Genomic DNA, 54932 nt, shown 5'->3' on the forward strand with positions numbered 1-54932 from the left:
AGACGCTGGGAACCGGCTACGAGGATTGGTCGCAATGGCTGTTCTGCGATCGGGCCCTGGCCGTCCAAAGCCAGCCGCCTGAGGGCGCCGAGCCGCCGCCCTATACCGACGTCACCGCCCACAGCGCCGGCTGGCGCTGGCGCATCCCGCTGCAGCACCGCTACGGCAACGGCTACGTCTATTCGAGCCGGCATATCGACGACGAGGCCGCCAAGGCCGAGCTGGTCGCCGCCGTGCCCGACCGCCTGCTGCACGAGCCGCGCCTGATCCGCTTCACGCCGGGCCGTCGCAGGAAGGCGTGGAACCGCAACGTCGTGGCGCTGGGCCTGGCGTCGGGCTTCCTGGAGCCGCTGGAAAGCACCTCGATCGCGCTGATCGAGACGGGCATCGAGAAGCTGAAGGCCCTGTTCCCCGACCGCGGCTTCGATCCGGCCGTGGTCGACGAGTACAACGACTGGTCCCGGCGCGAGATGGAGCGGGTGCGCGACTTCGTGGTGCTGCACTACAAGGCAGCCCAGCGGGGCGACACGCCGTTCTGGCGCACCACCCGCGACGCCGACATCCCCGAGACCCTGGCCCGCAAGGTCGAGCTGTTCCGCTCGCGCGGCCACATCGCCCGCTACCGCTGGGAGATGTTCCAGCCGCCCAGCTGGCTGGCGATCTTCGCCGGTTTCGACATCCTGCCGGATGGCTGGGACCCCGCGCTGGACGGGATCGACGGCCAGGCCCTGGCCGCCAGCCTGAACCAGATGCGGGCGGGCGTGGCCCGGGCGGTGGCCCAGGCCCCGACCCATGGCGACTTCCTGCGCCGCTATGTCGGCGCGGCGCCGGCGGCGGCCGAATAGACAAGAACGACAAGAGACAAGCGTACGGGAGGCGGCCGATGGCCAATAATCTGCGGAAGATCGTGATCGTGGGCGGCGGCTCGGCCGGCTGGATCACGGCGGCGATGATCAGCCACTATCTCAAGGACAGCCCCTGCGAGATCGAGCTGATCGAGTCCGAGCAGATCGGCATCATCGGCGTCGGCGAAAGCACCATCCCGCCGTTCCTTCAGCTGATCCGCAGCCTCGGCATCGACGAGGTCGAGTTCATGAAAGAGACGCAAGCCGCCTTCAAGCTGGCCATCCGGTTCGAGAACTGGCGCAAGAAGGACGAGGTCTATTACCACCCGTTCGGCCTGATCGGCGGTCTGGTGGACGTGCACGAGTTCTACCAGGTGTGGCTGCGCGGCAAGGCCGAGGGCCATCCGTCCAGCTTGCAGGACTTCGCCCCGGCCTCGGTGATGGCCGACCGCTGGAAGTTCATGTCGCCGGCCATGGCCCCGCGCACCATGCTGGCCAACGCCAACTACGCCGTGCACATCGACGCGGCCCTGCTGGCCAAGTTCCTGCGCAAGTTCGCCGAGGCCCGGGGCGTCAAGCGCACCGAGGGTATCGTCAAGGACGTGGCCACGCGCCCTGACGGCTTCATCGAGAAGGTGATCCTCCAGGACGGCCGCGAGTCCTCGGGCGACCTCTTCATCGACTGCTCGGGCTTCCGCTCGCTGCTGAACGGCAAGGCCCTGGGGACGGAGTTCCTCGACTGGTCGGACGTGCTGCTGAACGACCGGGCCATAGCGGTGCAGACCGCCAATATCCAGGACCCGCACCCCTACACCCTGGCCCAGGCCCAGGACGCCGGCTGGCGCTGGCGGATCCCGCTGCAGCACCGGGCCGGCAACGGCTACGTCTATTGCAGCCAGTACTGCAGCGACGACGAGGCCCTGGCCACGCTGATGAGCCAGGTCGAGGGCGAGGCGGTGCGCGATCCCTGGCTGGTGCCGTTCAAGACCGGCATGCGCAAGCAGCTGTTCAACAAGAACTGCGTGGCCATCGGTCTGGCCGGCGGCTTCATCGAGCCGCTGGAGTCGACGGCCCTGCACCTGATCTATCGCGGCGTCGACTACCTGCTGCGGTTCTTCCCCGACCGCGACTGCGATCCGGTGCTGGCGGCCGAGTACAACAGGCGCATGCAGGTCGACTACGAGGAGATCCGCGACTTCATCGTGCTGCACTACTTCACGACCAAGCGCGACGACACGCCGTTCTGGCGCGCCTACCAGCAGGTGACGCCGCCCGAGAGCCTGCGCGAGCGGATCGAGCTGTTCAAGGCCAGCGGCGTGCTGCGCGATGGGGTCGACGACATGTTCCGCGCGCCCAGCTGGCAGTCGGTTATGGAGGGCATGGGCATCCGGCCCAAGCGCTACCAGCAGCTGGTCGACACCCTGCCGGCCGGGGTGGTGAAGGGCCTGCTCGACAAGTCGGCGCCGATGCTCAGCGAGCTGGTGGACACCCTGCCGAGCCACGGCGACTTCCTGCGCCAGTACTGCCCGGCGCCGGCGCCCGAGGCGCTGCTGAAGCGGGCGGGGTAGGGCGAGTTCCACCTCTCCCATAGGGAGAGGGAGGGGCCCATGGCGGAGCCATGGGAGGGTGAGGGGTTTGGGCCTTTCCGGACAGGGCAGCGGCTATTGGTGACAGGACCGCCAACGGTGTACGCCCTCACCCTCCCACCGCTGCGCGGCGGGCCCCTCCCTCTCCCCACGGGAGAGGTGTTTTTGGGCCTACACCTCAGCCCACATCCGCAGGAGGTTGTGGTAGGTGCCGGTCAGCGACAGCACCGACGGGTCGGCCTGGCCGACCTGGCCGGCCAGGCGCTGGATCGAGACGTCCATGTCCAGCATCAGGGCCCGCTTGGCGTCGTCGCGCACCAGGCTCTGGATCCAGAAAAAGCTGGCGGTGCGGGTTCCGCGCGTGACCGGGGTCACGTGGTGCAGGCTCGAGGCCGGATAGAGGATCAGCGAGCCGGCCGGTAGTTTTACCAGGTGGCTGCCATAGGTGTCGTCGACCACCAGCTCGCCGCCGTCATAGTCGTCGGGATCGCTCAGGAACAGGGTGGCGGAGAGATCCGTGCGGATCTGGGCGCCCGTGGCGGGGTTGCGGCGGATCGAGTTGTCGACGTGGTCGCCGAAGCCCATGCCCTCGCCGTAGCGGTTGAACAGCGGCGGCAGGATGGTGTGGGGCAGGGCGGCCGAGACGAACAGCGGGTTGGCCTGCAGGGCCTGGACGATGATCGCCCCGACCTCGCGGGCGGCCGGGCCGTCCTGCGGCAGCTGCTGGTTGTTCTTGGCCATGGCCGCCTGGAAGCCCGAGGTGGCGTTGCCGTCGACCCACGGCGCCGCGTCGATCACCGCCCGGCAATGGGCGACTTCGTCGGGGCTCAGCACGTCGGGGATCTGCAGCATCATGGCGGGGCGGCCTTAAGTCGTCTTGTGCTCAGGCTTTAGGCCCTGAGGCGGCGCGCGGCAATGCGAACGCCTCGCAGAAGATTGCGTAAGGGGAACAAGATGCTCCTCCTGAAGGGGGAGCTGTCGCGGAGCGACTGAGGGGGAAGGGAATGCAGAAGTTCAGAGGATACTTCCCCCTCCGGCCCTTCGGGCCACCTCCCCCTTCAGGGGGAGGATCTCAGAACAACCAACGCCTCGGATACTTGTCGCCCAGAGCCCGGGCCTCGCCGGTCTTCAGGCCGAGCTCACGCATGCGGTAGGCCAGGATTTGGCGCATGGCGTCGACCGGCTCGCGGCCGTCGACCGGGCTGGAGGCGATCGTGCCGGCCTGCTGGGCCAGGTCCGTCGCCGCCCATTCGGCCAGGGCCCGGTCGGCCTTGCCGACGGCGAAGTAGTGCGGGACGGGCGTGCGCTCGCCAGGGACCTCGACCATCACGGCGATCACCCAGCCCTGGGGGATCATGTCGGCGTCGGGGCGTTGGCGGAACATGGGCCGGATGTAGCGGTGAAGCGGGCAAAGAAAAAGGGCGGAGCCTCGCGGCTCCGCCCTTCTCTTTGGTTCGGTCTGAGTGACCGGACTTCTAAATTAGAAGTCCATGTCGCCCATGCCGCCCGGCATGCCGCCCGGAGCAGCGGCGGCGCCGCCCTTCTTGGGGGCTTCGACGATGGCGGCTTCCGTGGTGATCAGCAGGCCGGCCACCGAAGCGGCGTTCTGCAGAGCGGTGCGGACGACCTTGGCCGGGTCGATGACGCCGTCGACGACCAGGTCGACATACTGTTCGCTCTGGGCGTTGAAGCCGAACGAGCTGCTGTCGTTTTCCAGGATCTTGCCGACCACGATCGAGCCTTCGACGCCGGCGTTCTCGGCGATCTGACGGATCGGAGCCTGCAGGGCGCGACGGACGATGGCGATGCCAGCGGTCTGGTCGTCGTTGTCGCCGGTGACGCCGGCCAGGGCCTTGGAGGCCTTCAGCAGGGCGGTGCCGCCACCCGGGACGATGCCTTCGTCGGCGGCCGCGCGGGTCGCGTTCAGGGCGTCGTCAACGCGGTCCTTCTTTTCCTTCACTTCGACTTCGGTCGAACCGCCGACGCGGATGACCGCGACGCCGCCGGCCAGCTTGGCCAGACGTTCCTGCAGCTTTTCCTTGTCGTAGTCCGAGGTGGTGTCTTCGATCTGGCGCTTGATCTGGGCGATGCGGGCTTCGATCGCGTCCTTCTCACCGACGCCGTCCACGATGGTGGTGTCGTCCTTGGTGATCGAGACCTTCTTGGCGCGGCCCAGCATGTCGAGCGAAACGTTCTCGAGCTTGATGCCGAGGTCTTCGCTGACGACCTGAGCGCCGGTCAGGATGGCGATGTCTTCCAGCATGGCCTTGCGGCGGTCGCCGAAGCCCGGAGCCTTGACGGCGGCGACGCGCAGGCCGCCGCGCAGCTTGTTGACGACCAGCGTGGCCAGGGCCTCGCCTTCGACGTCTTCAGCGATGATCACCAGCGGACGGCCCGACTGGACGACGGCTTCCAGCACCGGCAGCAGCGGCTGCAGCGACGACAGCTTCTTTTCGAACAGGAGGATCAGCGGCTCTTCGAGCTGAACTTCCATCTTGTCGGCGTTGGTGATGAAGTACGGCGACAGGTAGCCGCGGTCGAACTGCATGCCTTCGACGACGTCGAGTTCGGTCTCGGCGGTCTTGGCTTCTTCGACGGTGATGACGCCTTCGTTGCCGACCTTGTCCATGGCCTTGGCGATCATCTCGCCGACTTCCTTGTCGCCGTTGGCCGAGATGGTGCCGACCTGGGCGATTTCACCGTTGGTGGTGACCTTCTTCGACGAAGCCTTGATGTCTTCGACGGCGATGGCGACGGCCTTGTCGATGCCGCGCTTCAGGTCCATCGGGTTCATGCCGGCGGCGACCGACTTGAGGCCTTCCTGGACGATGGCTTGAGCCAGGACGGTGGCGGTGGTGGTGCCGTCGCCGGCCTTGTCGTTCGTCTTCGAAGCGACTTCGCGGATCATCTGCGCGCCGAGGTTCTCGAACTTGTCGGCCAGTTCGATTTCCTTGGCGACCGAGACGCCGTCCTTGGTGGTGCGCGGGGCGCCGAAGGACTTTTCGATGACCACGTTGCGGCCCTTCGGACCGAGGGTCACCTTCACGGCGTTGGCGAGAACGTTGACGCCGCGCAGCATCTTGTCGCGCGCGTCGGAGGAGAAGTAGACGTCTTTAGCGGCCATGTCGGGCGCCTTTCTAATCTAGGGAATTTCGGAGGATGGAAACGATCCGGAGGCGGAAGCCGATCAGGCTTCGAGCACGCCCAGGACGTCGCTTTCCTTCATGATCAGCAGGTCCTGACCGTCGACCTTCACTTCGGTGCCCGACCACTTGCCGAACAGGATGCGGTCGCCGGCCTTCAGGTCCAGAGCGACCAGGTCGCCCTTGTCGTTGCGGGCGCCCGGGCCAACGGCGACGACTTCGCCTTCCTGGGGCTTTTCCTTGGCGGTGTCGGGGATGATGATCCCGCCCTTGGTGGTGGTTTCTTCTTCGACGCGCTTCACGAGGACGCGGTCGCCCAGGGGACGAAACTTCATGTGTCTTCTCCGTCGGAACGGTTTCTGTAAAAGGCTTTCGTAGGCCGAGGGAGCGTCGCTGTTAGCAGTCGCTCCCACCGAGTGCCAACGCCGGTCACGAGTTAGGCGCCGCCCCCTGGGGAGTCAAGGAGAGCGGCCGCGAAGTTTTTGCGATCAAGGTGAACACGGGCGCGCAGGGGGAGGAGTTTTCGATGTTCGACCACATGGGGTTCGGCGTCGCCGATTTCGAGCGGTCGGCGGTCTTTTATGACGCGGCCCTGGCGCCGCTCGGCGTTTCGCGCTTGTACGCCGTGCCCAAGGAACACACCGGCGGGATCGACGTCGTCGGTTATGGCACCCAGCGGCCGCAGTTCTGGATCTCGGGCGGGGGAGGGACCAGCGGCAAGCTGCACGTGTGTTTCGCGGCGGGGAGCCGCGCCGAGGTCGATGCGTTCTACGAGGCCGCGATAAAGGCCGGCGGCCGCGACAACGGCCCGCCCGGACTTCGCCCTCATTACCACGAACACTACTATGGGGCCTTCGTGCTGGATCCGGACGGGTTCAATGTCGAGGCCGTCCACCACGCCCCCGTTTCGGAGGACTGAATGTCGAGCTATGCCCTGTCGCTGATCCTGGCCGTGATCGCCTGCGTCATCGGCGGCGTGTTGGGCGGGCTGGTGCTGGCGCGGCCGGACTCGATGCTGGGCCTGGCGGGGCTGAAGAGCGAGCAGGAGGGCGGGCGCAATACCGCCCTGACTGAGGGGCGGGCCTTCGGCGGTCTGTTGATCGCCTCGCACGGGGCGGCGGCTCTGTTCCTGGGCTGGCAGTCCAGCGCCGGGGCGGCCATGGCCCTGGTGCTGGCCATCGCCTGGTTCGGCGCGGCCTTCGGACGGCTGGTCTCGATGCTGCTGCAGAAGGCCGGCGGACGCTTCAACTACGGCAGCGTGCTGCTCGACATCCTGATGGGGATCACCCTGGCCCTGCCGTTCTTCAACGAAGGCAGCCTGCCGCTGCACCGCATCGGCGGCAGCATGCTGGTCTGAAGCTTCGCCGCAAAAGCGCCGCTGTTCCACTTGAGATTGCGTCCTGGGGTTTCCAGCAACGGAGAGCGGGATGACGACGTGGACGAGGCGCGCGGCGATGGCCGGCGCGGCGGCTCTGGCGGGCGCTGGCACGGCTGAGGCGCAGAAGAGGTTTCCGGTGCTGGGCGATCCGGCCAAGGCGTTCGACACGCCGGCCCTGCGCAACAACCGGATGGCCAGGGCGTTTCGCGAGCCGCCGGCGGGGCTGGCGGTCCCGGCGGTCAATGTCGAGCGGCGCGACGGCGTCGCCCCGCTGAAGCTGCAGCCGGGCCTGACCCTGGTGTCGCTGTGGGCGCCCTGGTGCGCGCCGTGCCTGCACGAACTGGGCGACCTGGCGATGCTGCAGGAGAAGTTCGGCGGCCGGAACTTCCGCATCCTGCCGATCCTGACCGCCCCACGCGAGCCGATCACGGCCGCCGAGGCGGGTTTCGTGCTCAAGAAGCACAAGGCCGGCGTGTTCGCGCCGGTGATCGACCGCGGACCCGACTCCAAGGGCCTGTTCCAGGCGCTCAGCGTGCGCGAGACACCGAACGGTCCGGCGCGTCCGGGCTTGCCATGCAACCTGCTGGTCGCGGCGGACGGAACGGTGCTGGCCCGCCAGTTCGGCGCGCCGATGAACGGCATGGTCCAGGGCACCGGCGAGGGCGGCAAGGTCACGGCCGCGGACGTCGCCAAGATCGGCACCCTGTGGGCCGCGCCCGACGGCGAAGCGCTGATGAAGGCCCTGTCGCGTGGCGAGATCGCCGGCGGTTCAGCCGCGCGGTCGCGCCCCCTCGTGAGCTAGCAGCCAGGCCTTGCGTTCGACGCCCCCGCCGTAGCCGGTGAGGGCGCCGTTCGCGCCGACCAGGCGGTGGCAGGGCACGACGATGCTGAGCGGATTAGCGCCGTTGGCCGCGCCGACGGCGCGCACCGCCGCCGGCTTGCCGATGCGCAGCGCCAGGGCGGCGTAGGTCAGGGTGGTTCCGGCCGCGACATCGCCCAGGGCGCGCCACACCGCCTGCTGAAACGCCGTGCCGCCGGTCGTCCAGGGAATGGCCGTCAGAGCGGTCAGGTCGCCCTCGAAATAGGCGGCCAGCGCGACCCGGGTCGCGGTCGGCGCCGCGCCCGGCTCCAGCGCGACCGCGCCGTAGTGCAGGCCCAGTAGCCGCAGCATCCGCGGCTCGAAGTCGTGGAAGTCCACCGCCCGCAGCATGCCTTCGGCGTCACTGGCCAGCAGCAGCTCGCCGATCGGGCTGGGCGCGCGATCCAGGAACAGGCGGGCTGGCGGGCGAGTCGGCATGGCGACACTATGCGTCGCGCTGCTTTCGTCGTCCGCCCGTTTCTTGCGGAGTTGGTGATTATTGTCGAGTTCGCTCTCAGGTCGCGACATTCGTGTTTTCATTAGAGTTATGCTGTCGACATTTATCAAATTCGATTTGTCGTGTCTCAGACTTAAGGAAACTTCGCTGCTCTGGGTGCGACATTTTGCGCGCGAAAACTGGTCGAATACACGAGTCTTAACGCGCGATTCGCCATGGCGATTATGATCTCGGCAACCGTCTTCGCCGCCCAATACGCCCGCAGTCGGGAGGCTTTCGGGCATGGCGTGGAACAAGCATTGGATGGTGGCGGGCGCGGCGGTAGCCGTCCTGGCCGTGGGCGGACTGGCGAACGCGCGCCAGGAACGTGAAGCGCCGGGCGTCAGCCTGGCGCAGGAAGTCGTGGCCGCGGCCAGCGCCTTCGAGACCTATACCCGGGGAGCGGGATCGATCTCGCCGGCCGTGTTCACCAACGGCGACGGCGTGGCCAGGGCCCTGGTCGCCGGTTCGGCCTACAAGGCCGAGCAACTGGAAACCGGCATGATCGCCTATGGCGCCATCGCGGCCTTGCAGGAGCCGGCCTTCATCGACGGCGTGCGCGAGGCGGCTCGCCAGACCTCGCGCGAGGCGCTGGTCGAGCGTCTGCTGGCCTCGCCCGAGAGCGTGGTCGAGATCGAGGGCGTGGGCCTGGCCGCCGCCAGGGCGCAGATGGCCCTGCAAGGACGCGGCGCGCCCCTGGCCGTGGCCGGCAAGGCGGTCAAGCAGTCGGCCTACGATATCCAGCGCGAGACCTGGTCGAAGGGCGCGGTGGCCGACAACGCCGGGCGCCTGGCGCGGGTCAAGCAACTGTCCTCGACGGCGTTCGCGCCCGGCCAGGACGACGCCGGGCTCCTGATCCAGGCCGCCACCGGGGCGGGTGGCGGCTTCGCCGAGGGCGGCCGGGTGTTCACGCCGGTGACGGTGCGGTCGGCGGCCCTGGCGGCCCTGGCCGTGCTGGACGCGGCGGGCGACGCCGACACGGCCCGCCTGGCGCCGGTGCTGAGCGAGAAGAAGACGAACTTCTGCATGAAGATCGCCAAGCTGAACCTCTACCAGTGCCTGGCCGTCGCCGGTCCGCACTACGAGGACGTCTTCTGCCTGGGCCAGCACGCGATGATCGACACCGCCCAGTGCGTCAACGACGGGGCGGGCGCGAGCCTGATCTCGCCGGCGGTCGCGCCGCCCTCGCCGCCGCCGCGGCCGGCGGGCTTCATGATCCCGGTGGCGAGCGTGGCCCCGGCCACGCTCGCCCAGGCCCCGCAATGAGCCGGGCTTGATCGGCAAGCGTCGCCGTCGTTAACCTTCGCCCCGGCGGTTGCCGCCATTGGACCGTCGGGGGGCGGGGGATGAAGGCGCGGAAATACGAGCTGTTCGCAAGGGCCAGGCGCCCGCGTCCGATGCGGGCGCGCGAAATCCTGGCCTGGCCGGCCGAGGCCCAGTTCGTGTTCGACGCCGGAACGCCGCCGCCCGCGCCGCCCCGCGTCGACGACGGCGACCTGCTGGACGCCTATTCCAACGCCGTGGTCCGCGCCGTCGAGACGGTGGGCCCCAGCGTCCTGCGCATCCATCCGATGCTGGACGACGCCAACGTGCAGGGCGTGGGCTCGGGCTTCGTCGTGGCCGAGGGCGGGATCGTCCTGACCAACAGCCACGTGGTGCAGGGCGCGCGCCGCTTCGTCGTGATCACCGCCGAGGGGCGCAGCCTGACGGCGCGCTGCGTGGGCGATGATCCCGACACTGATCTGGCCCTGCTGAAGATCGACCAGGCCGTCGACCTGCCCGTCGTGCGGCTGGGGAACTCCAAGGCGCTTCGGCGCGGCCAGCTGGTCATCGCCATCGGCGCGCCATTGGGCTTTGAGGCCACCGTGACCACCGGCGTGGTTTCAGCCCTCGGCCGGTCGTTGCGTGGCGAGCGCGGCCGGCTGATCGAGGACCTGATCCAGACCGACGCCGCCCTCAATCCCGGCAACAGCGGCGGGCCGCTGGTGGCCTCGAACGGCGAGGTGGTGGGCGTGGCCACCGCGGTCATCGCCGGCTATCCGGGCCTGTGCTTCGCGGTGGCGTCCAACACCGCCCGCTTCGTGATCGGCGAGCTTCTGGCCCACGGCCAGGTGCGGCGCGCCTCGATCGGCGTCGTCGCCCAGCAGGCGCCGGTGCCGCCGCTGCTGGCCCGCTCGACGGGCGTCACTCAGGGCTATGCGGTGTTCGTCGCCCAGGCCGATCCGGGCGGTCCCGCCGCCAGGGCCGGCGTGCGGGCCGGCGACCTGCTGGTCAAGGCGGGCGAGCGGCCGCTGACCGGCCTGGACGACCTGCTGCGGGCGCTGGACCACGCCTGCATCGACGTGGCCACGCCCTTCACCCTGATCCGCGAGGGACGGCTGATGACCGCGACCATCACGCCGCGCCTGAGGCGCAGGGGCGGCTAATTGGCGCTATCTGGCGTGGTCACCTTGAAACCGCGCTCGCGCAGCTTCTGCAGCACCCCGTCCTCGGCCACTAGGCCGCGCAGCGACAGCACCGCCACTGCCTTGCCGGGGGTTTTCATGGCCTGGGACACCGCCTCGACCTGGGCGGCCGACATGCGGCGGAACTCCTCGGCCATGCCGGGCAGGGCCATGACGCAGCGCTGGCCCTGGCGTGGGGCGCGGACAGCGGCGCGCACGTCGCCGTCCGCCCAGGCGCGAGCGGCGGCGCGCACCGGGGCCGGTCCGGCCTCGACCTCGTCGATCACGCCTTCGAGGCAGATCAGGCCCGCTTCCTCAGAATGCCGCTTAACCACGGTCTTGATCATCGGCATGGCCTTGTAGACGGCGGCCGGCCGCGCCTTGACCTTGTGCTTGCGGGCCAGCTTCTGGATCGTCTTGTCTGGCTCGGCGTCGGTCAGGCCGCTTTTTCGGACGGCGTTCCCCGCCAGCATCAGGCCCGCGCCGAGCGGCTTCCAGTCCTTCCAGCCGTCACCCTTCTGGCCCGTCGCCGCCCAGGCCCTGGCCAGACGCGGAGCCAGGTCCGGCGCGACCTGGTCGAGGGGCCGTTCAGCCTTGAGCTTGCTGCGCATCGACAACAGGGCGGGCAGGTCGGTCAGGCCGGCCCGGGCCTGGGGCGGCGTGATCAGCGTGAAGGCGCCGTCCAGCCGTCTGTCCAGCACGGAGGTGTCCCAGGTGAGCCCCTTGGGAGCCGCCCCGGGAACGCCCAGGACGTAGATCGTGGTGTCGGCGTCGCTGACCTTCCACCAGGCCGGACCGGGAAGCTTGGCGTTCACCACCAGCTCCTCGACCACATTGGCCTCGGGATCGTCGATGACCAGGGTGTCGGGCGGCGCCTGGGCGTGGGCGAGGGAGGCGACCGCCAGGGCCGTCAGCGCGGCCATGGCCGCCAGGCGTCTACGCATGATGACTTCCCCCTGAACGGCGCCGGGTCATTCGTCCGGCGTCGTGACTTTGAACCCCTTGGCCCGCAATTGGTCGAGGACGCCGTCCCGCGCCAGCAGCGAACGCAGTTCGATGACGGCGACCGCCTTTCCCGGCTTTTTCAGGGCGACCTCGACGGCCTTCACCGCATCGTCGCGGCCCTCGCGCAGCTCGCGGGCGATGGAAGGCGTGGCGTCCAGGCAGCGCTGGAAGCCTCGGTCCGCGGACACCACGGCGCGCACGTCGCCGGCGGCCCAGCGCTCGGCGATCTGCTTGATCCCGCCCTGGCCGCTTTCAGCCTCGCGCAGGCCCGCCTCCAGACAGAGCTCCTGCAGCGGCTGGGGCAGCGAGCCCAGGGCTTTGATCGAACCCACCAGGCTATAGCCTGGCAGGTTCTGGATGCGTGGGCGCGCGCCCTGGGGCAGGGCCTTGGCCTTTTCGCGGATCTGCTCGGTGACGCTCTTGGAGATCGACAGGTTGCCGCCCGGCGCCTTGGCCACCAGGAAGCCCGCGAAGGCCGGCTTGACCTTGTCGAAGTTGTCGGTGGGTCTCTTGATCGCCGCGAGGCGGGCTTCCAGTCGGGCGCGCAGCGCTGGCGGCAGGGTCTCGCGCATGGGCGCTTCGGACAGGAAGTAGTCGCGGCCACCCATCGCTAGGGCCACCAGCCGCACGATGTTGACGTCGGCTTCCTGGCCCATGATCAGCCGTTCGGCGCCTTCCAGACGGCGCTTGATGACCGTGTCGTCATAGCTCAGGCCCGACGGCGTGAGGCTCGGCACGCCCAGCACGTAGACGGTGGTGTCGTCGTCGCTGACCTTCCACCAGGCGGGCCCCGGCAGGCGGGCGTTGACCACCAGTTCCTCGACCAGGTTCTCGTTGGGGTCGACGCGATTGAGGTCGATCGGCCCGGAGGCGTCGACCGCCTGTTGGGCAAGAGCGGGGCCAGCGCAGAGGGCGAGGAGAAAACCGGCGACGGCGGGGGCTGCGGCTATGCGGCGGATCACTATCTCTCGTCCTCGGCGGGTCTGGAATCGTTCTAGGATGACGGGTCGCCGCAAGCTGAACCGTTCTCAACCGGGGCGGTCAAATTAAGTCGCCGCAATGCAGGGCTCGCCCGCGCTGCCCGGCTGCGCTGAAAGTCCGATTTCCATGCCGATCCGCCGCCTGCCGCCCGAGACCGTCAACCGCATCGCCGCCGGCGAGGTGGTCGAGCGGCCCGCGAGCGCCATCAAGGAGCTGGTCGACAACGCCATCGACGCCAGCGCCACCCGCATCGAGGTCGAGGCCCATGGCGGCGGCCTGACCCGGATCATGGTCGCCGACGACGGCTGCGGCATGAGCGCCGAGGAACTGCCGGTGGCCATCGAGCGCCACGCCACCTCCAAGCTGGCCCCCGACGACGAGGGGCTGTGGGACCTGCTGCGCATTCACACCATGGGCTTTCGCGGCGAGGCCCTTCCGTCGATCGGCTCGGTGGCGCGCCTTCAGATCAGCTCGCGGGCCAAGGGCCAGCGCGAAGCCTGGTCGATCCTGGTCGAGGGCGGCCGCGTCGACGACGTGGCCCCCGCCGCCTTCGCCGGCGACCACGGCACCCGCATCGAGGTGCGCGACCTGTTCTACGCCACGCCCGCGCGCCTGAAGTTCATGAAGTCCGAGCGCGCCGAGGCCCAGGCGATCACCGAGGAGCTGAAGCGCCAGGCCATGGCCCACGAGTCGGTGGGCTTCTCGCTCGACATCGACGGCCGCCGCATCCTGCGCTTGCCGCCCGAGCATCCCGGTCCGCAAGGGCGGCTGGCGCGCCTGGCCGCCGTGCTGGGCCGCGACTTCCAGGACAATGCGCTTGAGATCGACCAGGTCCGCGACGGCGTGCGGCTGTCGGGGTTCGCCGGCCTGCCGACCTACAACCGCGGCAACGCCGCCCACCAGTACCTGTTCGTCAACGACCGGCCGGTGCGCGACCGCCTGCTGCAAGGCGCGCTGCGGGCGGCCTATGCCGACTTCCTGGCGCGGGACCGCCACCCCAGCGCGGCGCTCTATGTCACGCTGGATCCGACCGAGGTCGACATCAACGTGCACCCGGCCAAGGCCGAGGTGCGCTTCCGCGATCCGTCGCTGGTGCGCGGCCTGATCGTCGGCGCCCTGCGCCACGCCCTGGCCGGCGCCGGCCACCGCGCCTCGACCACCACGGCGGCCCAGGCGCTGGACAGCATCCGGCCGCAGAGCGTGTTTCCCGGCTATCAGCCGGGGCCGTCCCCGGCCGGCTTCTCGGCCTGGCGCGAGGGCGGCTGGACGCCCCCGACCCAGCGACCGATGAACCTGCCGGGCCTGTCCGACGTCTCGGCCCGCCATGAGGCGCGGCCGGAAGAGGCCTATCAGACGCTCGGCGGAGGCTTGGGCGGCGGTTTCGGAGGCGGCGTCGCCGACGCCGTGCGCGAGGCGGCCTATGGCGGCTATGACGCGCCGCCAACCGTGGCCTATCCCGGCCAGGACCAAGGGCCGACCCAGCCGTTCGATCCGATCGACTTCCCGCTGGGCGCGGCCCGCGCCCAGGTGCACGAGACCTACATCGTCTCGCAGACCCGCGACGGCGTGGTCATCGTCGACCAGCACGCCGCCCACGAGCGCCTCGTCTACGAGCGCATGAAGCACGAGATGGAGGCCGGCGGCGTCGCTCGTCAGGCCCTGCTGCTGCCCGAGGTGGTCGAGCTGGATCCGGCCGAGGCCGAGCGGGTGGTGGCCCGCGCCGAGGAGTTGTCGGCCCTGGGCCTGGTGCTGGAAAGCTTCGGCCCCGGCGCGGTGCTGGTGCGCGAGACGCCGGCCCTGCTGGGCAAGGCCGACGCGGCGGGCCTGGTGCGCGACATCGCCGACGACCTGGCCGAGAACGGCCAGGCCCTGGCGCTTAAGGAGCGGCTGGAGGAGGTCTGCTCGACCATGGCCTGCCACGGCAGCGTCCGCGCCGGCCGCCGCCTGGCCGCCGCCGAGATGAACGCTCTGCTACGCGAGATGGAGGCCACGCCCCACTCGGGCCAGTGCAACCACGGCCGTCCGACCTATGTGGAGCTGAAGCTGTCGGACATCGAGAAGCTGTTCGGACGGCGCTAGGCCAAGCTTGACCGCGCGATCTGACGGAATTCTATTCCCAGGGTTGAATTTTCTCAGCCTTCGGAGTTGCTTGAATGATCGCCCTGCTCGTCGACGGTCCGCTGAACATCCGAGTCAACAAGCTCGTGGAAGCGCTCAACGAGTTCGACGAGGAGAACACCTGGTCCCATACGGCGCCTGGGCTCGATGGTGATCCTGACGCGGTAACCAGCGAGACCCTTGGCCTGATCGCCGAGGGGCCGACCGGCGGGCTGGTGACGCTGATGGACATCTCCGTCCCGCTCGACGCCGGCCTAGTGGACGAGGCGCGCGCCCGGTCCTGGTGGTATCAGGAAGGCGAGCGGGCGGCTGCCCATCGCGGGCATTGGCTGATCGCCGGCGGTGCGACGGACGGCTGGAAGGCGGCGGTGCTGCGGGCCAAGGTCAGCACGCTGATCGCGGCGCTGGTGATCCACGACAACCCCTCGGTCGTGGCCGTCTGGAACGGGGTGGTCGGCACCCTCTTCACGCCTGACGACGTGCGGGGCGACCTGCGTTTCATCGCCCGGGATCAGGTCCCGATCATGTTCTGGACGCATTGCGCCCTGCACAGCCTGGAGGACGGCGATGTCTCGATGTCGACCGGCGGCATGAAGCCTTTCGTGGGCTACGAGATCGAGATCTGGAACGCGCCGCGCACTGCCCAGCAGGTCAACGAGCAGCTGAACGCCGTGCTGAACTACCTGCTCGATCGCGGGCCGGTGATCAGCGCGGGCCAGACCATCGGCCGGGATGGCGATCCCGAAACCCTCTACTGCGAGTTCGGCCCGAGCCGGGCCGAGCGCAATGAGCCGGTCGAGGCCCTGTTCCTCAGCTTCCTCGATGGGGATGAGGAAGCAGCGCCCCCGCCGCCGGCCAAGTCCAAGCCGTCGTTCCTGGGCAAGCTGTTCGGGCGCGCCTAGGTGCTTTGCTGACAGGCCGCGGCGCGGCCTCCTGTGGCCAAGCGGAGCCGAACCGGCGTTCCGCCCGGGCGTTCCGGCCCGATCACAGGAGATCTCCCATGCAACTGCACCGCGGCCGAATGATCGACCATATTCAATTGCGAGCCAGGGACCTGGCTGCGACCAAGCGCTTCTACAAGGCGGTGCTGGAGGTGATCGGCGTCGACTATGACGACCAGCCCGATCACCTTTCGGCCGACGAGCTGTGGATCGACGTGGGCGAGCCGGCGACGCACATCCACCTGGCCTTCCAGGCCAAGGACCGGGCGATGGTTCAGCGTTTCCACGAGGCGGGCCTGGCCGCCGGCGGTCGCGACAACGGCGGGCCGGGCGAGCGGGAGTACCATCCCGGCTACTACGCCGCCTTCCTGCTGGATCCCGACGGCAACAACATCGAGGCGGTTTTCCACGGGCCGCACGAGCGCTCGGCCGACAGCGTCGTGCTGACCTGGGACGAATAGAGGTTACGCCGCGGCCTCGGCCGTCCAGCCGTAGAGCGGCAGTTGTCCCTTGGCGTAGGGGCTGACATTGACCGGTGTTTCCAAGAGGTCGGTAACCATCGGGCCGCTGACGAACGGGGCGCCCTGGTCGAGGGCGGCGAGCAGTTCGCGCGGGCTGCGCAGGTCGCTGACGCCCTGCCAGACCTGGCGGCGGCGATAGGCGGGCGCGTCCTTCAGAAAGCGCCCGATGGCGGCGATGCGGCCGGCCTCGACGTCGCCCTCGGGGGTGAAGGTGACGCTGGCGGCCAGGCCCGGCGCCAGGTCGTCGACCTTGAAGGCCGGATCGCTGATACGCAGGTCGACGCGGCTGAAATAGGGATCCAGGAACGCCTTCATCTGGCCCAGGGCGACAAAGGATGGCGCGCGCGGCACGCCGTAGACGCCCGCCGCCAGCCGCCCGCGCAGGTCGCGGGGCAGGGTGCGCAGGCAGGCTTCCAGCTCGGTGCGCAAGGACGGCTTCAGCGCCGAGGAAAAGCCGATCGGCAGATAGGTGACGCCCGAGTTGGGGCCGATGGCGGCGATCGCCGCCTTCAGGATCGCCAGGTCGTGCTGCTGGCGCTGGCCGTCGACATAAAACTCGTACGGGCGGCCGGCCTGGCCCGCCTCGCGCCAGACGCCGACATTGCCGACGAACAGCTCGCGGCCCACGTGATAGACGCCGCGCCAGGCCACCCGGGCCGGCGGCGGGCGCGGGCACAGACGGGCGAGGGCCTCCATGGTCGGCACGCCGGTGATCGGTCCGCCGAAGGGCATGACCGAGCGGACGTCGCGAGGCGTGATGCGGCAGACGCGGCCGGCCAGGGAGGCGTCCTCCTCACCGGCCAGCAGCAGAGTCAGTTGGCGGGGCGGCAGGCCGGCGAAGCGCATGACCTCGTGCTGGTCGCCTTCGAACATCAGCATGACGATCTCGCCGTCGTCGTCGTCGCCGAACAGCTTGTGCTGCAAAGCCCTGGCCAGGGCCTGCAGTTCGCGGGCGTCCAGGCGCGTGGCGCGCGGGTCGGCCAGCACGAACGAGAACGGCGCGACCAGGCCATGGCGGCGCGGGGCCAGCCAGGCGTGCTTCAGATAGTCGCCGGCGATCTTGGCGATCAGGGCTGCGTTACGCTCGGTCTCGACGGGATCTTCGCCGACGAAGACCTTCAGGCAGGCGATGGCGGTCATGCCGCCTAGGTTGCGCGGGGGGTGGTTATCACGCGTTATAGGCGGCCTGCGACCCAGCGTCGCGAACGCTGGTTTTCGAGCTCAAGGCGGAGGGGCATTCGACCCTCCTTGCCATTTTTCACCGAGCATCCCCGCGAAGGCGGGGATCCAAGCCGCATTTCAGAGGAAAGCACGACGGTAAGCGGCTTGCAGACTCAGCTTGGGTCCCCGCCTTCGCGGGGAAGAGCGGATCTGGGAGCGGCGCCGCGGTAGGCGTAGATAGGGCCGTTAAGCCGCCTGCAAGGGCAGGGCGTCGGCCGGATTGACGCCCAGTGCCGGGGGCTTGTCGAGCAGGGCGCTGACGGCCGGGCCGGTGACATAGGCCAGGCCCGCGGCGCGGCAGGCGTCCAGCTCCTTGGCGTTCCGCACGCCCAATACGCCCTGATGCACGCCCTTGGCGCGGTAAACCGACTGGCGCGAGGCGAAGAGAGCGATGGCCTTGATGCGCTCGGCGTCGGGCTCGTCACGCAGTTCCAGGGTGATGCTGGAGGCGATGTCGCCCGGCAGGGTGTTCACCGGGAAATTCGGATCGGAGATGCAGAGGTCGATATAGGCGAACGAGCCCTGCAGAAAGGCGCGAATCTGCTGCAGCAGGCCCATCGAGGGCTCGCGCGGGGTGTCGTAGATGGTGGCGCCCAGGCGCGGCTGCAGGTCGAGCGGATAGCGCGACAGGCGGCGCTTGTAGGCCTCCTGCGAGGCCGGCGTCGTCAGGTTCCAGAAGCTGAGCGGCAGGAACAGCGCCCCTTCGCCGGACTTCACCGTCGGGAAACCGAACTGGGCGTCGTTCAGGCCAGTCAGGTCGCGAGCCAACAGCTCGCCGTCCTCTTCCGGGCGCGGGGCGGTCAGGTCGGCCCGGTGGCCCAGGGCCGCGCCCACGATGCTTTCGGTAGGCAGGTGATAGATGGCGCGCCAGCCGGTGGTCAGGGGCGCGGCCGGCTTGGGCGGCGGCGCGGCGGCGATGGGGCGAACGGGAGTCGCAGGCTTGGCCGGCGCCGGCTTGGCCTTGGGCGACGCGTCGATCGGCGCGGTGGCCGCGGCCGGCTTGGCCTGTGGCGCGGGCGCGATTTCCGGCGGAGCGCTGGGGACGGCGCGAATTTCTTCGGCGGTGATCACCTGGACGTGGCCCGGAGCGCCGGAATAGCCGCGACCGGCCATCAGCCCGGCCAGTTCGGCCTGGGACAGGCTGGCGAACTGCAGCACCGCGTTCTCGTCGCCCTCGAAGGTCATGAGACACACTTGGCCGCTCTTGCGGCCGGGGAACAGCGAGGTCTCCAGCTCGACAGCCAAAGCCTGCATCTCTTCGGGATCAAGCTGCTCGGCCTTGGTGTCGGCCAGCACGAAGGCCAGGGGCGCGACGACGCCGTAACGGCGCGGGTGCTTCCAGCGATGCTTGAGATATAGGTCGGCCGCCGCCTCGACATGGGCGGGGGGAACGCTGGCGCCGGCCGTCTCCGCGGCGGTGAGCAGGATACGCAGGCAGGCAATGGCCGTCATGGCCGGTAATTTGACCGCCAATGCTTGGCGAAATCCTTACGGATCAAGGATAACGGCGGTTTTTTATGTATTGCGCAGGTATAGGTGCGGCAGGGTGTCGCAATCGCTTTCGCCTATGGCGCTCGCGACACCCCCGTTTTCCCGGTCGCCGCGAGCTTTAGACGAAGTCTTCGCTGAGGCGGAACTCCAGGCGCTGCTTGACGCCCGGCCAGTCGAAGTCGGTGATCGAGAACACGGCCGTGTCGCGCACGTGGCCGGTCCAGGTGATCTTGTGGCTGCGCAGCACGCCTTCCTTGCTGGCGCCCAGCTTCTCGACGGCGGCCTGGCTGCGGGCGTTGCGCACGTCGATCATGAACTCGACCCGGATGACGCCGGCGTCGAAGGCGTGGCCCAGCAGGAGGCGCTTGGATTCGGGGTTCACCGGACCCGAGCGGGCGTCCGGGTGCAGGAAGGTCGAGCCGATCTCCAGGCCTTTGTGCAGGCGGCGGATGTTGAGGTAGCTCGAGGTGCCGACGATCTTGCCGTCCGACTTGCGGCGGATGGCGAAGCCGACGCGCTCGCCCCGGTCGCTTTCGCCCAGCAGCGCGCCCCACCAGTCCTCGAAGCCCTCGCCGCAGCCATTGACCGACATGATCTCCCAGCTTTCGGGATCGCAGTCGATGGCGCCGCGCAGTTCTTCGCGCAGGTCCTGGGTGATCGGTTCCAGCCGGACGTAGCGGCCTTCGAGGGGCTTGATGGTCAGGTTCATGACCGGTGTTTTCCGCCAGGACCGGGCGGCTGGCAAGCCGTCTGGCGAGCATCCGGCCTCAATACGACGCGAACGTTCAAACCGGCCGCAACGCCCGCTTGCCGCGCCCGTCAACTCGGTGCTACACATGCTTCAAACAAATGTTTGAACCAGGGATCGGGAACGCCATGGACTTCGACATCTCTCCCCGCCAGCGGGAATTCCTCGACCGGGTGAACGGCTTCATCGACGCGCATGTGCGCCCGGCGGTCCCCGTCTACGAAGCCGAGATGGACGTTTCCGCCGACCAGCGCTGGAAGGTCGTCCAAGTGCTGGAAGACCTGAAGCAGAAGGCCAAGGCCGAAGGGCTCTGGAACTTCTTCATGCCGCCTCACAGCGGCCAGACCCATGTCGACGACACGTTCCAGTTCGAGGGCGTGCAACTGACCAACCTCGAATACAGCCTGATCGCCGAACAACTGGGCAAGATCGGCTTCGCGTCGGAGGTCTTCAACTGCTCGGCGCCCGACACCGGCAACATGGAAGTACTGATGCGCTATGGCACGCTGGCGCAGAAGGAGCGCTGGCTGCGTCCGCTGATGAACGGCCAGATCCGCTCGGCCTTCCTGATGACCGAGCCGGCGGTGGCCAGCTCCGACGCCACCAACATCGAGACCCGCATCGAGCGCGACGGCGACGACTACGTCATCAACGGCCGCAAGTGGTGGTCCTCGGGCGTGGGCGACCCGCGCTGCAAGGTCGCCATCGTCATGGGCAAGACCGATCCGACCGCTTCCACCCACCAGCAGCAGAGCCAGATCCTGGTGCCGATGGACGCGCCCGGCATCGAGGTGGTGCGCATGCTGCCGGTGTTCGGCTTCGACGACGCCCCGCACGGCCACGCCGAGGTGATCCTGAAGGACGTGCGGGTGCCGGTCGAGGACGGGCTGATCCTGGGCGAGGGACGCGGCTTCGAGATCGCGCAAGGGCGCCTTGGCCCCGGCCGCATCCACCACTGCATGCGCACGATCGGGGCCGCGGAAGTGGCGCTGGAGAAGATGGTCAAGCGCCTGATGACCCGTAAGGCCTTCGGCAAGTACATCTCCGAGCACTCGGTGTGGGAGCAGCGCATCGCCGAGGCCCGCATCGACATCGAGATGTGCCGCCTGCTGTGCCTGAAGGCCGCCGACATGATGGATAAGGCCGGTAACAAGGCCGCCCGTCTCGAGATCGCGATGATCAAGGTCGCCGCCCCGCGCATCGCCCTGAAGGTGATCGACGACGCCATCCAGGCCCACGGCGGCGGCGGCGTCACCACCGACTTTGGCCTCGCCAAGCTCTATGCCGGCATCCGCACCCTGCGCCTGGCCGACGGCCCCGACGAGGTGCACTGCCGCACCATCGCCCGGATGGAGTATTCCAAGTACGGCGACCTGGCCTACGCTCAGAAGGCCGAGCGCGAGGCCGCCCTGCACGTGCCGGGGATTCGCTGACCTGATCCCTCTCCCCTTGCGGGAGAGGGTGGCCTACCGAAGGGAGGTCGGGTGAGGGGTTGCGCACACGGAAACGCCGCGACGGCTGGTCAGCTGTCGCGGCGTTTTTCGTCTGAGAGACCCCTCATCCGTCGACTTCGTCGACACCTTCTCCCGCAAGGGGAGAAGGATCTAGAACGACGGAGCTACGATCGTCCGGGCCTGCGTCTCGTCGCAGCGGATCTGCTCGATCATCAGCTCGATGCTGTCGAACTTCAGCTCCGGGCGCAGGAAGGCGATCAGCTGGGTCTCGATGACCTGGCCGTAGAGGTCCTCGTCGAAGTCGAACAGCCAGGTCTCCAGCCGGGTCTCGACCTCGCCCGTGGTGGGGTTGTTGCCGAGGTTGGCGACGCCCGGGATCACCCGGCCGTCGGGCAGGCGGGTGCGGGTGGCGTAGACGCCGAGCTTTGGCACCACGTAGTCGACAATCTCGACATTGGCGGTGGGGAAGCCCAGCTGCCGGCCCAGTTGCTGGCCGCGGCGCACCACGCCCTCGATGGCGAAGGGGCGGCCGAGAATCCGGGCGGCTTCCTCCGGATGGCCGGCGCGCAGCGCCTCGCGCACGCCGGTGGACGAGAACTTCTCGCCGTCGCGGTTGGCGACCGGTTCGGCCACCGAGACCGAGAAGCCCAGCTCCTCGCCATAGGCCTTCATCGCCTGGGGGCTGCCGGTGCGGCCCTTGCCGAACGAGATGTCGAAGCCGACCGCCACGTGCCGGATGCCCAGGCCTTGGTGCAGCACGCGCTCAGCGAAGGCGCGGTCGTCCAGGGTGGCCATCTCGAAGTCGAACGGCAGCAGATAGAGGAAGTCGACGCCCAGATCGCTCAGCAGGCGGGCCTGCTGCTCGATGGTCATCAGCCGGAAGGCCGGCTCGGTGGGGCGAAACAGGCGTCGGGGGTGCGGGTCGAAGGTGACCACGCCCAGCGGGACTTTCAGTTCGCGCGCGGCCTTGGCGGCCTCGGCGATCACCTGCTGGTGGCCGCGATGGACGCCGTCGAAATTGCCCAGTGCGACGGCCGCGCCCTTCTCCTCGGGGGCGACGTCCTTCCAGCCGTGGACGATCTTCAGGCGCACGCGCGGATCCATGCTCAGGCGCCCTTCTTCGGAACCAGCACCACGGCCTCGCCGTCGACCACGGCCTTCTTGCCGACGATGCAGGTGGTCGACAGGGTCACGCGGCCCTTGGCCTCGTCGATGGCGGTGACCGCCACCTTGACCACCACCGTGTCGCCGATGCGCACCGGCCGCTTGAAGTTCAGCGACTGCGAGAGATAGACCGCGCCCGGCCCGGGCAGGGTGGTGCCCAGCGCCGCCGAGATATAGCCGGCCGACAGCATGCCGTGGGCGATGCGCTCGCCGAAGCTGGTCGTGGCGGCGTAGTCGGCGTCGAGGTGGACGGGATTGGTGTCACCGGTGACGTCGGCGAAGGCCTGGATGTCGGCTTCGCCCACCGTGCGGCTGAACTCGGCCGCCTGGCCGACGCTCAAGTCCTCGAGAAAGAGACCCATGCGATCCCCGATCCTGCGTTCTTATTGATCTTGGACAGGCTTTGTAGCCGTTCGACCGGTCTTCACCAGACCAGATCGGCGATGGCGTGCGTGGCGCCGACGCTTTCGGCGGCCAGCAGCTTGGCCACGGCCTCGGGGGCCAGCAGGCCGTCCGGGCCCAGAGCCTTGTCACCATGGATGCCCTTGGCCACGAACAGGCAGGCCAGTTTCTGGTTCTCGGCGCCCAGAACGTCAGTGATGATCCCGTCGCCGATGCACAGCACCCGCGAGCGGTCGACGGGGCCGCCCTTCAGGCGCTCGGCTTCGGCCAGGGCCAGGTCGTAGATCGCCGCGAACGGCTTGCCGGCCATCACCACCTCGCCGCCGAGCTCCTCATAGAGGTCGGCCAGGGCGCCGGCGCAGTAGATCAGCTTGTCGCCGCGCTGCACCACGCGGTCGGGGTTGGCGCAGATGAACAGCAGGCCGCGGTCGGCGGCCACCTTCAGGCGGTCGCGATAGTCCTCGGCCGTCTCACTCTCGTCGTCGAACAGGCCGGTGCAGCAAATGAAGTCGGCGTCTTCGCAGCCGCCGTCGTCCAGTCCGAGCCCGGCATAGAGCGGCTCGTCACGGGCAGGACCGACCTTCCAGACCTTGCCGGGCGCGCGCTCGGCCAGCAGCGAGCGGGTGGCGTCGCCGCTGGTGACGAAGGCGCTCCAGGCCGAACGCTGAACCTTCAGGCCGTCCAGCTGGGCCAGCACGTCCTGCGAGGGGCGCGGGGCGTTCGAGATCAGCACCACCGGGCCATGGTCGGCGTTGAAGCGCTCCAGCGCCTCGCAGGCTTCGGGGAAGTTGCGAACCCCGTTGTGGATGACGCCCCAGACGTCGCAGAGCACCACGTCGTAGCGGTCGGTCAGGGTCGAAAGGCCGGCGGGAAAGTCGATCATGGATTGGGCGGGTACCGGTCGAAAGCAGGAGCGTCAATGGCGGCCGGGGAGGCCGCGCGCCGGGCCGGCGCGACGCCTCATATGGTGGCGTTGTCTCGACCTATCAACAGGTGTTGTCGACTTCTTAATTGTCGACTTCCTGACTCCGTGCATTTGCTTGTAACGATGTTATATTTATTCATAGTTTTTAGTAATTTTGAGCTTAACTGTACGATAATACATAGGCACTACTTCATCGCCGCAAGGGGGGCTCGGAATGTTTCCGCGCCTGATCGAGTAAGTGAGTTTAGTATAGTGCGTAATGTTTCGATGAAGTCGGCTCTGTTCTGCTCGGCCGTTGTTGCTTCTTTCTTCGCCGCTCAAGGCGCCTTTGCTCAAACCGCCGTCAGCAACGACGGCACGGCCACGGCTAACGGCGGCCTGGCCACGGCCGTCGGCAACGGCGCCACCGCCAGCGGCTCCTACTCGAACGCCTACGGCCAGGACGCCGTGGCCAGCGGGTCGCACGCCCTCGCCATCGGTCACGACGCCGACGCCAGCGGCCAGTATTCGATCCAGATCGGCTCGCACGGTTCGGCCAGCGGCGACTACGCCACCGTGGTCGGCAACAGTTCGTCGGCCTCGGGCTCGCGCAGCACCGTGATCGGCGCCAACGCCTCGGCCTCGGGGACCAACAGCGTCGCCATCGGCTACGGTTCGACCGCCACTGAAGCCAACGTGGTCTCGGTCGGCTCGGCTACCCAGACCCGCCGCATCACCAACCTCGCCGATGGCGTGAACGCCACCGACGCGGCCACGGTCGGCCAGTTGGAGTCGGCGACTTCGGGGCTGCTGTCGACGGCCAACACCTATGCCGACGCCGTCGGCGTCCAGGCCGTGACGACCGCCAACGCCTATGCCGACACCCGTTCGGCCCAGACCCTGACGTCTGCCAACAGCTACACCGACACCAAGGCCGCCCAGACCCTGGCCTCGGCCAACGCCTACACCGACTGGCGCGTGGACAGCTTCACCAGCCAGTTCGACAACCGCCTGAAGAACGTCTCGGCGCGCCTCGACGGCGTCGGCGCGATGAGTTCGGCCATGGCGATGATGGCCGGCAACAACGCCGGCGCCAACGCCGGCCTGACCAACCGCCTGTCGCTGGCCGTCGGCGGCTACCGCGGCCAGGCCGCCATCGCGGCGGGCTACACCCACAGCAGCCGCGCAGCCAGCTTCAACGTCGGTTTCTCGGCCACCGGCCGCGACGTGATGAGCGGCGGCAGCTTCGGCTTCGCCTGGTAAGCGTCGAACAGACCTGATCCAGCAGGATGGCCCCGGAGGAAACTCCGGGGCCGTTCTCGTATTGGCGTCAGGTCGCGTCGTGGAAGATCACGCCCAGTGTGCGGCGGGTTCCGCTTCGCACCTCGCTGACGCCGTGGCGCAGCATGCGGCGATGGACGCCGCGCGTTCCCTCGGCCGGACGTTCGCGTACGGCGAAGATCACGCCCTCGCCCTGGGCCAGCGGCACGACCTGGGCGGCCGACTGCTGGCGCGGCCGCTGCTCGACGATGACGAACTCGCCGCCTTCGAAATCGCGGCTCGGCTGGTCGAGAAGGAAGGCGGCCTGCAGCGGGAACACATGCTCGCCGTAGAGGTCCTGGTGCAGGCAGTTGTAGTCGCCGGGGCCGTAGGTCAGCAGCAGGGGCGTCGGCCTCGCCTGGCCCGCCGCGTGGCAGCGCTCCAGCATGCCGTCCAGGGTTTCGGGAAAGCGCCGCTCCTCGCCCAGCCGGTCCATCCACGCATTGGCGACGCCGGCCAGCGGCGGATAGAGGCCGGCCCGCAGCTTCTGCACAACCTCGGGCAGGGGGTAGGCGAAGTACTTGTACTCGCCGCGCCCGAAGCCGTGGCGGGCCATGACCACGCGGCTGCGGAACGGGGGCTCCTGCGGATAGAGGCCCGCGATCCTGGCGCAGGTCTCCGGCGTCAGGACCGGGCCGGTCAGGGCCCAGCCCCGCGCGTCGAGTTCGGCGGCCATGCGGCTCCAGTCCAGGTTCAAGCCGCGCGCTCCCGGTCCAGCAGCGCGCGCTTGCGCTCCACGCCCCAGCGATAGCCGGAAAGGCCGCCGTCCGAGCGCACCACGCGATGGCAGGGCGTCAGCACGGCCAGCGGGTTGGCGCCGCAGGCCTGGGCTACGGCGCGCACGGCTTGCGGCCGGCCGATGGTGCGCGCGATCTGGGCGTAAGAAGCGGTGGTCCCGGCGGGGATGTCGCGCAACGCCTTCCAGACGGCGCGTTGCAACTCGCTGCCCCGCTCGTCGAGGGCGAGGGTCGCGCCCACGCCGCTTTCGATCGCCGAGGTCAGGGCGGCCAGGGCAGGGGCGGCGCTTGCGTCGTCCTCGACCAGACGGGCGCGGGGGAAGCGGGCAGCCATGTCTTCGGCCATCGCCGCACGGTCGTCGCCCAGGATCAGCAGCGCCAGGCCCGCCTGCGACGTCGCCGCCAGGGCCAGGCCCAGAGGCGTTTGGCCGAAACCGTAAGCCAGGGACTCGATCGGCTCGTCCGGGCGGCAGCGCAGGCAGGGGCGAAGGCCGGCGGCGCGAGCCGCCTCGCGGGTGTCGTGGAAGGTGACGTTCTTTCGCAGCGGACGGCCGGCGCAGCTGGGCCGGCAATAGACGCCGGTGGTGCGCACGCCGCAGAAGAAGGCGCTGTCGGCGGCTCGGTCGCGGCGCTCGATGGCGGTCCAGCGCTCGTCGTCGGTCTGATAGGCGGTGGTCATGTCGGGCTCCTTTCGGATCTGCCGGCAGGATCGCGCCGTCGACCGCCCGCGTCATTCCGATGCTTGCGGTCAAAACGAAAACCGCCGCCGAGGCGGGCCCCGGCGGCGGTCTACGGTCCGTATTGAAAGAGGCCTACCAGTTGGCGGCGCGGCGGCGCAGCGGGGCCTGGACGAAGTCGGCCGGCGGATCGGTCTCGGCCAGGACGGCGTCGCGGATGGCCCGCGGCTCGCCGAACAGGTGGCCCTGGCCGTAGCCGATGTCGAGATCGAGGATCTCGGCGATCTGGCGCTCGCCTTCGACCTTCTCGGCGATCACCTCCACGCCGTAGCGGCGCATCAGGGCGGCGAAGTCGGCGGCGTTGAGGTCGGGCAGCGAGCTCAGCACCAGCTTGCCGTCCTGCTCTTCCAGTTGCTCGAGGATCAGCTGGGCGCCGACCTTGACGAACTTGACGTCGGCGCGGGCCAGATCCTGGAAGTCGAGATCCAGGTCCACGACCTTGTCGAGGCTGAACTGGAAGCCCAGGCTGGCCAGGCGGGCCATGTGGCGGGCCTCGACCGGACCGCGCTGGTTGAAGGCGGCCTGGCCCAGTTCGAAGATCAGCGAGCCGGCCAGGTCCTTATTGCCCTGCAGGAACTCGAGGAACTGCGGGAAGAAGGTCTCGTCCGACAGGCTGGCCAGCGAGATGTTGCAGAAGATGCCGACCTTGCGGTCCTGCTTGGCCAGGCGGCGCACGATCTGCACGCAACGGAACAGCAGCAGGTTGTCGACGGCCGTCATCAGGCCCTCGGGTTCGGCCACGGCCAGGTACTCGGCCGGCATCATCACGCGGCCGGTCTCGTCGCGCAGCCGCGAGAAGCTTTCGTAGAAGACGGTGCGGCGCTGAGGCAGGCTGACGACCGGTTGCAGGTAGAGGTCGACGCGGTTCTCGGCGAGCGCGTCCTGCACAGCTTCCAGCACGGCGTTGACCGGGGCGGCGGCGCCGCGGCCGCGCAGGTCGTGACGGGCGGCCGCGACCTGGTGGGTCAGCTGGCTTTCCAGGCGCTCGCTCATGCGCTGCATCAGGTCTTCGAGCTGGTGGACCTCGCTGGTCAGTTCGGCCGAGCGCTTCTCGGCGTCCTCGGCGACGCTTTCCACGAGGCTGGTCATGCGGGCGTCGATCTTCTCGATCTGCTCGACCAGAATGCCGTGGGCCTCGCGCACGGTCTCGATGTCCAGCTTCAGCTGGGCGTTGTCGAACAGGCTGCTGACGATGCCGTGGAAGGCGAAGCACAGAGCCAGGGAACCGATGAAGGCCGACAGGCCGACGGCCGGCGTCGCTCCCATGCGCCACAGCAGCAGGGAGACGATAAGAGCCAGGCAAAGATAGGCGCCGGTCAGCAGAGCCAGCTTGAGCCTTCGCATTTCGGGTCCCTACGAATCGCTTGCAAAAATTAATGCAACCGGAGCGGCCTTGAGTCGAATAGATTAACGCGGCTGGGCTATTACGCCGCGCCATCTCTGTTAATTTTTTCCGCGACCGGCGTTCGAACGGGGCATCTTTCGTCGACAGTGGCGGTTGGGGCTGATAATCGTTCGCAACTTTTCGCCGCGAGGCCCAAGAATGTCCGACGCCGTCCTCACCGCCGATGACGCCATTGCCTCCGACGCGCCGACCCGCGCCCTGAGCACGGCCTCGCGCGGCGAGACGGGCGTGATCGTCGCCGTGCGGGGCGACACCGGCGTGGCCGAGGCCGTGGCCTCCGACGAGTTGGAGCGCCGCCTGCTGGAAATGGGCTTCGTCGAGGGCGCGCGCATCGAGATCCTGCAGGAAGGCCTGTTCGGCCGTGATCCCATCGCCGTGCGGGTGGACGACACCCGCGTGGCCCTGCGCCGCCGCGAGGCGCGCGCCGTGACCGTTCAGTTCGACGGATAGACGCTTTGACCGACACCGCTATCCGGCCCGCGCGCATCGCGCTGGTCGGCAATCCGAATTCCGGCAAGACCGCGCTGTTCAACGCCCTGACCGGGGCCCGCCAGAAGGTCGCCAACTACGCCGGCGTCACCGTCGAGCGCAAGGAAGGCCAGCTGGTCACCCCGGGCGGCCGGACGATCCGCGTCCTCGACCTGCCGGGCACCTATTCCTTACGCGCCCGCAGTCCGGACGAAGTGGTCACCCGCGACGCCGTGCTGGGCCGCCTGTCGGGCGAGACCGCGCCGGACGTGCTGGTCTGCGTGGCCGACGCCACCAACCTGCGCCTGGTGCTGCGCCTGGTGCTGGAGCTCAAGCAGGTGGGCCGCCCGTTCGTGCTGGCTCTCAACATGTTCGACATCGCCCAGCGCCAAGGGCTGCGCATCGATCTCGAACAGCTGAGCCGTGAGATCGGCGCGCCGATCGTCACCACGGTGGCGACCCGCAAGCGCGGCCTCGACGAACTGCTGACCCAGGTCGACACCCTGACGCTGACCCACTCGAACGTCGGCGACAACACCTGGCGCGAGCCGAGTGCGGGCGAGATCCGCGCCGCCCACGCCGAGGCCCAGCGCATCTATCGCGATTGCGTGCGCCCGCCCGAGCGTCCCGACACCGTCACCGGCAAGATCGACGCGGTGCTGCTGCATCCGGTGGCCGGCCTGCTGATCCTGGCCGCCCTGATGTTCACCGTGTTCCAGTCGGTGTTCGCCTGGGCGACCGTGCCGGCCGACGCCATCGACGCCGGCTTCGCGGCTCTGGCGGGCCTGGTTTCGGAGCATCTGCCCGAAGGCCTGCTGGCCAGCTTCATCGCCGACGGCCTGATCGCCGGTGTGGGCAGCGTGCTGGTGTTCCTGCCCCAGATCCTGGTGCTGTTCTTCTTCATCCTGATCCTGGAAGACAGCGGCTACATGACCCGCGCGGCCTTCCTGCTGGACAAGCTGATGGGTGTGGCCGGCCTGCACGGGCGGGCGTTCATCCCGCTGCTGTCGAGCTTCGCCTGCGCCATCCCAGGGATCATGTCCACGCGGGTGATCGACAACAAGCGCGACCGCCTGACCACCATCCTGATCGCGCCGCTGATGACCTGCTCGGCGCGCCTGCCGGTCTACACCCTGATCATCGGCGCCTTCGTGCCACGTGAGAAGGTCTGGGGCCTCTTCAACCTTCAGGGTCTGGTGATGTTCGGCCTGTTTGCGACCGGCATCGTCTTCGCCCTGCTGGTCTCGGCCATCATCCGCCGCATCTTCTGGCGCGGCGCGGCCGAGCCGCTGATGATGGAACTGCCGACCTATCGCTGGCCCGAGCCGCGCAACGTCGCGCTGAACCTGTGGACCCGCGCCAAGATCTTCATGAACCGCGCCGGCCGCATCATCCTGCCGCTGATGGTTCTGGTGTGGGTGCTGTCGACCTTCCCCTATCCGCCCGAGGGCGCGACGGGGCCGGCCATCGACTACAGCATCGCCGGACGCCTGGGTAAGTTCATCGCGCCGGTCATGGAGCCCATCGGCTTCAACTGGCAGATGACCGTGGCCCTGATCCCGGGCATGGCCGCCCGTGAGGTCGCCGTGGCGGTGCTGGGCACGGTCTACGCCGTGGGCGGCGACGCCGACTCCCACGACGCGCTGAGCACCCTGCTGTCGCAGCAGTGGTCGCTGGCCACCGCCCTGGCCTTCCTGGCCTGGTACGTGTTCGCGCCGCAGTGCCTGCCCACCCTGGGCGTGGTCAAGCGCGAGACCAACAGCTGGATCTGGCCGACGGTGATGTTCGTCTACATGGTCGGCCTAGCCTACCTGGCGGCCTTCGTCGTCTATCACACGGCCGTGGCGCTGGGGGCGGGGTAGGTCTTGTTCTGGTTGTGTTCCGTGTTAAGCTCGGCGCATGACGATCCGGGTCGAAATACGCGGACAGCCAGAACTCGAGAAGCTTGTTGCGCTCCTCGATAGCCACGATGTCGTGCAACTCGTGCTGGATGGAAAGGTTGTCGCGGAAGCGCGGCGTATAGAGACGCCGGTGCGGAAGGATCGCGTCCCTGGGGCCTTGGCGCACCTGGGGCCGATGGACGACCCCGACGTGTTCTTCCATCCCGACCCTGAGTTCGGCGAACTGGCGGAGTCCCACGACGAGGACACCTTCTATCGGCCGCCGCCGTCGGTGAAATGAGCTATCTGCTCGACACTCACGCCCTCGTCTGGTGGCTGGCCGTGCCGGAGCGGCTTTCCCCACGCGCCCGTGACTGCATCAGGAGCGGCAGCTCTCAATCGTTCGTCAGCGCCGTCAGCCTCTACGAGGTCGAGTACAAGCGCGGCAGGGATGGGCTGCTCTACAGGCTGCCTTCGGACCTGCTCGACTTCGTGCCTTCGCTCGGCTTCGAATGGCTGAGCATGGAAGCCGCCGACTCTCTGGCGGCGGCCCGGTTTGGCGAGGCCCATCGCGATCCTTGGGACCGGATCATAGCGGCTCAGGCCGAGACGCGGGGGCTCGGCCTCATTACCGCCGACGCCGCTCTTACCGAAGCCTGCGCCGAGTGGGGTGTTCAGGTCGTCTGGTGACGCCTCAGCGCGTCGGGACCGGAACCTCGCCGCGGTAGTCGTAGAAGCCGCGGCCGGTCTTCTTGCCCAGCCAGCCAGCCTCGACGTACTTCACCAGAAGCGGGCAGGGGCGGTACTTGCTGTCGGCGAGGCCTTCGTAGAGCACGTTCATGATGCTCAGCACGGTGTCCAGGCCGATGAAGTCGCCCAGTTCCAGCGGGCCCATCGGATGGTTGGCGCCCAGCTTCATGGCGGTGTCGATGGCCTCGACGGTGCCGACGCCTTCGTACAGCGTGTAGATCGCCTCATTGATCATCGGCACCAGTACGCGGTTGACGATGAAGGCGGGGAAGTCTTCGGCGTTGCTGGTGATCTTGCCCAGCGACTTGGCGAAGGCCACGGCCGTCTCGTAGGTCGGCACGTCGGTGGCGATGCCGCGGATGATCTCGACCAGCTTCATCAGCGGCACGGGGTTCATGAAGTGCAGGCCGATGAACCGCTCGGGGCGATCGGTGGTCGAGGCCAGGCGGGTGATCGAGATCGACGAGGTGTTCGAGGCCAGCAGCGTGTCGGGCTTCAGGTGCGGCTGCAGGCTGCGGAAGATGGCCTTCTTGACCTCTTCGTTCTCGGTGGCGGCCTCGATGGCCAGGTCCGTCTGGCCGATCGCCTCGACGGCTTCGGCGGCGGAGATGCGGGCCAGGGCGGCGTCGGCCGCGCCCTGGTCGATCACGTTACGGCTCACCTGGCGGGCGAGGTTCTTGCCGATCAGCGCGATGCCGGCGTCGATGCGCTCGCGCGAAACGTCGTGCAGCCGGACATCGTAGCCGCCCAGCGCGCAGACATGGGCGATGCCCGAACCCATCTGGCCGGCGCCGATAACGCCGACCGTCTTGATATCAACCATGAAAATACAAGCCTTCGCTCACGGTCGGGCAGGCTCCCGGCAGGGCGCGCTGGACCGTCGCGAAAGTTCTAGCACGAGTAGCCGCACGCTCGCCAAGGGCTTTGCTGCGTTGCAAACGCCGGGTGACCGGTGTTCGGCCCGCTGTTCCCGGATTATCCGCCTGTCGGAAGCGTCAGGCGATCAACTCGGGATCGTTCCGCTTGAGCCAGGCGGCGGCGTAGGAGCACAGCGGCGTGATGCGCATGCCCTCGGCCCGGGCCACCTCGGCGACCTTGGTCATCAGGCGTCCGGCGGCGCCCGTGCCGCGCAGGGCGGGATCGGCCTCCACATGCGGGATGACCAGACGATGGCCGCTGCGCTGGTAGTCGGCGAAGGCGATCAGGCCGTCGACCTCCAGCTCGTAGCGGCTCTTGGCGGGGTTGTGGCTGAAGAGGTCGTCGCTCATGGGGCCTGAAACGCGAAAGGGGCGAAGGTGGATGCAGCGCAGCATCACCTTCGCCCCTCACATGGCGTTCAGTATTGAAGCTTCAAGCCTAGGCGCGAAGCTTGCCGCCCGCCTTCTCGACCGCGGCGACGACCTTGGCCGACAGGGCCTCGATCTCGGCGTCGGTCAGGGTGGCCTCGCGCGGCTGGACCAGCACCTCGATGGCCACCGACTTGGAGCCTTCCGGCACGCCGGGGCCCTCGTAGACGTCGAAGACGCGGGCCGAGGCGATCAGGGCCTTGTCGGCGCCGGCCGCGGCCTTCACCAGGTCGCCGGCCGCCTTGGCCTTGTCGGCCACGAAGGCGAAGTCGCGGGTCAGCGGCATCAGGGCCGACGGCGTGAACGCCGCCTTGGTCTTGACGGCCTTCTTCTTCGGCTCGGGGATCGCCTCCAGGACGATCTCGAAGCCGTAGACCGGGCCGGCCACGTCCAGCGCCTTCAGCACCGCCGGGTGCAGCTCGCCGAACTCGGCGACGACGGCCTTGGGGCCCAGCTGCAGGCGGGCCGAGCGGCCGGGGTGCCACCACGACGAGGCCGAGCCTTGCGCGGTCTGCAGCGAAGCCACCGGCGCGCCGATCTCTTCCAGCAGGTTGAGGAGGTCGGCCTTGATCGCGAACACGTCCTCGGCCGGGCGCTTGTCCCAGGCGCGCGGCGGGCGCGGGGCCAGGATGCCGGCGACGACCGTGCGCTGGTCCTTGGGACCGTCGCTCAGGAACACCGGGCCGACCTCGAACAGGGCGACGTCGGCGAAGCCGTGGCGGGCGTTGCGGCCGGCCGCCTCGATCAGGTTGGGCAGCACCGAGGGGCGCATGCAGTCCAGTTCCGAGGCGATCGGATTGGCCAGCACCAGCTCGGCGGCGCCGCCGCCGAACAGTTGGGCGGTGGCGCGGCTGGTGAAGCTCCAGGTGACGGCCTCGGCGTAGCCGGCCGCGGCCAGGGCGCGACGGGCGGTGCGGGCGCGGGCCTGGCGGGCGGTCAGCACGCCGCCGACGGCGCGCGGAACTTCAGGCAGGGGCGTCGAGGGCAGGGCGGCGAAGCCGGCGATGCGGGCCACTTCCTCCACTAGGTCGGCCTTGCCGTGCACGTCGCGACGGAAGGTCGGCGGGGTCACGCAGACCACGCTTTCGGCATGGGTGGCGAACTCGGCGACCGGCACGTCCTTGGGCGGCTCGATCTTGAAGCCCAGGGCCTGCAGGATCGACAGGCTCTTCTCGGGCGCGATGTCCAGGCCCGACAGACCCTGCACATAGGCCGGGTCGAACAGGATCGGACCCGGCGCGGCCGGAGCCTCGCCGGCCACGAACACGTCCGAGGCCTCGCCGCCGCACAGTTCCAGGATCAGCTTCGTGCCCAGCTCCAGGCCCGGAACGACCGAGCCGGTGTCGACCGTGCGGGCGAAGCGGTACTGGGCGTCGCTGTTGATGCCGGTGTCGCGGCCCGTCTGGGCGATGCGGATCGGCTCGAACCAGGCGCTTTCCAGGAACACGTCGACGGTGGCTTCCGAGCAGCCGGTGCTCTCGCCGCCCATGACGCCGCCGATGCCGATCGGCCGCTCGCCATCGGCGTCGGCGATGACGCTCATGGCCGGGGTCAGCTCGTAGGTCTTGCCGTCCAGCGCGATCAGGTGCTCGTCGCCATGGACGCCGTGGTGGCCGAAGCGCGACACGATCTTCGACCCCGACAGCAGGGCCGCGTCATAGACGTGCAGCGGCCGGGCGCGGTCGTAGGAGACGTAGTTGGTGATGTCGACCAGGGCCGACTTCGGGTTGATGCCGATGGCCTTCAGGCGGTCCTGCAGCCACTTGGGCGAGGGGCCGTTCTTGACGCCCTTGATCAGGCGGCCCGAGAACACCGGGCAGGCTTCGCCATCCACCGCGACCGTGATCGGGCAGGGGAAGGTCCCCGGGACCGGGGCGATCGACAGGTCCTTCAGCTTGCCCAGGCCCGCGGCGGCCAGGTCGCGGGCGATGCCGGCGACGCCCAGCCAGTCGGGGCGGTTGGGGGTCACTTCGAAGTCGATGACGGCTTCCAGGCCCAGCGCCACGGCGGCGGCCGTGCCGACTGCGAGGTCGTCGGACAGCTCAAGAATGCCTTCCGAACCGTCGTCGGCTTCGAGTTCCGAGCCCGAGCACAGCATGCCGTTGGAGACGACGCCGCGGACCGGCTTTTCGACCAGGGTGACGCCCAGACCCGGCACATAGGCGCCGATCGGGGCGTAGATGGTGGTCAGGCCGACGCGGGCGTTGGGCGCGCCGCAGACGATCTCCTTGCGGCCGTCGACGGTGTCGACCTGGCAGACGCGCAGGCGGTCGGCGTTCGGGTGCTGAACGGCCTCGACGATCTTGGCGACGCTGAAGGCGGCCAGCTTGGCGGCCGGGTCGGTGACGTGCTCGACCTCGAGGCCGGCCATGGTCATGGCGGCCACCACCTCGGCGGCGGTCGCTTCGGTGTCTAGGTGGTCCTTGAGCCAGGACAGGGTGAATTTCATCGTTCTGGATCTCCAGGCCCCGCCGCGAGGGAGGAGCTGGGTGGAAAGGCGTGCCCGGAGCGAGGCGACTGCGCCGTCGCTCCGGAAGGATTCGTCAGCTCAGGCCGCTGGCCGAGTTCGGCGCCGCGAAGCCCGAGAAGCCGTAGTGGGCGAGCCAGCGGCTGTCCGAGGCGAACATGTCGCGCAGGTCGGGCATGCCGTACTTCAGCATCCCCAGGCGATCGACGCCCATGCCGAAGGCGAAGCCCTGGTACTCGTCCGGATCGATGCCGCAGGCGCGCAGCACGTTCGGGTGGACCATGCCGCAGCCCAGGATCTCGAGCCAGCTCGAGCCCTGGCCGATCTTGATCTCACCGCCCGAGCGGTCGCACTGCACGTCCATCTCGGCCGACGGCTCGGTGAACGGGAAGTGGTGCGGCCGGAACTGCGTCGTCACCGCGTCGGTCTCGAAGAACCGGGCGATGAAGGTTTCCAGGGTCCACTTCAGGTGGCCCATGTGGATGCCCTTGTCGATCACCAGGCCCTCGACCTGGTGGAACATCGGCGTGTGGGTGGCGTCGCTGTCGCAGCGATAGGTGCGGCCCGGCGCGATGATGCGGATCGGCGGCTTCTGCGAAACCATGGTGCGCACCTGCACGGGGCTGGTGTGCGTGCGCAGCAGCATGCGTTCACCCGTTTCCTTCGGTTCGAAGAAGAAGGTGTCGTGCATTTCGCGGGCCGGGTGCTTCTCGGGGAAGTTCAGGGCCGTGAAGTTGTGGAAGTCGTCCTCGATGTCCGGACCTTCGGCGACGGCGAAGCCCATGTCGGCGAAGATCGAGACCATCTCGTCCATGACCTGCATGGTCGGGTGGACGGATCCCTTGCGGCGATAGGGGCCGGGCAGGGTGAGGTCGAGGGTCTCGCGGGCCAGGCGCGCGTCGAGTTCGGCGGCTTCTAGCGAAGCCTTCTTCTCGGTGATGGCCGCCTGCACGCGGTCGCGCAGGGCGTTGATCGCCGCGCCGCGTTCCTTGCGCTCGTCGGGGCTCATCGCGCCCAGGGTCTTGAGCAGGCCCGAGATCGAGCCGGTCTTGCCGACGGCCGCCACGCGGACGGCGTCGAGCGCTTGGAGATCGCCGGCGGCGGCCACCTGGGCCAGCACCTCGGCTTCGAGGGTGTTGAGATCGGTCATGACGGGTGTCGGTCTAGCGATACGAAGCGCGTTCGTCACTGGCGTTGATGGGGTTTTGGCTCATTGCAGCGTGATCTCGGCCGTCATCGACAGGTCGCGATTGGCGATGTTGTCGTGCAGGACGACCACGGCCTTGTAGAGGCCCTTGGCGTCGCTGGCGTCGAAGCTGATTTTCGGCACCACGCTGGTGTTGTCGAAAACGGCGTTGGGGGCCGAGACAGGGCCCTTGATCACCTTCAGTCCCTTCAGCGAACCACCGGACAGCGCCTTGCCGTCGGGCCCGACGAAATCGATGTCGAATGTGACGTCGGCTTCCTTGGCGGCGTCCAACTGAGGTCCGATGAAGGTCACCTTCAGGGCGATGACTTCGCCGACCTTCACCTCGTGCAGGATCGAGACGCGCGGCGACTCGTGCGGCGGCTTGTGGAACTCGACCACCTGGGCGTCGGGGATGAACAGCGCCATGCCCGACAGGGGGCCGTTGCGGTTGGGGAAGGGGCGCGCCTCGGGCTGAGCCTTTGGCGCTGCGGGCGTCTGGGCCGCGGCGGTCGTCACCGTGATCGAAGCCAGGGCGAGAACCGCCATGGCGGCGATCGTCTTGCGGATGTTCATTGTTCCCTCCATCGCCCGCCTGGCGGGCGTCAGGAGCTGTCTAGGTGGTGTTCTCTATCGGCGAAACCCTACCGATAGTCTTGGGCTGTCGAGCGCGCAGCAAAAAGCCCTTCGGCTCGCGCCGAAGGGCTTTTCAAAGGATAGGTGAGCGGTGAGGCTCAGATGTCCTTAGGCCAGGGCAGCGCGGACCTTGTCGGCGATGGCCTTGAACGCAACGGCGTCGTTGCCGGCGATGTCCGCCAGGACCTTACGGTCGATCACGATACCCGCGACATCCAGGCCGTGGATGAATTGCGAGTAGGTGAAGCCTTCGGTGCGGGCGCCGGCGTTGATGCGCTGGATCCACAGCGAACGGAAGGCGCGCTTGCGCACCTTGCGGTCGCGGTAGGCGTACTGACCGGCCTTGTCGACCGCGGCCTTGGCCGTACGGATGGTGTTCTTGCGGCGGCCGTAGAAGCCCTTGGCCTGCTCCAGAACCTTCTTGTGCTTGGCGTGAGCGACGACGCCACGTTTAACGCGAGCCATGTGTCAGCGCTCCTCTTACAGGCCGTAGGGCAGGTACGAACGGATGGTCTTGGCGTCAGCCTCGCTCATCACCTTCGTGCCGCGGTTTTGGCGGATGTACTTGCCGTTGTGGCCGATCAGGCGGTGGCGCTTGCCGGCGACGCCGGCCTTCAGCTTGCCCGTGGCGGTGATCTTGAAGCGCTTTTTGGCGCCCGACTTCGTCTTCAACTTAGGCATTTCGCGTCGGAGCGTTTAACGGCCCCGTCCTCTGGATAGCGAGACGAACCGCCATGGCATGCCAAATTGGCCAGGCGGTTCCGGAAAGGCGGGGTGAATACTGGAGCCCCGGGAGAAAAGCAAGGCCTGGCGGACTCTTAAGTCCTAAAGCCCTGTGGCTCAGGGCGCGGCCTTGGCGCGGCGGCCGACGGTGATGGCGAGAATCACGGCCGGCACCGTCAGCAGCGACCCCATCCAGTAGGGCGCGCCGGTGGCCAGGCCGAACAGCGGACCGGCGATCATCGGGCCGCTCATCCGGGCGAGCGAGCCGCTGGCCATGTTGAGGCCCAGCATCGCGCCCTGCTGGTCGGGCGGGGTGGCGCGCGAGATCAGCGCGGCGATGCAGGGGAACACCAGCGACTGGCCAAAGGCGGTGAAGCCCACGAACAGCGGCACGAAAGCGGCGCTGGGCACGAACGGCGTCGCCGCCATCGAGACGCAGATGATCGCCAGACCCGTGGTCAGCACCTTGGGCTCGCCGAAGCGGCGGGCCAGGCGCCCGGTCAGAACGCCCTGGCCCAGCGAGGCCACCACGCCGATGACGGCGAAGCACAGGCCCACCTGCTGGGGCGTCCAGTCGAACCGCGCCTGGCTCCACAGGCCGAAGGTCGCCTCCATGCCCGAGAAGGCGGCGGTGGAGACGAAGGTGACCATCACCACCCGCGACAGCACCGGATGGGCGAAGGCGGCCTTCAGGGCCTCGCGACGGGGCGGTGGGGGCGGGGCGTCCTTGCGGGGCGCGCGGCTCTCGACCACGAACAGGAAGACGCCCAGGGCCGCGGTCGCCGCCAGGCCCGCTGCCACCAGCAGCGGCAGCTGGAAGCCCAGGCGGCCGGCGTCCGGATGGGCCAGCAGGCCGCCCAGGGCCGGGCCGACCACGAAGCCGGCCCCGAAGGCGCTGCCCAGCAGGCCCATGCGCGCGGCCCGCTTCTCGGGCGGGGTGACGTCGGCCATGTAGCCCTGGATCGTCGAGATGTTGCCGCTGGCCGCGCCGCTGAGGAAACGGATGACGAAGGCCGCGGCGATGGTCGGTGCGAAGGCCAGGGCGACGTACGCGGCGGTGTTGGCCAGGATGGTGACGATCAGCACCGGCCGACGGCCGATGCGATCGGACAGCCGGCCCCAGAACGGCTCGGCCAGGAACTGGCCCAGCGAATAGGCCGAGAACAGCGCCGTCACCTGCCAGGGGCTGGCGTTCAGCGCCTTGGCGTAGAAGGGCAGCAGCGGGATCACAAGCCCGAAGCCCACCAGGTTGATGAACACCACCAGCAGCAGGACGTAGAGCGCGCGGGAACTGTGGACAGGCGCCGGCGGTGCGGCCGGAGCAGCGGACATGGACATGACGGGAACCTTCGAGGCGGCTCCTCTACGCCCGATGGTCCGAAAAAGCGACCTGAAATTTCAGTTTCCGGGTGCGGAGGATTGAGGGGGGGGGGCTTAGCGACCTGTCGCTGACTTCTCCCTTCCCCCTCGATGGGGGAAGGGCGGGGATGGGGTGACTGCTGAGCCGGCGATCTGTGCGGCGTTCAACGCCGTAGCCACCCCCACCCCTGGCCCTCCCCCATCAAGGGGGAGGGAAGATTCAATGTCGTTTTCTGTCCGGTCTTCGTCCGGTCGCTTCCTTACTTGCCTTGAAAGCAGCTCCTAGCCTGCGGCATCTTCATCGCCACGGAGCTACAGAGAATGTCCGCTGCAACCGCCCTGATCGTCGTCGACGCCCAGGATTCCTTTCGCCAGCGCGCCTCTTGGGATCCGGCGATCGCCGGCGCCTATCTGGAGCGCCAGCAGGCGCTGATCGACGGCGCGCGGGCCAAGGGCGTGCCGGTCGTGCAGATCCTGCATGTCGAGGCCGAGGGGATCTTCAGCCTGGCCTCGGGGCATGTGCGTACGGTGGAGGGCCTGTCGCTGGCGCCCGACGTCACCTTCCACAAGCCCAGCCACAGCGCCCTGGTGGGCACGGGCCTTCTGGTCTGGCTGATCCAGAACCGCATCGGCAGGATCATCGTCAGCGGCATCCGCACCGAGCAGTGCTGCGAGACGACGACGCGGCACGCCTCGGACCTGGGTTTCGCCGTCGACTACGTCACCGAGGCGACCCTGACCTTCGACATGACCGACCGTCACGGCCGGGTCTTCACCGTCGACGAGATCAAGGCCCGCACCGAACTGGTGCTGCACGAGCGCTTCGCCCGCATCGCCACCGTCGAAGAGGCTCTCGAAGCCGCATGACCGACCCGTCGCCCGCCGTCATTCCCGTCCTTGTCGTCCTGCCGCCGCGCACCCTGCTGCTCGACGTGGCCGGTCCCATGGAGGTGCTGCGGCGGGCGGCGATGGAGCCCGGTTCCCCGGGCTTCGAGGTGACCTATGTCGCCGCCAGGCCGGTGATCGACAGCTCGATCGGCCTGGGTCTCGCGGGGCTCTCGCCCCTGCCGGACGCCCTGCCGGATGGCGCGCTGGTCGTGGTGTCGGGCAATGTCGACCAGGTGCTGGGCGGTCCTGGCCCGACGGAGGCGGACGCCGCCGACGAGGAGGCCATCGTCGCCTGGCTGGCCCGGGTGGTGCGGCCGGGCATGACGCTGGCCTGCATCTGCTCGGGCGCCTTGCTGGCGGCGCGGGCGGGGCTGCTGGCCGGCAAGGCCTGCACCACCCACCATGCCTGCATCGACGACCTGGAGCGCCTGGCGCCCAGCGCCCGGGTGCTGGAGGATCGCCTGTTCGTCGAGGACGGCGAGCGGTTGACCAGCGCCGGCGTCACCTCGGGCGTCGACTTGATGCTGCATCTGGTCTCCCGGCTGCGCGGGCCGGCCCTGGCGGTGTCGATCGCCCGCCAGATGGTAGTCTATCTGCGGCGCGGTCCGTCGGACCCGCAGTTGTCACCGTGGCTGGAGGGCCGCAACCACGTCCACCCGGCCGTCCACCGCGTGCAGGACGCCGTCGCCGCCGATCCGACCCGCGACTGGAACCTGGAGGTGCTGGCCGACCTGGCCGGGGCCAGCCCGCGGCATCTGTCGCGGCTGTTCAACGCCCATGCCGGCATGAGCCTGACCGACTACGTCAACCGCCTGCGCCTGGCCCTGGCCGGTGAAATGCTGTCGGCGACGCGGCTGGACATGGAAAGCGTCGCCGAGCGGGCGGGCTTCGCCTCGACCCGCCAGTTGCGCAGGGTCTGGCGGCGGCATCACCCCACGCCGCCCAGGGCGGCGCGGGGCTGAGCGCGTCAGTTCGGCGGATTGTGCTTTTCGACGAAGGCGACGGTCTCGGTCAGCATGCGCTGACGGCTGGCGCCGCGCGACAGCCAGTGGTCTTCGCCGTCGAGGGTGACGAACTGCACCGGCTTACCGGCCTTGGTCAGGGCTTCGGACATCAGCTTGCTCTGCACATAGGGCACGACGGTGTCGTCCTTGCCGTGGATCAGCAGCACGGGGATGTCGGCCTTGGCGGCCAGCTTGGCGGGCGAGATCGCCGCCAGGTCCGGGTCGCGCACGCCGTCTGCGCCCATGAAGCGCAGCCAGTAGCGCATCGCGGCGTTCTTGCTGGTGGCGTAGCGCTCCTGGTTGTCGACCAGCATCCGCTTGAGGTCGGAAGGGCCCGCCACCGACACCGCGCAGCGATAGACGCCGGTGTCGATCGTCGCCCCGGCCAGGGCCGCGTAGCCGCCGTAGCTGGCGCCCACCACGCAGACGCGCTTGGGATCGATCAGCCCTTCCTTGGCCAGATAGCGCACGCCGTCCGACAGGTCGGTCTGCATCTTCTTGCCCCACTCGCCGAAGCCGGCCTGGACGAAGTCCTGGCCGAAACCCTCGGAGCCGCGGAAGTTGGGCTGCAGAACCGCGTAGCCGCGCGAGGCCAGGCCCTGGCTCCACCAGTCGAAACCGGGGGCGTCGCGGCCTTCCGGACCGCCGTGGGGCAGCACGATCAGCGGCAGGTTCTTGGCCGACTTGCCCTTGGGCAGGGTGAGGTAGCCGGTGATCTCCAGGCCGTCGGCGGCCTTGTACTTCACCGGACGCACCTCGCCGATGTCGGCAGGGGTCAGGCTGGAATAGGATGCGCCCAGCCAGTCGGCGCTCTTCTTGTCGAGATCGACGAGCGCGTAGGCGGGGCCTTCGGTGGCGGAATCCACCAGGACCACGATCTTGCGCCGATCATCCGACCACGACGCCAGCGAGACGCGGTCGCCCGGGAAGGCCTTCTGGACGGCTTTCCAGGCGTTCTCGTTCTTGGCGTCGTAGAACTGGTAGCGCAGGTCGTCGCCCACGAGCGTCACGCCGCCGATCAAGGCCCCGGTGGCCGGATCGCGGATCAGGCCGTCGAACGGGCGCTCCATCGGCAGGTCCGCGTGGCCGCCGCCTTGCGCGTACTCGCGATAGACGGTGTCACCGTCGGCGTTCTGCATGGCCACCAACACGCTCTTGCCGTCGCGGCCCAGGCCCGAGACGCCGTAGGAGCCCATCGGGCTTGTCGCCTGGTCGGCCAGGGCCCAGCCGCGATCGCCCTTGATCCGCAGCGACCACACGCCCTTGGACTGGTCGTATTGCGACTGGGCCAGCGGGATGCCGGCGGCGTCCACCAGCCAGTCGTCGGTGTCTTCCGACCGGGCCTCGATCATCTTGGTGCGGTTCTTGTCCAGATTGACCGCGAACAGCGTCACGCGGCCGTAGTTCTCGACGAAATAGATGCCCTGGACGAAGGCGGTCAGGTCGCCGCCGACCTTGCGGATCATGGCTGGGCCGTAGACCACGTTCATCGCGCCGGGCTGGTTGGCGAGCAGGAGCGACTGCTTCTTGGTGTTGATGTCGTAGCTGGTCGTCATCCAGTACTCGCGCTTGGGACCCGCAAGGTCGCGCACGAGGGCGGTGGTCGAGGTGGTGATCAGCAGGTGGCGCGTGCCGGCCCACTGCACCCAGCGCAACTTTTCCTTGCCCATGCGCAGGACGCTGATGACGCTCGAGTCGTCGGCCTTGTGGATCGAGATCACCCGGTCCTCGTTCGCCAGGCTCGTGGACACCGCCAGCAGCGAGCCGTCGGGCGAAATGGTCACGTCCTCGATGTTCGGCAGGCGGCCATAGGCCTCGACCGGCGCGGCCTGAACCGCACCGAAACCCAGAACCGCGACCGTGACGATGGCCGCCCCTATCCTATGCAACACGTCGATACTCCCCCGAAGTTCCCGACCGACCTGTAGCTTGACCACAATGCCCGGTCGAGAGGGGGTGTCAGCCTCGCGTGCGGATCCAACCGGTCAGAGACAGCCGCGGAACCGCTGCGTGCGGGGTGACGTAGCTGACGGCGTGCTTCTGCGGGACGCGGAAGATGTTCAGGGCGTTGAAGCTGGGGGTGTAGCCCTCGGCCACATGGCCGTCGCCGTCGAGGAACAGCAGCAGGCCCCCCCAGTCGCTACGCCACTGCGGCGTCAGGTTCAGGACATAGGCATAGAGCCGGTTCTTGCCGTCGGCGTGGTCGTCGTGCTCGGTCAGGAAGTGGCCGGGACGGTAACGCGTGGCCTGGCAGTCGCAGTATTCGGGGCGATCATCGCCCGTCAGGTCGCGCACGAAGCCGAGGAAGGCCTCGCCGTTGATCAGGTCGTAGGCCGCTTCCAGGAGGCGTCCCTCGCGGCGGCCGGCCTCGACCTCGTCGCTGACCCGGAAATTGTCGAATCGAAAGCCGAAGCCGGCGCGGGTCTCCTCGGCCACCTGGCGGTCCAGCGCGGCGTCGTCGGCAGGCGACAGGACCCCTGGGCCGTCCAGCGGCAAGGTCCACAGCTTCTTGTCGACGCCCACAACCCCGCTCCACGGCGTGTCGATGGTCAGGGCCGCGTGCAGGCGCGAGGCCGAGTCGGCCGTCAGGAAACCCGGCACGTGCAGGCGGCCGCCGGCGGCGAAGGCGTCGCGCCAGGCCTTGGGCGTTAGGCCGGGGTCGAGCGACAGGGGGGCTTGTTGAGGCATGGCGATGACGAGGACTGGAAACCAGAAACGAAAAACGCCCCGGCGAGGCCGGGGCGTCTTCGAAGATAGGGCCTAAGCTCAGCGGGGCGCCAGGATCATGATCATCTGGCGGCCTTCCATGCGAGGCTCATACTCGACCTTGGCGACCTCGTCGAAGTCGGCCTTGACCTGCTGCAGCAGCTTCATGCCGAGTTCCGGGTGGGCCATTTCGCGACCGCGGAAGCGTAGGGTGACCTTCACCTTGTCGCCTTCCTCGAAGAAGCGGTGCATCGACTTGGCCTTAACGTCATAGTCGTGCTTGTCGATGTTCGGGCGGAGCTTGATCTCCTTGAGCTCGACCACCTTCTGACGCTTGCGGGCCTCGTTCTTCTTCTTCTGCTCCTGGAACTTGAACTTGCCGTAGTCCAGGATCTTGCAGACGGGCGGGTTCGCGTTCGGAACGATCTCGACCAGGTCCAGGCCAGCCTCTTCGGCCGCTTCCAGGGCGGCGGAAGTCGGCATCTCGCCTTGCTTCTCGCCGTTCTGGTCGATCAGCAGCACGCGGGGGACGCGGATTTCATCGTTGATACGCGGTCCATCCTTGACGGGCGGCGCTTGCATGGGACGGCGAATAGGGGCGGCTCCGGAATTGTTGTAGAGGATTTCGCGCGGCGCCCATGGGGCGTCGCGTTCAGATGATATATGACGCTAGACACGGACGCTATCAAGCGTCCGACGCGACAAGAGCGTTCCACGCAGCCGAGGATCGGCGGCGGAAGGGGCGACGGGGTGGAAACGCGAGCGGGACGGGCGGCCGTTTCCCATTCCTCCAGACGACGATTCGACGCCCTTGAACGCCGCCGCCGCCACCCTTTCGCCCATGCCCGCCACGCGCCACACGCTCATCGAGGACGTCCACGCGCTGCTGATCGGCACGAGCTTCATCGCCGTGGGCCTGACCCTGCTGAAGACCGCCGGCCTCGTGACCGGCGGGATCGCCGGGATCGCCCTGATCGTCTCCTATCTCGGCGGCTGGCCGGTAGGGGTGGTGTTCTTCGTCCTGAACCTGCCGTTCTACGTCTTCGCCCAGCGGGCGCTGGGCTGGATGTTCATGTTCAAGACTCTGGCGGTGAACGTCGCCCTGACCGGCCTGACCCTGGCCCTGCCGCACTGGCTGAAGCTGAAGGGCGTGGACCCGATCTTCGCGGCGGTGTTCGGCGGCACCATCATCGGCATGGGCATTCTCGCCCTGGCGCGCCACCGCGCCTCGGTCGGCGGGATCGGCGTGCTGGGCCTGTGGTTGCAGGAAAAGCATGGGATCAGCGCCGGCAAGGTGCAGATGGGCACGGACGTGCTGGTGGTGGGCGCGGCCTTCATGGTCGTCAGCCTCGACAAGCTGCTGCTGTCGGTTTTGTCGGCCGTGGCGCTGAGCATCGTCATCATCGCCAATCACAAGCCCGGCCGCTACGCCGGCTATTAACGGTGATGTTCATTGCCCCTATGGGGCCAAGCTGGCATACGACGCGCGACGTAGCGTGCGTTAGCGCTACCAGGAGTTTTGCATGACCCGCCCCGTCCTGGCGACCGCCCGCGCCCGCGTCGAACTGCTGCCCGAGGTGGGCGGTTCGATCGGCCGTTTCGTGTTCGACGGCCGCGATGTGCTGCGTCCGACGCCGGAAGGCGCGACCGACGCGCTGAACGTCGGCTGCTTTCCGCTGGTCCCGTTCTGCAACCGCATCCCGAACGGCCGCTTCTCGTTCCAGGGGCGCGACGTCGTGCTGGCGCCGAACCTCGGCGGTCATCCGCATCCGCTGCACGGCCAGGGCTGGCGCGCGGCCTGGACGGTCACCGGCCTGTCCGACACCCGTGCCGTCCTGACCTACGACCACGCCCCGTCCGACTGGCCGTGGGCTTACCGCGCCGAGCAGATCCTGGTGCTGTCGGACGAGGGCCTGCGCATCGAGCTGTCGGTGACCAACACCGGCGCCGAGACCATGCCGGCCGGCCTTGGCCTGCATCCCTATTTCGCCGCCCGTCCGGGTGAGGCGCTGAAGATGGACGTCGACGGGGTCTGGATGGTCGACGCCGACGTGCTGCCGACCGTCCATCACCAGGGGGCCTGGATGCGCGACTGGACCCTGGGCGCCCCGACCGCCACCGACAGCCTGATCGACAACTGCTGGACGGGTTTCGGCGGCAAGGCCGTGCTGTCGGCCCCGGAAGGCGCCTCGACGATCATCGAGGCCTCCGACAACTGCCGCTGGGCCCACGTCTACTCGCCGCCGGGCGCCGACTTCGTCTGCGTCGAGCCCACCTCCAGCCGCCCCGATCCGTTCGGCGCCGGGTTCGACGAGGGGGAGACCGGCATGGCCGCCCTGGCCCCGGGCGGAAAGGCGTCGGTCTGGATGACGCTGACGATCGCATGATCGCCCTCGCCGATCTTCTCGATTTGCGCCAGGTCAAGGCGCGCTGGACCGATGCGGCGTTGAATGGCGCCATGTGCGCTCCTTCGCCCGCCCGACCGCTGGTGATCATCGTCGAAGCCGACGAGGCCCTGCGCCAGGCCCTGGCCTTCGCCCTGGAGACCGAGGGCTACTGGCCGCGCGCCTTCGCCGAGGTCGCCGACGCGCCGCTGGCCGAACTGATCGCCGCCGATTGCCTGGTGCTGGACATCGACCTGCTGGCCCTGGCGTCGCTGCGGGGCAGGGGCGTGCGCACGCCGGCCGTGCTGCTGGCCGAGGGACCGATCGACCTGACCGTCACCGACGCCCTGTGGGCGGGCGTGGCCCACAAGCCCCTGATCACCGACGCCCTGAGCGTGCAGGTGAAACGGGCGGTGGGGGCGTAATCCAAATCCTCCCCCCGAAGGGGGAGGTGGCCCGAAGGGCCGGAGGGGGAAGTCCCTTCCGAGGCCCGAAACGCCCCTGAGGCGGGGAGTTACATCCCCCTCCGTCGGCTTCGCCGACACCTCCCCCTTCAGGGAGAGGATTTTCAGCTCCGCACCGACAGCGTCATCCGCACCAGGGCGGCCAGGTTGTCGGCGTGCATCTTGCTCATCAGCTTGGCGCGGTAGATCTCGACGGTGCGCGGGCTGATGCCCAGGTCGCGGGCTATGATCTTGTTGGGGTGGCCGGCGACCACGCCGTCCAGCACCTGGCGCTCGCGCTCCGACAGCGTTTCCATCCGCGCCAGCACCTGGGCCTGGTCGTCGCTTACGGCTGGCTGGGGCGCGGCGGCCAGGGCGCGCTCAAGCGCCGCCAGGATGCGGGCTTCGGAGAACGGCTTTTCGATGAAGTCGACGACGCCGTCGCGCATGGCCTCGACGGCCATGGGGATGTCGCCGTGGCCAGTGATCATCACCACAGGCAGGCCCGAGCCCGCGGCCTTGAGGCGGCGCACCAGTTCCTGGCCGCTCATGCCGGGCATGCGCACGTCGGTGATCACGCAGCCGGGCTCGACCTCGGACAGCTCCGACAGGAAGGCCAGGGCGCTGGCGTAGGTGCGCACGCGGAAATCGGCCGTCTCCAGCAGGAAGGCCAGGGAGTCGCGGGCGTCGGCGTCGTCGTCGACCACGTGCACAACGGCGTCGCTCATCAAATCGTCTCCTGGTCGGCTTCGGTCGTGCGGGTCTTGGTCGCGGCTGGTGCGGGCGGCAGGGTGAAGCGGAACACCGTCCCGCCGTCCGGATTGGCGTCGGCCCAGATGCGCCCGCCGTGCGCCTCGATGATCGAGCGCGAGATCGACAGGCCCACCCCCATGCCCTCTGCCTTGGTGGTCATGAAAGGCTGGAACAGGCGCTCGCGGAACTCGTCGTCGACCCCGGCGCCCGTGTCGGCCACCGACACCTCGATCGTCCCGTCCTCCAGCCGGCGGCTGGCCAGCGTGAGGCGCCGCACAGGCCGGCCGTCCATGGCCTCGAGGGCGTTGCGGATCAGGTTGACCAGCACCTGCTGGATCTGCACCCGGTCGGCGAAGACGGCGTCACAGCTCGGATCGAGCTCGATGCGCACCTCGGCCTGGCCCTCGCGCACGCCGATCAGGGCCAGGGCGCGGGCGTCGTCGACCAGTTCAGACAGGCTCTCGACGTCGCGCTCGGTGGCGCCCCGGCGCACGAACTCGCGCATGCGGTGGATGACGTCGCCGGCCCGTAGCGCCTGATCGGAGGCGCGGTCGATGGCGTCTCGCACCTTGGCCTGATCCTCGGGACGGCCGCGGTCCATCAGCCGGCGCGAGCCGGTCAGCAGGTTGGCGATGGCCGACAGCGGCTGGTTCAGCTCGTGGGCCAGGGTGGTGGCCATCTCGCCCATGGCGGTCAGGCGCGAGACATGGACAAGCTCGCCCTGCAGCTCCTGCAGGCGGGCTTCGGTGGCGTGGCGCTCGGTCAGGTCGCGGATGAAGCCGGTATAGGCGCGGGTGGGGCCCTTGGTCTCGCCTACCGCCAGCTCCATGGGAAAGGTCGTGCCGTCGCGGCGCAGGCCGGTGACGACGCGGCCGATGCCGATCACCCGCTTCTCGCCGGTCTGCTCATAGCGCGACAGATAGTCGTCATGGGCGCTCTGGTGCGGCTCGGGCATCAGCATGCTGACGTTCCGCCCCACCGTCTCGGCCGCGGTCCAGCCGAACAGCCGCTCGGCGGCGGGGCTGAACGAGGTCATGATCCCGCCCGGATCGATGACGACCACCGCGTCGGGCACGGTGTCGAGGATCGAGCGCAGGTGGCTGGTCATGGCCACGGTGCGGCGGCGCGCGGCATGGAACCAGCCGCCGCCGATCGACATGCCCACCCCGATCATCAGGAACACGATGCTCGACACAGCGGTGGCCTGATCGGGATGCGGCGAGAAGGTCAGGAACCAGACGATGGCCGAGGCCGCGATTGTCGAGATCAGGCCGGGCACGAGGCCGCCGAGCGCGGCGCTGACCAGCACCGCCGGCACGAACAGCAGGAATGCGGCCGGGGCGGCGTAGCGGCTGGGCAGGGCGAAGAACAGCAGGGCGCAGGCGGCGATCATCGTCGCCGAGGCCAGGAACACGCCGGGGCGCAGCTCGCTGTGCAGCGGGCCGGGAGCACGCGGGGGAGCGGCCATGGGCCTCAAGGCTTCGCCGGTTCGATCATGGGGCGGCTTATAGCCGACGCGGCGGGGCGCGACACCGTTTCCACCGCCATCGTCCGTCCGCAGAGCGCCAGCGGCGCAGGGCGGTGGCTGACCAGCACCAGGCCTTGCCCGGTTCGGCGCAGGCGCTCGTCCAGCCGCGCGATCACTTGGGCTTCGGTGGCGGGGTCAAGCCCCTCGGTCGGCTCGTCGAGCAGCAGCCAGGGGGCGTCGCGCAGCAGGGCGCGGGCCAGGGACAGCCGCCGGCGCTCGCCGCCCGACAGTCGTTCGCCCGCTTCGCCCAGCCAGGTGTCCAACCCTTGAGGCAAGGCGCGGACCCGGTCGGCCAGGGCCGCGTCGTCGAGGGCCGCCCACAGGGCCTCCTCGCTGGCGGCCGGGGCGGCCAGCTTCAGGTTATCGCGCACCGTGTCGGCCAGCAGGGCGGCGTCCTGCGGCGCGTAGGCGAAGGCCGGTCGCAGGGCGGCCGGCGGCAGGTTCGCGCTATCCTGGCCGCCTAGCGCAAAGGCCTCGGCGGGGGCGGGGCGGAGGCCGACCAGTTGTTCCAGCCGCGTGGTCTTGCCGCTGCCGGTGGGGCCGGTCAGGGCCAGGCGCGCGCCGGGGGGCAGGTCCTGGCCTTGCAGGCGCAGGGCGGGACGGCCGGGCCTGGCCGGCGGCGCCTCCTCGGGCGCGTGGCGCAGCAGGGCGTCCAGCCGTTCGCCGGCCGCTTCGGCCGCGCCGTCCTGTTCGAAGGCGCGGGCGATCGGGGCGGCGGCCTCGATCGCCATGACCGCCGCCAGCGCGGCCAGGGCCGCCAGCGGGGCCGAGGCCGGGGCGGCCAGGGCCAGCACGGCGGCGACGGCCAGGCCCGTCAACGTCCCTTCCGACAGGGCAAGGATCCCCTGAGCTCGGGCGGCGCGGACCTTCAGGGCGTCCAGCCGGTCGCCGAGCGCGGCGATGCGGTCGAGGGCGGGGCCCTCCGCGCCATAGACCTTCAGTTCCGGCGCGGCGGCGGCGAAGGCGGCCAGGGCCTCCTTCAGTTCGCCCGCCGCGGCCTGGATCGCCGCCCCGGCCGGGGCGCTGAGCCGCCGGGTCAGGGCGCGGGCGAGGACGAGGTGGATGAAAACGGCGACCAGTATCGCGATCGCCGGCCCGATCCCGCCCAGGGCGGCCAGGGCGACGGCCATGGCCACGCCGGCGCCGGCGCCCCAGGGCGCGGACAGGCGCACGAAGCGGGTCTCGACGGCGTCGACATCCTGCACCAGGCGGGCGGCGGCTTCCCCGCGCGAGATCGCCAGGGCCTCGCGCGGCGGGGCGGAAGCCAGGGCGGCGAACAGCCGCGGGCGGATGGCGGCCAGGGCGTCCAGCGCGGCGGCGTGGCCCTGCAGGCGCTCGCCATAGCGGGCGACCGTGCGCAGGATCGCCAGCAGGCGGATGGTGGCGCTGGGCAGCAGCACGTTGAAGGCCTGGGCCGCAGCCAGGCCAGCGACCCCGGCCAGAGCCGCGCCGGTGATGAACCAGCCCGACAGGCCCAGGAGGGCGGTGGAGCCGGCTCCGACCACGGCGGCGGCGACCGCGGCCATGATCAGCGGGCCGGCCTGACGGCGTCGCTGCTCGGCGATCAGCTTGGAGAGCGGGCTCTTGCTCACAGGCGCACAACCTTGTCGGCGATGGCCGCCAGGGCCTCGGAATGGGTGGCGATCAGGGTCGTGCGGCCGGCGGCGGCCTGGCGGATCGCGGCGATCATCGCCGCCTCGGCCTGGGCGTCGAGATCGGCCGTCGGCTCGTCCAGCAGCAGGATCGGCGCGGGTTTCAGCAGGGCCCGGGCTATCCCTAGGCGTCGGCGTTCACCGCCCGACAGGCCGCCGCCGCGCTCGTCCAGGACGGCGTCGAGGCCGCCGCGACGATCCAGCAGGTCCGACAGGCCGGCGCGGCGGGCGGCGGCTTCCAGGTCGTCGCGCGAGGCGTCGGGCCGCGCCAGGGCCAGATTGTTGGCCAGGGTTCCGGCCAGCAGCAACGGCGACTGCCCGGCCCAGGCCAGGTCGGCGGCGAAGGCGCCGGCCTCGGAGAGCTTGGCCTCGCCCACGCGCACTTCACCCGTGCTCAGTGGGGCAAGACCGGTCAGCAGGTTCAGCAGGGTGGTCTTACCGCAGCCGCTGGGGCCGAGCAGGGCGGTGATCTGGCCGGCCGGGGCGACGAGGGCCAAGCCGTCGAACACCGCCGCCTCGCCGCCCGGATAGGTCACCCCCACGTCCTCGAAGCGGATCTCGGGGGCGAACGGCAGGTTCAGCGGCGCGGCCGCCGGGGCGGGGAGGGGCAGGCGGGCCAGGGTCAGGGCGGCCGACTCGGCGGCCTGGCGGTCGTGATAGGCGGCGGCCAGGCGGCGCATCGGGGCGTAGACCTCCGGCGCCAGGGCCAGGGCGAAGAAGGCCCGCTTCAGGTCAAGCGTCTCGGGCACGGGGAAGGGCAGCAGGCGCAGCAGGTTGAAGCCGCAATAGACGGCCGCCAGCGCCACCGACAGAGCCGCGAAGAACTCCAGCGCCGCCGACGAGAAGAACGCCACCCGCAGCACCGCCTGGGTGCGCTTGGAAAGGTCGTGGGCGGCCTGCGCCAGGCCCGCCGTGACCCGGTTCTCGGCCTGGAAGGCCAGCACCACCGGCAAGGTCCGCACGCGGTCGAGGAACAGGGTCGACAGCCGTTCCAAGGCCAGGAACTGCCGGCGCGAGGCGTCGGCGGCGGCCATGCCGGCCAGGGCCATGGCGGCGATGAACGGCAGCAGGGTGAAGAGCTGGATCCCCGCGCAGACGGGACTGGCGATCGCCGTCAGGCCGATCAGCAGCAGCGGCGCGACCGCCGAGGCGGCGCGGGTCGGGGCGAAGCGCGAGACGTGGCCGTCCAGGGCCTCGACGCCGTCCATCACCGCGGTGACCGCCGCGCCGCCGCGCGGCGCGCCGGGCGCCAGCAGCGAGGCGGCGGCCTGTCGCCGGGCGTGGGCCTTGGCGCGGGCGGCGGCCTTGGCGCCGGCCTGGGTCGCCTGGGCCGCCAGGACGCCGCGCGCCAGGGCCGAGACCAGGGCCAGGGCCAGGAAGGGTAGGGCCTCCGTCAGGCTGCGGGTCAGGGCGTCGATCCCGAAGGCCAGGCCGGCGGCGAAGCCGGCCGCGCCGGCCACGTCGGCCAGTCGCCAGGCGGCCGCGGCCCGGCTGAACGCGGCGGTCGTCCTGTTCAAGCTTCGCAGCCACGGGCGCGCGAGCGTGAGGATCTCGGTCTCGACGGGGGTCCGAACGGTCATGGCCAGGCTTTAGCGCTCCATCGTGCAAAGGCCTTGATCCGCATCAAAGACCCCTATCGAAAACACGCCTAAGGCGAGATGCTCGTGCGGCGCGACCGATCGCCGTCCGACACCGGAGCTACGCATGGATCCCGCCGTCGTCGATTTATCCCGCCTGCAGTTCGCCCTCACGGCCCTGTACCACTTTCTCTTCGTGCCCCTGACGCTGGGGCTGTCCTTCATGCTGTTCATCATGGAGGCGGTCTACGTCATGACCAAGCGCCCGATCTGGCGCACGGTCACCAAGTTCTGGGGCGCGCTGTTCGGCATCAACTTCGTCCTGGGCGTGGCCACCGGCCTGACCATGGAATTCCAGTTCGGCATGAACTGGTCGTACTACTCGCACTATGTGGGCGACATCTTCGGCGCCCCGCTGGCCATCGAGGGCCTGATGGCCTTCTTCCTGGAAGCCACCTTCGTGGGCTTGATGTTCTTCGGCTGGGACAAGCTGAAGCCGGTGACCCACCTGCTGGTCACCTTCCTGGTGGCGCTGGGCACCAACCTTTCGGCCCTGTGGATCCTGATCGCCAACGGCTGGATGCAGAACCCGGTGGGCGCGGCCTTCAACCCCGACACGATGCGTATGGAGGTGACCGACTTCAAGGCGGTGATCTTCAACCCCGTGGCCCAGGCCAAGTTCGTGCACACCGTCAGCGCCGGCTACACCATCGCCGCCGTCTTCGTGCTCGGCGTCTCGGCCTTCTACCTGCTCAAGGGCCGGTGGACGGGCGTGGCCAAGCGCTCGATGACCGTCGCGGCCGCCTTCGGCCTGGCCTCGGCTTTGTCGGTCGTCGTCCTGGGCGACGAGAGCGGCTATGCGTTGACCGACAACCAGAAGATGAAGCTGGCCGCCCTGGAAGCCATGTGGGAGACCGAGCCCGCGCCGGCCGGCCTGACGGCCGTCGGCATCCCGAGCCTCGCGGACCGCAAGACCCACGCCGAGGTGAAGATCCCCTACGTGCTGGGTCTGATCGCCACCCGCAGCGTCGACAAACCGGTCGAAGGCATCTTCGAACTGGTGGCCACCGCCGAGGACCGCATCGAGCGCGGCGTCGTCGCCTACGATGCGCTGGAGAAGCTGAAAGCCAATCCGCAGGACCTGGCCGCACGCGGCGTCTTCGAGATGAACCGTCGCGACCTGGGCTACGCCCTGCTGCTCAAGCGCCATGTCGAGGATCCGCGCACGGCGTCCAAGGAGCTGATCGCCAAGACCGCCTGGGACACCGTGCCCAACGTGCCGGTGATGTTTTGGTCGTTCCGGATCATGGCCGGCACGGGCCTCTTGATGATCGCCCTCTTCGCCACGGCCTTCGTGCTGGTGACCCTGCGCAGGCACGAGACCAAGTGGTTCCTGCGCCTGGCGGTGCTGGCCATCCCGCTGCCCTGGATCGCTACCGAACTGGGCTGGGTGTTGGCCGAGGTCGGGCGTCAGCCCTGGGCCGTGGAAGGGGTGCTGCCCACCTTCCTGGCGCCCTCCAGCCTGAGCGTCGCCCAACTGATCGCCAGCATCGTCGGTTTCACCCTGCTCTACGGCGCCCTGGCGGTGGTCGAGGTCGGGCTGATCCTTAAGACCATCAAGAAGGGTCCGTTCGCCGAACAGGACGCCTTCCCGTCAGACACCGGCGCCCCCGTCGCCGAAGCCGTCGCCTAAAGGAGACCAGATCATGGAACTCCCCCTCGACTATCCGACCCTCCGCCTGATCTGGTGGGGCCTCCTGGGCGTGCTGCTGATCGGCTTCGCCCTGACCGACGGCTTCGATATGGGCGTCGGCGCCCTCTTGCCCTTCATCGGCCGCAACGACGACGAGCGGCGCACGGTGATCAACACCATCGGCGCCACGTGGGAAGGCAACCAGGTGTGGTTCATCACCGGCGGGGCGGCGATCTTCGCGGCCTGGCCGATGGTCTACGGCGCCAGCTTCTCCGGCTTCTACCTGGCCATGTTCCTGGTGCTGTCGGCGATGATCATGCGGCCCGTCGGCTTCAAGTACCGGTCCAAGCGGCCGGACGCCAAGTGGCGCTCGTTCTGGGACTGGTCGCTGTTCGTGGGCAGCTTCGTGCCGGCCCTGGTGTTCGGCGTCGCCGTCGGCAACGTGCTGCAAGGCGTGCCGGTCCAGCTCGACAGCGACCTGCGCAGCACCTACCACGGCCACTTCTTCGAACTGTTCACGCCCTTCACCCTGGTCTGCGGCCTGCTGTCGACCGCGATGCTGGTGCTGCACGGTTCGGCCTGGCTGGCGGTGAAGGCCGAGAAGGGCCCGATCGTCGACCGCGCCCGCAAGTTCGGCCTGGTCGCCGGCATAGCCAGCATCGTGCTGTTCGCCCTCGGAGGCCTGCTGGCCATGCGCCTGGGCTTCCGGGTCGAGGGGGTGGTCGATCCGGCCGGCCCGTCCAACCCGCTGCGGGCCACGGTCGTCGCCGCGCCGGGGGCCTGGTTCGACAACTTCGCGCGCTACCCGTGGATGACCATCGCTCCGGTGCTGGGCTTCGTCGGCGCGGCCTTCGCGACCTTCGGGCTGTGGAAGCGTCAGGAAGGCCTGGCCTTCGGCGGCTCCTCGGCCTCGGCCGCCGGCATCATTGCCACCAGCGGCCTGTCGATGTTCCCGTTCATCCTGCCCAGCACGGTCGACGCCCATTCCAGCTTCCTGGTGTGGAACGCCTCGTCCAGCCACTCGACGCTGTTCATCATGCTGGTCGTGGTGACGGTGCTGATGCCGGTGGTGCTGGCCTACACGGCCTATGTCTACCGGGTGCTGTGGGGCCGCACGAGCAGCGCCGCCCTGAAGTCCGACCCGGCCATGTACTGAGAAAGAGGAGCCAAGAGCATGTGGTACTTCACCTGGGTTCTCGGCCTCGGCCTGGCCCTCGCCTTCGGCGTCCTCAACGGCGTCTGGTACGAGTTCAACCTGACCGACGACGGCGACGCGGGCCTCTCCGAGCCCTGATCCCGCCGACGGCGTGAACAAGCAAGCCGCCGTCCCGGTCTCCGGGGCGGCGGTTTTGCGTTGCGTGGTTGCGGCTGTCGCAAACCGCGGCGCCAGATCGTCCTCCAGGAGGACTCATGGTGAACAGGCGCAAGCTCATGCTCAGCCACGGCGGCGTGAAGCTCTATCACAGCTGGAAGGGCGGCCGCGCCCTGACCTGGTGGTACGCCCTTGAGCCCAATCACGAGGCCGAGGGCGGCGGCCGTGACTTCGATATCCGCAAGCTGCCCGAGGCGTTGCTGAACGGCCTCGACCT

At 69.0% G+C, this 54932-nt stretch carries 56 protein-coding genes (2 of these 56 cut by a window edge); 25 read left to right on the plus strand and 31 right to left on the minus strand.

The window, feature by feature from the left end; genetic code table 11:
- Both P7A99_RS03080 and P7A99_RS03085 read left to right on the plus strand, forming a co-directional pair.
- Positions 1 to 845 carry the 3' portion of a tryptophan halogenase family protein gene (locus P7A99_RS03080; RefSeq protein ID WP_277792472.1) on the plus strand. 694 nt of this gene lie to the left of the window's left edge, so 845 of the gene's 1539 nt are visible here — the last part of the coding sequence; its start codon lies off the left edge, out of view; the stop codon is at positions 843 to 845.
- Between the two features lie 38 nt (positions 846 to 883).
- Positions 884 to 2413: a tryptophan halogenase family protein gene (locus tag P7A99_RS03085; protein ID WP_277792473.1), complete on the plus strand. Its 1530-nt coding sequence runs from the start codon at positions 884 to 886 to the stop codon at positions 2411 to 2413.
- 189 nt (positions 2414 to 2602) lie between these two features.
- On the opposite strand, the gene P7A99_RS03090 is transcribed toward P7A99_RS03085, so the two are convergent.
- From P7A99_RS03090 to groES, 4 genes are all read right to left on the minus strand, one after another.
- Complete coding sequence (locus P7A99_RS03090; protein WP_101718209.1) at positions 2603 to 3286, minus strand: Fe2+-dependent dioxygenase; 684 nt, start codon at positions 3284 to 3286, stop codon at positions 2603 to 2605.
- Positions 3287 to 3503: 217 nt separating this feature from the next.
- Entirely contained in the window at positions 3504 to 3815 is a 312-nt protein-coding gene (locus tag P7A99_RS03095; RefSeq protein ID WP_101715081.1) for a hypothetical protein, read from the minus strand.
- A gap of 96 nt (positions 3816 to 3911) precedes the next feature.
- Complete coding sequence (gene groL, locus P7A99_RS03100) at positions 3912 to 5555, minus strand: chaperonin GroEL (protein WP_277792474.1); 1644 nt, start codon at positions 5553 to 5555, stop codon at positions 3912 to 3914.
- Positions 5556 to 5618: 63 nt separating this feature from the next.
- The gene (groES, locus tag P7A99_RS03105) at positions 5619 to 5909 is read right to left on the minus strand and encodes a co-chaperone GroES (RefSeq protein ID WP_277792475.1); all 291 of its coding nucleotides are present in this window, start codon (positions 5907 to 5909) and stop codon (positions 5619 to 5621) included.
- Between the two features lie 191 nt (positions 5910 to 6100).
- Here groES and P7A99_RS03110 point away from each other — a divergent pair, with 191 nt between their 5' ends.
- The 3 genes from P7A99_RS03110 (at position 6101) to P7A99_RS03120 (ending at position 7754) form a co-directional block, all read left to right on the plus strand.
- Positions 6101 to 6493: a VOC family protein gene (locus P7A99_RS03110; RefSeq protein WP_277792476.1), complete on the plus strand. Its 393-nt coding sequence runs from the start codon at positions 6101 to 6103 to the stop codon at positions 6491 to 6493.
- Positions 6494 to 6931: a DUF4345 family protein gene (locus P7A99_RS03115; RefSeq protein WP_277792477.1), complete on the plus strand. Its 438-nt coding sequence runs from the start codon at positions 6494 to 6496 to the stop codon at positions 6929 to 6931.
- Between the two features lie 70 nt (positions 6932 to 7001).
- Positions 7002 to 7754, plus strand: a complete 753-nt coding sequence (locus P7A99_RS03120; RefSeq protein WP_277792478.1) for a TlpA disulfide reductase family protein — start codon at positions 7002 to 7004, stop codon at positions 7752 to 7754.
- Here the strand turns inward: P7A99_RS03120 and P7A99_RS03125 are convergent.
- Positions 7722 to 8249 (minus strand): methylated-DNA--[protein]-cysteine S-methyltransferase, encoded by a 528-nt coding sequence (locus tag P7A99_RS03125; RefSeq protein WP_277792479.1) that lies wholly within the window; start codon positions 8247 to 8249, stop codon positions 7722 to 7724. The two genes, P7A99_RS03120 and P7A99_RS03125, sit on opposite strands and share 33 nt — an antisense overlap.
- A gap of 301 nt (positions 8250 to 8550) precedes the next feature.
- Between P7A99_RS03125 and P7A99_RS03130 the strand changes: the two genes are divergently transcribed.
- The gene (locus P7A99_RS03130) at positions 8551 to 9573 is read left to right on the plus strand and encodes a hypothetical protein (RefSeq protein ID WP_277792480.1); all 1023 of its coding nucleotides are present in this window, start codon (positions 8551 to 8553) and stop codon (positions 9571 to 9573) included.
- An 80-nt stretch (positions 9574 to 9653) separates the two neighbouring features.
- Entirely contained in the window at positions 9654 to 10733 is a 1080-nt protein-coding gene (locus P7A99_RS03135; protein WP_277792481.1) for a S1C family serine protease, read from the plus strand.
- Here P7A99_RS03135 and P7A99_RS03140 read toward each other — a convergent pair.
- On the minus strand, positions 10730 to 11695 hold the full coding sequence (locus tag P7A99_RS03140; RefSeq protein WP_277792482.1) for a TraB/GumN family protein: 966 nt from the start codon (positions 11693 to 11695) through the stop codon (positions 10730 to 10732). The two genes, P7A99_RS03135 and P7A99_RS03140, sit on opposite strands and share 4 nt — an antisense overlap.
- 27 nt (positions 11696 to 11722) lie before the next feature.
- A complete protein-coding gene (locus tag P7A99_RS03145; protein ID WP_277792483.1) occupies positions 11723 to 12718 on the minus strand; it encodes a TraB/GumN family protein in 996 nt (331 codons plus the stop codon).
- 145 nt (positions 12719 to 12863) lie between these two features.
- On the opposite strand from P7A99_RS03145, the gene mutL reads away from it, so the two are divergent.
- From mutL to P7A99_RS03160, 3 genes are all read left to right on the plus strand, one after another.
- Complete coding sequence (gene mutL, locus P7A99_RS03150) at positions 12864 to 14816, plus strand: DNA mismatch repair endonuclease MutL (protein ID WP_277792484.1); 1953 nt, start codon at positions 12864 to 12866, stop codon at positions 14814 to 14816.
- Between the two features lie 74 nt (positions 14817 to 14890).
- On the plus strand, positions 14891 to 15757 hold the full coding sequence (locus tag P7A99_RS03155) for a DUF4261 domain-containing protein (protein WP_277792485.1): 867 nt from the start codon (positions 14891 to 14893) through the stop codon (positions 15755 to 15757).
- Between the two features lie 98 nt (positions 15758 to 15855).
- The gene (locus tag P7A99_RS03160) at positions 15856 to 16257 is read left to right on the plus strand and encodes a VOC family protein (RefSeq protein WP_277792486.1); all 402 of its coding nucleotides are present in this window, start codon (positions 15856 to 15858) and stop codon (positions 16255 to 16257) included.
- A 3-nt stretch (positions 16258 to 16260) separates the two neighbouring features.
- Here P7A99_RS03160 and P7A99_RS03165 read toward each other — a convergent pair whose 3' ends face one another.
- The 3 genes from P7A99_RS03165 to P7A99_RS03175 form a co-directional block, all read right to left on the minus strand.
- Positions 16261 to 17457 carry a hypothetical protein gene (locus tag P7A99_RS03165; RefSeq protein WP_277792487.1) on the minus strand — a complete coding sequence of 399 codons (1197 nt, stop codon included), beginning with the start codon at positions 17455 to 17457 and terminating at the stop codon, positions 16261 to 16263.
- A 267-nt stretch (positions 17458 to 17724) separates the two neighbouring features.
- On the minus strand, positions 17725 to 18990 hold the full coding sequence (locus P7A99_RS03170; protein ID WP_277792488.1) for a hypothetical protein: 1266 nt from the start codon (positions 18988 to 18990) through the stop codon (positions 17725 to 17727).
- A gap of 157 nt (positions 18991 to 19147) precedes the next feature.
- Positions 19148 to 19738, minus strand: coding sequence for a GNAT family N-acetyltransferase (locus P7A99_RS03175; RefSeq protein ID WP_277792489.1), 591 nt, complete (start codon positions 19736 to 19738; stop codon positions 19148 to 19150).
- A 167-nt stretch (positions 19739 to 19905) separates the two neighbouring features.
- Between P7A99_RS03175 and P7A99_RS03180 the strand changes: the two genes are divergently transcribed.
- Positions 19906 to 21210: an acyl-CoA dehydrogenase family protein gene (locus P7A99_RS03180; RefSeq protein WP_277792490.1), complete on the plus strand. Its 1305-nt coding sequence runs from the start codon at positions 19906 to 19908 to the stop codon at positions 21208 to 21210.
- Positions 21211 to 21381: 171 nt separating this feature from the next.
- Here P7A99_RS03180 and P7A99_RS03185 read toward each other — a convergent pair whose 3' ends face one another.
- From P7A99_RS03185 to P7A99_RS03195, 3 genes are all read right to left on the minus strand, one after another.
- Complete coding sequence (locus tag P7A99_RS03185) at positions 21382 to 22323, minus strand: bifunctional riboflavin kinase/FAD synthetase (protein ID WP_277792540.1); 942 nt, start codon at positions 22321 to 22323, stop codon at positions 21382 to 21384.
- 14 nt (positions 22324 to 22337) lie between these two features.
- Positions 22338 to 22757 carry a MaoC family dehydratase gene (locus P7A99_RS03190; protein WP_277792491.1) on the minus strand — a complete coding sequence of 140 codons (420 nt, stop codon included), beginning with the start codon at positions 22755 to 22757 and terminating at the stop codon, positions 22338 to 22340.
- 62 nt (positions 22758 to 22819) lie between these two features.
- The gene (locus P7A99_RS03195) at positions 22820 to 23680 is read right to left on the minus strand and encodes a TIGR01459 family HAD-type hydrolase (RefSeq protein WP_277792492.1); all 861 of its coding nucleotides are present in this window, start codon (positions 23678 to 23680) and stop codon (positions 22820 to 22822) included.
- A 309-nt stretch (positions 23681 to 23989) separates the two neighbouring features.
- Between P7A99_RS03195 and P7A99_RS03200 the strand changes: the two genes are divergently transcribed.
- Complete coding sequence (locus tag P7A99_RS03200) at positions 23990 to 24964, plus strand: YadA-like family protein (protein ID WP_277792493.1); 975 nt, start codon at positions 23990 to 23992, stop codon at positions 24962 to 24964.
- Between the two features lie 67 nt (positions 24965 to 25031).
- Here P7A99_RS03200 and P7A99_RS03205 read toward each other — a convergent pair whose 3' ends face one another.
- The 3 genes from P7A99_RS03205 to P7A99_RS03215 all read right to left on the minus strand — a co-directional run bounded on the left by P7A99_RS03205 (position 25032) and on the right by P7A99_RS03215 (position 27839).
- Complete coding sequence (locus P7A99_RS03205) at positions 25032 to 25697, minus strand: 2OG-Fe(II) oxygenase (protein WP_277792541.1); 666 nt, start codon at positions 25695 to 25697, stop codon at positions 25032 to 25034.
- A 17-nt stretch (positions 25698 to 25714) separates the two neighbouring features.
- On the minus strand, positions 25715 to 26437 hold the full coding sequence (locus tag P7A99_RS03210) for a methylated-DNA--[protein]-cysteine S-methyltransferase (protein ID WP_277792494.1): 723 nt from the start codon (positions 26435 to 26437) through the stop codon (positions 25715 to 25717).
- 133 nt (positions 26438 to 26570) lie between these two features.
- A complete protein-coding gene (locus P7A99_RS03215) occupies positions 26571 to 27839 on the minus strand; it encodes an EAL domain-containing protein (RefSeq protein WP_277792495.1) in 1269 nt (422 codons plus the stop codon).
- A gap of 199 nt (positions 27840 to 28038) precedes the next feature.
- On the opposite strand from P7A99_RS03215, the gene P7A99_RS03220 reads away from it, so the two are divergent.
- The 4 genes from P7A99_RS03220 to P7A99_RS03235 are packed head-to-tail and all read left to right on the plus strand — an operon-like array spanning position 28039 to position 30938.
- Entirely contained in the window at positions 28039 to 28350 is a 312-nt protein-coding gene (locus tag P7A99_RS03220) for a FeoA family protein (RefSeq protein ID WP_277792496.1), read from the plus strand.
- Positions 28347 to 30230, plus strand: coding sequence for a ferrous iron transport protein B (gene feoB / locus P7A99_RS03225; protein WP_277792542.1), 1884 nt, complete (start codon positions 28347 to 28349; stop codon positions 30228 to 30230). Before P7A99_RS03220 ends, feoB begins: the two co-directional genes overlap by 4 nt.
- A 37-nt stretch (positions 30231 to 30267) precedes the next feature.
- Entirely contained in the window at positions 30268 to 30549 is a 282-nt protein-coding gene (locus tag P7A99_RS03230; protein WP_277792497.1) for a hypothetical protein, read from the plus strand.
- Entirely contained in the window at positions 30546 to 30938 is a 393-nt protein-coding gene (locus tag P7A99_RS03235) for a type II toxin-antitoxin system VapC family toxin (protein WP_277792498.1), read from the plus strand. Before P7A99_RS03230 ends, P7A99_RS03235 begins: the two co-directional genes overlap by 4 nt.
- A gap of 4 nt (positions 30939 to 30942) precedes the next feature.
- On the opposite strand, the gene P7A99_RS03240 is transcribed toward P7A99_RS03235, so the two are convergent.
- From P7A99_RS03240 to P7A99_RS03275, 8 genes are all read right to left on the minus strand, one after another.
- On the minus strand, positions 30943 to 31821 hold the full coding sequence (locus P7A99_RS03240; RefSeq protein WP_277792499.1) for a 3-hydroxybutyryl-CoA dehydrogenase: 879 nt from the start codon (positions 31819 to 31821) through the stop codon (positions 30943 to 30945).
- Positions 31822 to 31993: 172 nt separating this feature from the next.
- On the minus strand, positions 31994 to 32266 hold the full coding sequence (locus P7A99_RS03245) for a GNAT family N-acetyltransferase (RefSeq protein WP_277792500.1): 273 nt from the start codon (positions 32264 to 32266) through the stop codon (positions 31994 to 31996).
- Positions 32267 to 32354: 88 nt separating this feature from the next.
- Positions 32355 to 34793, minus strand: a complete 2439-nt coding sequence (gene pheT / locus P7A99_RS03250; RefSeq protein ID WP_277792501.1) for a phenylalanine--tRNA ligase subunit beta — start codon at positions 34791 to 34793, stop codon at positions 32355 to 32357.
- Positions 34794 to 34887: 94 nt separating this feature from the next.
- Positions 34888 to 35961 (minus strand): phenylalanine--tRNA ligase subunit alpha, encoded by a 1074-nt coding sequence (gene pheS / locus P7A99_RS03255; RefSeq protein WP_277792502.1) that lies wholly within the window; start codon positions 35959 to 35961, stop codon positions 34888 to 34890.
- A gap of 60 nt (positions 35962 to 36021) precedes the next feature.
- Entirely contained in the window at positions 36022 to 36573 is a 552-nt protein-coding gene (locus P7A99_RS03260) for a hypothetical protein (RefSeq protein ID WP_277792503.1), read from the minus strand.
- A 168-nt stretch (positions 36574 to 36741) separates the two neighbouring features.
- Positions 36742 to 37098, minus strand: coding sequence for a 50S ribosomal protein L20 (gene rplT / locus P7A99_RS03265; protein ID WP_101718180.1), 357 nt, complete (start codon positions 37096 to 37098; stop codon positions 36742 to 36744).
- Positions 37099 to 37113: 15 nt separating this feature from the next.
- Positions 37114 to 37314 carry a 50S ribosomal protein L35 gene (rpmI, locus tag P7A99_RS03270; protein ID WP_018061454.1) on the minus strand — a complete coding sequence of 67 codons (201 nt, stop codon included), beginning with the start codon at positions 37312 to 37314 and terminating at the stop codon, positions 37114 to 37116.
- 159 nt (positions 37315 to 37473) lie between these two features.
- Positions 37474 to 38694 carry an MFS transporter gene (locus tag P7A99_RS03275; protein WP_277792504.1) on the minus strand — a complete coding sequence of 407 codons (1221 nt, stop codon included), beginning with the start codon at positions 38692 to 38694 and terminating at the stop codon, positions 37474 to 37476.
- Between the two features lie 342 nt (positions 38695 to 39036).
- Here P7A99_RS03275 and P7A99_RS03280 point away from each other — a divergent pair, with 342 nt between their 5' ends.
- Together P7A99_RS03280 and P7A99_RS03285 are read left to right on the plus strand one after the other, a co-directional pair.
- Entirely contained in the window at positions 39037 to 39582 is a 546-nt protein-coding gene (locus tag P7A99_RS03280; protein WP_277792505.1) for a cysteine hydrolase family protein, read from the plus strand.
- A complete protein-coding gene (locus tag P7A99_RS03285) occupies positions 39579 to 40565 on the plus strand; it encodes a GlxA family transcriptional regulator (protein ID WP_277792506.1) in 987 nt (328 codons plus the stop codon). Before P7A99_RS03280 ends, P7A99_RS03285 begins: the two co-directional genes overlap by 4 nt.
- Positions 40566 to 40570: 5 nt before the next feature.
- Here P7A99_RS03285 and P7A99_RS03290 read toward each other — a convergent pair whose 3' ends face one another.
- The 3 genes from P7A99_RS03290 to infC form a co-directional block, all read right to left on the minus strand.
- Complete coding sequence (locus P7A99_RS03290; RefSeq protein WP_277792507.1) at positions 40571 to 42499, minus strand: alpha/beta hydrolase family protein; 1929 nt, start codon at positions 42497 to 42499, stop codon at positions 40571 to 40573.
- Between the two features lie 67 nt (positions 42500 to 42566).
- Positions 42567 to 43295 (minus strand): 2OG-Fe(II) oxygenase, encoded by a 729-nt coding sequence (locus P7A99_RS03295; RefSeq protein WP_277792508.1) that lies wholly within the window; start codon positions 43293 to 43295, stop codon positions 42567 to 42569.
- Positions 43296 to 43373: 78 nt separating this feature from the next.
- On the minus strand, positions 43374 to 43895 hold the full coding sequence (gene infC / locus P7A99_RS03300; protein ID WP_277792509.1) for a translation initiation factor IF-3: 522 nt from the start codon (positions 43893 to 43895) through the stop codon (positions 43374 to 43376).
- 259 nt (positions 43896 to 44154) lie between these two features.
- Here infC and P7A99_RS03305 point away from each other — a divergent pair, with 259 nt between their 5' ends.
- The 3 genes from P7A99_RS03305 to P7A99_RS03315 all read left to right on the plus strand — a co-directional run bounded on the left by P7A99_RS03305 (position 44155) and on the right by P7A99_RS03315 (position 46122).
- Entirely contained in the window at positions 44155 to 44754 is a 600-nt protein-coding gene (locus tag P7A99_RS03305; protein ID WP_277792543.1) for a YitT family protein, read from the plus strand.
- Positions 44755 to 44836: 82 nt separating this feature from the next.
- The gene (locus P7A99_RS03310) at positions 44837 to 45700 is read left to right on the plus strand and encodes an aldose 1-epimerase (protein WP_277792510.1); all 864 of its coding nucleotides are present in this window, start codon (positions 44837 to 44839) and stop codon (positions 45698 to 45700) included.
- Positions 45697 to 46122, plus strand: coding sequence for a hypothetical protein (locus tag P7A99_RS03315; protein ID WP_277792511.1), 426 nt, complete (start codon positions 45697 to 45699; stop codon positions 46120 to 46122). The genes P7A99_RS03310 and P7A99_RS03315 overlap by 4 nt, the downstream gene beginning before the upstream one ends.
- A gap of 143 nt (positions 46123 to 46265) precedes the next feature.
- Here P7A99_RS03315 and fixJ read toward each other — a convergent pair whose 3' ends face one another.
- The 4 genes from fixJ to cydD are packed head-to-tail and all read right to left on the minus strand — an operon-like array spanning position 46266 to position 51653.
- A complete protein-coding gene (gene fixJ / locus P7A99_RS03320; RefSeq protein ID WP_277792512.1) occupies positions 46266 to 46868 on the minus strand; it encodes a response regulator FixJ in 603 nt (200 codons plus the stop codon).
- A complete protein-coding gene (locus tag P7A99_RS03325; protein ID WP_431307635.1) occupies positions 46868 to 48361 on the minus strand; it encodes a PAS domain S-box protein in 1494 nt (497 codons plus the stop codon). Before P7A99_RS03325 ends, fixJ begins: the two co-directional genes overlap by 1 nt.
- Positions 48362 to 48366: 5 nt before the next feature.
- On the minus strand, positions 48367 to 50013 hold the full coding sequence (locus tag P7A99_RS03330; protein ID WP_277792513.1) for an amino acid ABC transporter ATP-binding/permease protein: 1647 nt from the start codon (positions 50011 to 50013) through the stop codon (positions 48367 to 48369).
- A complete protein-coding gene (gene cydD / locus P7A99_RS03335; protein WP_277792514.1) occupies positions 50010 to 51653 on the minus strand; it encodes a thiol reductant ABC exporter subunit CydD in 1644 nt (547 codons plus the stop codon). The genes P7A99_RS03330 and cydD overlap by 4 nt, the downstream gene beginning before the upstream one ends.
- A 124-nt stretch (positions 51654 to 51777) precedes the next feature.
- Between cydD and P7A99_RS03340 the strand changes: the two genes are divergently transcribed.
- The 4 genes from P7A99_RS03340 to P7A99_RS03355 all read left to right on the plus strand — a co-directional run.
- On the plus strand, positions 51778 to 53343 hold the full coding sequence (locus P7A99_RS03340; protein ID WP_277792515.1) for a cytochrome ubiquinol oxidase subunit I: 1566 nt from the start codon (positions 51778 to 51780) through the stop codon (positions 53341 to 53343).
- 13 nt (positions 53344 to 53356) lie between these two features.
- Entirely contained in the window at positions 53357 to 54499 is a 1143-nt protein-coding gene (gene cydB / locus P7A99_RS03345; RefSeq protein WP_277792516.1) for a cytochrome d ubiquinol oxidase subunit II, read from the plus strand.
- Positions 54500 to 54517: 18 nt separating this feature from the next.
- The gene (cydX, locus tag P7A99_RS03350) at positions 54518 to 54637 is read left to right on the plus strand and encodes a cytochrome bd-I oxidase subunit CydX (RefSeq protein ID WP_101715773.1); all 120 of its coding nucleotides are present in this window, start codon (positions 54518 to 54520) and stop codon (positions 54635 to 54637) included.
- Positions 54638 to 54753: 116 nt separating this feature from the next.
- Positions 54754 to 54932 carry the beginning of a hypothetical protein gene (locus P7A99_RS03355; protein ID WP_277792517.1) on the plus strand. The gene runs 181 nt beyond the window's last position, so only the first 179 of its 360 coding nucleotides appear in the window; it begins with the start codon at positions 54754 to 54756; its stop codon lies beyond the right edge, outside the window.

Source organism: Caulobacter endophyticus (assembly GCF_029543245.1).
Lineage (GTDB): Bacteria > Pseudomonadota > Alphaproteobacteria > Caulobacterales > Caulobacteraceae > Caulobacter > Caulobacter endophyticus_A.

Coding starts and splice junctions, on each gene's coding strand:
- pheS (WP_277792502.1), bottom strand. CDS start 35,961: ATGACCGATCTCAACACCCTCGAAGCCGAGGTGCTGGCCCAGGTGGCC.
- P7A99_RS03220 (WP_277792496.1), top strand. CDS start 28,039: ATGTCCGACGCCGTCCTCACCGCCGATGACGCCATTGCCTCCGACGCG.
- P7A99_RS03135 (WP_277792481.1), top strand. CDS start 9,654: ATGAAGGCGCGGAAATACGAGCTGTTCGCAAGGGCCAGGCGCCCGCGT.
- P7A99_RS03195 (WP_277792492.1), bottom strand. CDS start 23,680: ATGATCGACTTTCCCGCCGGCCTTTCGACCCTGACCGACCGCTACGAC.
- infC (WP_277792509.1), bottom strand. CDS start 43,895: ATGCAAGCGCCGCCCGTCAAGGATGGACCGCGTATCAACGATGAAATC.
- P7A99_RS03125 (WP_277792479.1), bottom strand. CDS start 8,249: ATGCCGACTCGCCCGCCAGCCCGCCTGTTCCTGGATCGCGCGCCCAGC.
- cydB (WP_277792516.1), top strand. CDS start 53,357: ATGGAACTCCCCCTCGACTATCCGACCCTCCGCCTGATCTGGTGGGGC.
- P7A99_RS03190 (WP_277792491.1), bottom strand. CDS start 22,757: ATGGGTCTCTTTCTCGAGGACTTGAGCGTCGGCCAGGCGGCCGAGTTC.
- P7A99_RS03275 (WP_277792504.1), bottom strand. CDS start 38,694: ATGTCCATGTCCGCTGCTCCGGCCGCACCGCCGGCGCCTGTCCACAGT.
- P7A99_RS03215 (WP_277792495.1), bottom strand. CDS start 27,839: ATGCGAAGGCTCAAGCTGGCTCTGCTGACCGGCGCCTATCTTTGCCTG.
- P7A99_RS03115 (WP_277792477.1), top strand. CDS start 6,494: ATGTCGAGCTATGCCCTGTCGCTGATCCTGGCCGTGATCGCCTGCGTC.
- P7A99_RS03180 (WP_277792490.1), top strand. CDS start 19,906: ATGGACTTCGACATCTCTCCCCGCCAGCGGGAATTCCTCGACCGGGTG.
- P7A99_RS03340 (WP_277792515.1), top strand. CDS start 51,778: ATGGATCCCGCCGTCGTCGATTTATCCCGCCTGCAGTTCGCCCTCACG.
- P7A99_RS03095 (WP_101715081.1), bottom strand. CDS start 3,815: ATGTTCCGCCAACGCCCCGACGCCGACATGATCCCCCAGGGCTGGGTG.
- groL (WP_277792474.1), bottom strand. CDS start 5,555: ATGGCCGCTAAAGACGTCTACTTCTCCTCCGACGCGCGCGACAAGATG.
- groES (WP_277792475.1), bottom strand. CDS start 5,909: ATGAAGTTTCGTCCCCTGGGCGACCGCGTCCTCGTGAAGCGCGTCGAA.
- P7A99_RS03230 (WP_277792497.1), top strand. CDS start 30,268: ATGACGATCCGGGTCGAAATACGCGGACAGCCAGAACTCGAGAAGCTT.
- P7A99_RS03155 (WP_277792485.1), top strand. CDS start 14,891: ATGATCGCCCTGCTCGTCGACGGTCCGCTGAACATCCGAGTCAACAAG.
- P7A99_RS03200 (WP_277792493.1), top strand. CDS start 23,990: ATGAAGTCGGCTCTGTTCTGCTCGGCCGTTGTTGCTTCTTTCTTCGCC.
- rplT (WP_101718180.1), bottom strand. CDS start 37,098: ATGGCTCGCGTTAAACGTGGCGTCGTCGCTCACGCCAAGCACAAGAAG.
- P7A99_RS03305 (WP_277792543.1), top strand. CDS start 44,155: ATGCCCGCCACGCGCCACACGCTCATCGAGGACGTCCACGCGCTGCTG.
- P7A99_RS03295 (WP_277792508.1), bottom strand. CDS start 43,295: ATGCCTCAACAAGCCCCCCTGTCGCTCGACCCCGGCCTAACGCCCAAG.
- P7A99_RS03260 (WP_277792503.1), bottom strand. CDS start 36,573: ATGAACATCCGCAAGACGATCGCCGCCATGGCGGTTCTCGCCCTGGCT.
- P7A99_RS03160 (WP_277792486.1), top strand. CDS start 15,856: ATGCAACTGCACCGCGGCCGAATGATCGACCATATTCAATTGCGAGCC.
- P7A99_RS03245 (WP_277792500.1), bottom strand. CDS start 32,266: ATGAGCGACGACCTCTTCAGCCACAACCCCGCCAAGAGCCGCTACGAG.
- P7A99_RS03325 (WP_431307635.1), bottom strand. CDS start 48,361: ATGGCCGCTCCCCCGCGTGCTCCCGGCCCGCTGCACAGCGAGCTGCGC.
- P7A99_RS03240 (WP_277792499.1), bottom strand. CDS start 31,821: ATGGTTGATATCAAGACGGTCGGCGTTATCGGCGCCGGCCAGATGGGT.
- fixJ (WP_277792512.1), bottom strand. CDS start 46,868: ATGAGCGACGCCGTTGTGCACGTGGTCGACGACGACGCCGACGCCCGC.
- P7A99_RS03280 (WP_277792505.1), top strand. CDS start 39,037: ATGTCCGCTGCAACCGCCCTGATCGTCGTCGACGCCCAGGATTCCTTT.
- P7A99_RS03175 (WP_277792489.1), bottom strand. CDS start 19,738: ATGAACCTGACCATCAAGCCCCTCGAAGGCCGCTACGTCCGGCTGGAA.
- P7A99_RS03285 (WP_277792506.1), top strand. CDS start 39,579: ATGACCGACCCGTCGCCCGCCGTCATTCCCGTCCTTGTCGTCCTGCCG.
- P7A99_RS03310 (WP_277792510.1), top strand. CDS start 44,837: ATGACCCGCCCCGTCCTGGCGACCGCCCGCGCCCGCGTCGAACTGCTG.
- P7A99_RS03205 (WP_277792541.1), bottom strand. CDS start 25,697: ATGGCCGCCGAACTCGACGCGCGGGGCTGGGCCCTGACCGGCCCGGTC.
- P7A99_RS03140 (WP_277792482.1), bottom strand. CDS start 11,695: ATGCGTAGACGCCTGGCGGCCATGGCCGCGCTGACGGCCCTGGCGGTC.
- rpmI (WP_018061454.1), bottom strand. CDS start 37,314: ATGCCTAAGTTGAAGACGAAGTCGGGCGCCAAAAAGCGCTTCAAGATC.
- P7A99_RS03165 (WP_277792487.1), bottom strand. CDS start 17,457: ATGACCGCCATCGCCTGCCTGAAGGTCTTCGTCGGCGAAGATCCCGTC.
- P7A99_RS03130 (WP_277792480.1), top strand. CDS start 8,551: ATGGCGTGGAACAAGCATTGGATGGTGGCGGGCGCGGCGGTAGCCGTC.
- P7A99_RS03170 (WP_277792488.1), bottom strand. CDS start 18,990: ATGACGGCCATTGCCTGCCTGCGTATCCTGCTCACCGCCGCGGAGACG.
- P7A99_RS03315 (WP_277792511.1), top strand. CDS start 45,697: ATGATCGCCCTCGCCGATCTTCTCGATTTGCGCCAGGTCAAGGCGCGC.
- pheT (WP_277792501.1), bottom strand. CDS start 34,793: ATGAAATTCACCCTGTCCTGGCTCAAGGACCACCTAGACACCGAAGCG.
- mutL (WP_277792484.1), top strand. CDS start 12,864: ATGCCGATCCGCCGCCTGCCGCCCGAGACCGTCAACCGCATCGCCGCC.
- P7A99_RS03110 (WP_277792476.1), top strand. CDS start 6,101: ATGTTCGACCACATGGGGTTCGGCGTCGCCGATTTCGAGCGGTCGGCG.
- cydD (WP_277792514.1), bottom strand. CDS start 51,653: ATGACCGTTCGGACCCCCGTCGAGACCGAGATCCTCACGCTCGCGCGC.
- P7A99_RS03235 (WP_277792498.1), top strand. CDS start 30,546: ATGAGCTATCTGCTCGACACTCACGCCCTCGTCTGGTGGCTGGCCGTG.
- P7A99_RS03085 (WP_277792473.1), top strand. CDS start 884: ATGGCCAATAATCTGCGGAAGATCGTGATCGTGGGCGGCGGCTCGGCC.
- cydX (WP_101715773.1), top strand. CDS start 54,518: ATGTGGTACTTCACCTGGGTTCTCGGCCTCGGCCTGGCCCTCGCCTTC.
- P7A99_RS03210 (WP_277792494.1), bottom strand. CDS start 26,437: ATGACCACCGCCTATCAGACCGACGACGAGCGCTGGACCGCCATCGAG.
- P7A99_RS03120 (WP_277792478.1), top strand. CDS start 7,002: ATGACGACGTGGACGAGGCGCGCGGCGATGGCCGGCGCGGCGGCTCTG.
- P7A99_RS03090 (WP_101718209.1), bottom strand. CDS start 3,286: ATGATGCTGCAGATCCCCGACGTGCTGAGCCCCGACGAAGTCGCCCAT.